This is a genomic window from Stenotrophomonas muris, assembly GCF_052751275.1.
The window spans coordinates 3727143-3784131 of record NZ_CP199879.1; the positions used below are offsets into that span (position 1 = coordinate 3727143).

Below are 56989 nucleotides of genomic sequence, written 5' to 3' on the forward strand. Positions count from 1 at the left end.
CGTGTCCTGGGCGAAGTTCTGCCGGTCACGTGCCAGCAGTCCGGGGACCCCGGCCAAGGCCTCAGACAGCTGCGCACCGGTGCCCGCGCGGCTGGCGTCCATCCAGACCGTGTCCTGGCTGGCCGGCAGCGCGAACGGATCGATGCCCGGCACCCGGGCGGCCTGTACCTGCACCGCAGGCAGGGCGGTGGGCGCAGGCTCGGCCACCGCCGTCCAAGGCGACAGCAGCAGGGCGGACAGCGGCAGGCAACGGCGTCGTGCGGCGGGATTCATGATTCAGGTTGATGGATCGGGCGGCAACGCACGCCATGGTACGGGGCCGCGGATGACGATGGCGGCGGCCAGCCCCGGCAGGCTTTGTTACGATGGGCTGTTTCCGGCCGAAAAGCCGCGGACCGCGTAGCGCACTTCCTCCCCCTTTCCGTCTACCGAACGAGTACCGCCGTGTCCTTCTTTGCAAACGTGGAACTGGTCCCAGGCGACCCGATCCTGGGCCTGACCGAGGCGTACAACGCCGACAGCCGCCCGACCAAGGTCAACCTGGGTGTGGGCATCTACTACGACGAGAGCGGCCGCATTCCGCTGCTGCGCGCCGTCAAGCAGATCGAGCAGCAGCTCGCCGCTGAAGCCAAACCGCGCGGCTACCTGCCGATCGATGGCCTGCCGGCGTACACGCAGGCGACGCGTGAGCTGGTGTTCGGCAAGGATTCGCCGCTGCTGGCCGCCGGCCGCGTGACCACCGCGCAGACCGTTGGTGGCAGCGGTGCGCTGCGCGTCGGCGCCGACGTGCTGAAGAAGCTGCTGCCGCACGCCACCGTTGCGCTGAGCAACCCGAGCTGGGAAAACCACCGTGCGGTGTTCAGCGCCGCTGGTTTCGAGGTGCTGGATTACACCTACTTCGACCCGGGCACCCATGGCGTCGATTTCGACGGCATGCTGGCCGACCTGGGCAAGCTGGAAGCCGGCACCGTGGTGCTGCTGCACGCCTGCTGCCACAACCCCACCGGCGCTGACCTCACGGTCACCCAGTGGAAGCAGGTCGCGCAACTGCTGAAGGACAAGCAGCTGTTCCCCTTCATCGACATGGCCTACCAGGGCTTCGACAAGGGCATCGAGCAGGACGGCGCAGCGGTGCGCATCATCGCCGAAGCCGGCATCGACAGCTTCATCGTCGCCAACTCGTACTCCAAGTCGTTCTCGCTGTATGGCGAGCGCGTGGGTGCGCTGTCGATGGTGGCGCCGACCGCCGCTGACGCCAAGGCCGTGCAATCGCAGGTCAAGCGCGTGATCCGCACCATCTACTCCAGCCCATCCACCCACGGCGCTGCACTGGTGGCCGGCGTGCTGACCAACCCGGAACTGCGTGCGATGTGGGAGCAGGAGCTGACCGAGATGCGCGAGCGCATCCACGCCCTGCGCCACGGCCTGGTCGAGAAGCTGGCCGCTGCCGGTGCACCGCAGTTCGGTTTCATCAACGAGCAGGCCGGCATGTTCTCCTACTCCGGCCTGAGCCGTGAGCAGGTCGAGCGCCTGCGCGACGAGTTCGGCATCTACGCCGTCGGCACCGGCCGTATCTGCGTGGCCGCGCTGAACCAGAACAACCTGGAATACGTCGCCAAGGCCGTGGCCACCGTCGCCAAGGGCTGAAGCAACGCTCCAGTAGCTTGAGGACAAAGGCGCCGAAAGGCGCCTTTGTTTTTTGCGCCCTGGTCTCTGTAGAGCCGAGCCTACGCTCGGCTTGTGCGGCATGAAGGACGAAGAGCAGCCGAGCGCGGGCTCGGCTCCACGGAAGGAAGGCGCCACGAGCGCAACGCATCTGGAAACGATTACGCCTTCCCGCGCTCACGCACGCCCCCGCCAGACGGGCGACAATAGGCGTTTTCCCGCTGCCGAGACCTGCCCGCTCATGTCCCGTACTTCGTTGACCCGCTTCCTGATCCAGGAACAGCACGCCGGCCGCATCAATGCCGACCTGCGCCAGCTGATCGCGGTCGTCGCCCGCGCCTGCACCAGCATCTCCATCGCCGTCAGCAAGGGCGCCCTCGGTGGCGTGCTCGGCGACGCCGGTACCGGCAACGTGCAGGGTGAAGCGCAGAAGAAGCTCGACGTCATCAGCAACGAGATCCTGCTCGAAGCCAACGCCTGGGGTGGCCACCTCGCCGCCTGCGCCTCGGAGGAAATGGACCACAGCCAGCCGGTGCCGGACATCTATCCCCGCGGTGATTTCCTGCTGCTGTTCGATCCCCTCGATGGCAGCTCCAACATCGACGTCAACGTCTCCGTCGGCACCATCTTCTCCGTGCTGCGCTGCCCGACCAATGTCGAGCTGCCGGGCGACGACGCCTTCCTGCAGCCGGGCAGCAAGCAGATCGCCGCCGGCTACTGCATCTACGGGCCCAGCACCCAGCTGGTGCTGACCGTCGGCCATGGCACCCACGCCTTCACCCTGGACCGCGAGAAGGGCGAGTTCGTGCTGACCACCGAGAACATGCAGATCCCGGCGGCCACCCAGGAATTCGCGATCAACATGTCCAACCAGCGCCACTGGGAAGCGCCGATGCAGGCCTACGTCGGCGACCTGCTGGCGGGCAAGGAAGGCGTACGCGGCAAGAACTTCAACATGCGCTGGATCGCCAGCATGGTGGCCGACGTGCATCGCATCCTTACCCGCGGCGGCATCTTCATCTACCCGTGGGACAAGAAGGACCCGTCCAAGGCCGGCAAGCTGCGCCTGATGTACGAAGCCAACCCGATGGGCCTGCTGGTCGAGCAGGCCGGCGGCGCCGCCTGGACCGGCCGCGAGCGCATCCTCGACATCCAGCCCGACCAGCTGCACCAGCGCGTGCCGGTGTTCCTCGGTTCGCGCGAGGAAGTGGCCGAGGCCGTGCGCTACCACCACGCACACGACGACGCACAGGGCTGACAACCGATCGCCTGACAGCGGTCATGGCAGATCGATGACATGACCGTGGGGTGACACCGAGGGCGGCAAACGGCACCATCAAGCCGTTGCCGCCGAAGGAACGCACGCATGCACGAGCAGGGCCCGGTCGATTTCATCGAAGTCATCCACAACGCCGTCCCCAGCGAGGTCTGCGCGGCGATCGTCGAGCGCATGCGTGCGACGCGTGGCCTGCTGCCCGGTGCGGTGGGCAGTGGCGTGTTCCCGGAACTCAAGCACAGCAAGGATCTGCGCATCAGTGGCCTGGACGGCTGGCAGGATGTTGATCAGCAGCTGCAGATTGCGGTGTTCAACGGCCTGCTGACTTATCTACGCCGTTATCCACAGGCGTTGATCGCCCCACTGATGTTGCAGATCCAGGACAGCAACGGCCAACCGCGACGCCTGTCTGCCGAGGACTTCCCCGACATGCCGCAGCAGCAGCTGGCCGACCTGGCCCGCACCTGCCTGCGCCCGGGTGCGATCAACCTGCAGTGGTATGCGGCGGGCGAGGGCGGCTACCCGTACTGGCACTGCGAGCTGTACCCGAAGGATGCGCAGGCCGAGACCCTGCACCGGCATGTGCTGTGGACGCTGTACCTCAACGACGACTTTGACGAAGGTGAAACCGAGTTCCTGTTCCAGGGCCGCAAGATCGCGCCGCGTACCGGCAGCCTGCTGATCGCCCCGACGGCGTTCACCCACACCCATCGTGGCAACCGGCCGCAGGGTGGCGACAAGTTCATCGCGACGAGTTGGATCCTGTTCCAGAGTGCGCAGAAGTTGTTTGGAGGGTAATGCCGAGCTGCTCGTCGGCCGCGTATGTAGAGTCGAGCCATGCTCGACTGATGGACTCAGAACAACGAGCCCTGCGGCGACTCCTTCTTCGGCGGCAGCGGCTTCTGGAAACGGCTGCAATCCAGCTTCGGCCAATGGCTGTTCTGTGCATTGAAGCCCAGACGCTTGCGTGCCAGCTTGAAGCGGTTGTTCAACAGATCGGCATACACGCCCTGGCCACGCATACGCGTGCCGAACTGGCTGTCGTAGTCCTTGCCACCGCGCAGCTGCTGGATGGTGCTCATCACGTGCGCAGCGCGATCGGGATGGTGCGTATCCAGCCAGTCGCGGAACAGCGGTGCCACTTCCAGCGGCAGGCGCAGCAGCACGTAACCGGCGGTGCTCGCACCTGCGCCGTGCGCAGCCTCCAGCACGGCTTCCAGCTCGCTGTCGTTGATCCAGGGAATCACCGGTGCCACCATCACACCGACCGGAATGCCGGCGTCATGCAGGCGCTTCATCGCGCGCAGCCGTGCATGTGGCGCTGATGCACGCGGTTCCAGCTTCGCGGAAAGATGCGGGTCCAGCGAGGTCACCGAGAAGTGCACGCTGACCAGGTTCTCCGCGGCCAGCGGCGCGAGCAGATCGATGTCGCGCTCGACCAGCGCGTTCTTGGTGATCAGCGAGAACGGATGCCGGGTCTCCAGCATCACTTCAATCAGCTGGCGGGTCAGCTTGAACTTGCGTTCGATCGGCTGGTACGCATCGGTGTTGATGCCCAGTGCGATCGGCTGCGGCACATAGCCCGGTTTCGACAGTTCCTTGCGCAGCAGCTGCGGCGCATTGGTCTTGGCGAACAGCTTGGTCTCGAAGTCCAGCCCCGGCGACAGGTTCAGATAGGCATGCGAAGGGCGGGCGAAGCAGTACGAGCAGCCGTGCTCGCAACCGCGGTAGGGATTCACCGATTGACTGAAGCCGATGTCGGGCGAGTTGTTGCGGGTGATGATGCTGCGCGCGGTTTCGGCGCGTACTTCGGTGCGCAGGCGCGGGGCGAGGAACTCTTCGCTTTCGTCGACCGCCCAGCCGTCGTCCACCGCCTCGCTGACGGTGCTTTCAAAGCGCCCGGCAAGGTGGGACGTGGAACCTCGGCCCTTGATCGCAATACCCATTTCGGCAGGGTACGTCGTGGCCGTCTCAATGGCTGCGACGGCCGCCTGAAGGGTTCAGGGCGAGGCTGAGCCGAGCATGGACTCGGCTCTACAGTTGATGCAGAGACCTTGTGGAGCCGAGCCTACGCTCGGCTGCAATGCATCAGAGCAGCGCCAGGTACCCGCGCACGGTGGCATCCAGCCCGTCATACAGTGCCTCGCCGATCAGCGCGTGACCGATCGACACCTCCAGCACCTCCGGCACGTGGGCCAGGAAGTCGCGCAGGTTGTCCTGCGACAGGTCGTGGCCAGCATTGACACCCAGGCCGACGGCCTGCGCTCGTCGGGCAGCAGTGGCGAACAGCGCCAGCATCGCATCGGCATCGCCCGCCGCATGCGCCTCTGCATAGGGCCCGGTATACAGCTCGATGCGGTCCGCCCCCACCTCAGCTGCCTGCTCCAGCAATGGGTTGCCCGCGTCAACAAACAGGCTGACCCGACACCCCATGGCCTTCAGCGCAGCCACCAGCGGACGCAGGCGCTCGGCATCGCGTTCGAAGTCGAAACCGTGGTCGGAGGTGATCTGGCCATCATCATCGGGGACCAGGGTGGCCTGCGCCGGACGGGTCTGTTCGCACAGCGGCAGCAGCCCCGGGTAGCCCTCGCGCGGCGGCGCGAACGGATTGCCTTCGATGTTGAATTCAACGCCACGCGCGCGGGTCAGCGTGGACAGGGCCAGCACGTCCTCGGCGGTGATATGCCGGCGGTCCGGCCGTGGATGCACGGTGATGCCATGCGCGCCGGCATCCAGGCAGGCCTGGGCGGCACGCACCACGTCCGGTTCGGCGCCGCCGCGCGAATTGCGCAGGACGGCGATCTTGTTGACGTTGACGCTGAGCTGGGTCATGGAACGGAACTACTTGGAAAGAGGGGACGGGTCGTGGTCGTTGTGGTCGTCAGTGCGGCGGGCCTGGGCCTGTTCGCGCAGGCGGCGCAGCTCCTCGGCATCGATCAGCGTGGCCGGGTCGCGCTGCAGGTCGCCGAAACGGGCCACGTAGCGGCCGCGCACCCAGGCCAGCAGGAAGCCGAGCGCCGCCAGCAGGCACAGGGTCATCAACCCCGCGCTCGGGGTCTTCAGCGCGAAGGCAAAGCAGCCCAGCGCCAGCAGCAGGTACAACCAGTACATAGTCGGGCTCCCCGGATGATCGCCGCAGTGTAGCGCTGCGTCAGAGCAGCGGCGAGGCCAGCCGGGCGAAGGCCTCGGGCAGGCGGTGCAGCCACAGCGAGCGACCGGCCTGGTCGTGCACCCGCATGGAACGGTCGAATTCGCCCTGCAGCAGTTCGGCCAGCGCAGCGACGCGGTCACGGTCGCTGATCATCATCGACAGTTCGAAGTTCAGCCGGAAGCTGCGGTGGTCGAAGTTGGCGCTGCCGACGATGCAGACATCGTCGTCGGCGATGAATGCCTTGGTATGCAGCATGCGCGGGCCGTACTCGTAGATCTTCACGCCCGCGTGCAGCAGTTCGTCGAAGTAGGACCGTGCGGCCTGGGTGACGAACCAGGAGTCGCTCATCTTCGGCACCAGCAGGCGCACGTCCAGGCCGCCCAGCGCGGCCGAAGTCAGCGCCATCCTCGCTGCTTCACCGGGCACGAAGTAGGGCGTCACCAGCCACACGCGCTCGTGTGCTTCCTGGATCGCCGCCACGTGCAGGCGGTGGATGGTCTCCCAGCCCGAGTCGGGCCCGGACACCAGCACCTGGGCGCTGATCGATCCATCCGCACGCAGCGGCATGTCGGCCGGCCACAGGCGGGCGATGTCGAAACGCGAGTGGTCCTGGCCACTGGCATAGAGCCAGTCCTCGGCGAACACCAGCTGCAGGCTGCGCACCACGTGGCCGCGGATACGCATGTGCAGGTCGCGGTAAGCGTCGGGCCTGCGGCTCTCGTCTTCCTCGTCAGTGATGTTGATGCCGCCGGTGAAGGCGAGGCGACCGTCGACGATCACCAGCTTGCGGTGGGTGCGCAGGTTCAGCCACGGGCGCTTGAACGGCTTCAGCAGCTGTCGCGGATGGAACCAGATCGCTTCGCCGCCGGCGTCCAGCAGTGGCTGCAGGAAGCGCCGGGGCAGGGCGGAAGAGCCCACCGCATCCAGCAGCAGGCGCACCTGCACACCGGCCTGCGCACGTTCGACCAGGGCATCGCGCAGTGCGGTGCCGGCATGGTCGGGGTTGAAGATGTAGTACTCCAGGTGCACGTGGTCGCGCGCCTGCGCGATCGCGTCGAGCAGCGCGGCATAGGTGGCTGCGCCGTCGACCAGCCAGGTCACCTCGGTGGCACTGCTGGGCGCCAGTCCGGTGGTGGCCTGGGCAACCTTGGCCAGCTCGGTGCAGTCCGAATCGGGCGGGCAGACATCGCTGTAGTGCTCCATGCCCGAGCGTGCACGGCCACGACGCAGCCGTTGCCGCTTCACCTTCTGCGGCCCCAGCAGGTAGTAGATGAAGAGCCCGAGGTAGGGCAGCAGTGCCAGCGAAAGGATCCAGCTCAGCGTGGCCACCGGCTCGCGCTTCTGCAGCATGATCCAGCCCGCCAGCGCGAACAGGTAGAGCAGGTAGGCCACCGCCAGGATCGTGCCGAGGTGGGCGATGCCGTCGAGCCAATGGCGCAGGGAGTCGAAGAGGGCGAGCATCCGCCGATCATAGCGGCGCCTGCTGCCGGATGGGGTCGGATGGGGTCAGATCCCTTTCCTCAGGAAAAGGGATCTGACCCCAACCCGTGCGCCACGACGAGAACACAAAAAAACGCCCCTGTTTCCAGGGGCGTCTGCAGTCGCGTCATGACTGTTGTATTGCGGTGTAGCGTTTACTGCTGCACAAATCCGATCTTCTTCATCTGAGCATTCTTCGCGGCGGCCAGAACCTTGGCCATCACGTCGTACTCGGAATCCGGGCTGGCGTCGATGCGCAGTTCCGGCTGGTTGGTCGGGTCACGCTGGACCTCCTGCTCCATCCGCTGCTGCAGCTCGCTGGTATTGATCGGGCTGTTGTTCCACGAGACCTGGTTGCTGGCGTCGATCTTCAGTTCGATCGGCGGCGGCGGTTCGACCAGCTGCGGCGGTGGGTTGAGCACGCGCTGCGGCAGGTCCACGGCGATCGGGTACGTCATGATCGGCGCGGTCACGATGAAGATGATCAGCAGAACCAGCATCACGTCCACGAGGGGCGTGACGTTGATGTCTGCCATGGGGCCCTTGCCACCACCACTACTGAATGCCATGGCTTATTGCCCCTTTTCTTTGGTCGCAACGAAGCCGACGTCCAGCATGCCCTGTTCCTGCGCGACCTTGGTCAGGTCGTTGATGACGCGCATCTTGGTGGTGCGGTCACCACGCAGGTTCAGCGGCGGCTGCGGGGTCTGCTGTGCGGCGGTCGCCAAGCGGGACTCGAGAGTCTGCTTGTTGATTTCTTCGTCGTTCCAGTAGATCGAGCCGTCTTCCTTGACTGCCAGCGTGATCGGGTTCGGACGCTTTTCAGCATCTTCCGGCTTCTGGATCAGGTTGGCTTCCGGCAGATCCACCTTGACCTTGTGGGACATCAGGGGCGCCGTGATGATGAAGATGATCAGCAGCACCAGCATCACGTCCACGAGGGGCGTAACGTTGATGTCGGCCATGGGGCCGCCGCTGTTACCACTACTGAAAGCCATAACGGGCTCCGTCTAGATCTTGGTGACTACTTACTTCGTCGCTGGGTGTCGCGCGCCGCAATTAGCGGACGCGCGAACCGGTGGCGAAGAAGTCGTGCAGGTCGTGCGCGAAGGTATCGAACTTGCTGATGGTCGCGCTGTTGATCTTGCTGAAGAAGTTGAAGGCGAACACGGCCGGGATTGCGACGAACAGACCGATCGCGGTCATGATCAGCGCTTCACCCACCGGGCCGGCAACGGCGTCGATCGAAGCGGAGCCGGTGGCACCGATCTTGATCAGCGCGCCGTAGATGCCCCACACGGTACCCAGCAGACCGACGAACGGAGCGGTCGCGCCGACGGTGGCCAGCAGGGTCATGCCCGACTGCAGCTTGTTGCTTTCGCGGGTGACGGCCTGGCGCAGAGCGCGGTCGACGAACTCCGAACGGCTCAGGTTCTCACCGACGCCGCCGGTAGCACCGCCTTCAGCGCGCTGGTGGTGGGCAGCGGCCTGGGCAGCGTCCAGGGCGATCTTCGAGAACGGCTCCGAAGCCGGCTGCTCTTCCATCGCACGGATGGCGTCCTGCGCGTTCGGGGTGTCCCAGAACAGGCTGACGACGCGGTCAGCGGCGCTCTTCAGGCGGGTGGCACGGAAGATGTTGATGACGGTCCAGTACCAGGACATGGCCGACATGGCGATCAGGGTCAGCAGCACGACCCAGGAAACCGCGAAATCACCCGGCTTGGTGGTCATTTCGTGGATCAGGTGCTCGAAGCCCATCTGCGACAGGGCGTTGGACGGATTGCCCCCGGCAGCAGCGGCGATGAAAATTTCCTGCAGCATGACGCTTACCTTTGTTGTGTGTGGTGATAAAGGGTGTAGCTAAGCTAAACAATCGAACCGGGAGCGGGGGTGGCCGGAGGGCCACCCGGACGCATCAGTTCAGCGCAAAGTTGACCGGGACGCGAACGCGACCTGCCGCCTTCTTACCGCCAGATTCAGCGGCGTTGAAGCGCCACTTGCGAGCTGCTTCCATCGCAGCACGGTCCAGGTCGCGGTTACGGCTGGACTTTTCCACCGTGACATTGGTGACGTTGCCGTTGGCATCGACATCAATGATCAGGATCACTTCGCCCTGGATACCCGCGCGGAAGGCGGCCGGCGGATAGCGCGGCGGATTCATGGCCTTCGACGAGATGTCAACGCTGGCCTCGATCGAGGTCGGCGGAGCCGGCGGCGACGGGGGCGACGGCGGGGTGACGATATCGTTCGGGCGCGGCTCCGGCACGTCCACGACCGGCGCCTGCGGCGGCGGCGGTACGGGCGACGGCTTCGGCGGCGACAGATTCTTCACCGGCGGTGGCGGAGTATCCTGCGGCGGCGGCGGCGGCGGCGGCGGTGGGGGCGGCGGCGGCGCGTCGACGATGGTCACCATGACGTTGCGCTCCTTCTCCGCGACGGCCTTGGGAGCCACGGCGGGAATGAGGAGCATCATGAAGGCGGCCAGATGCAGGGCAATTACAAACGCGATGCCGACGATGCGAGGCCAGCTCAGCCCCTTGTCATCGGGTTGTTCGTACCGGTGAACGACTAGTTGTTCCGTCATGCGCCAAGAGCTCAATAGTGGGGCCGGAATCCCGGGGGCGGGATCCCTGATCAGCGGTGCATGACACCGCAGGAACCTCCAAGCTTATACCAATCCTGAGCGCCTGCGCATCAACTGAGCAGGCATTCAGGCGTTATTCCTACTTACTTCAGGTTGATGATTTTTTTGGCATCCGCCTGGTTCTTCACGCCCTTCGCCAGCGCCTGCTGGGCGGCCTGCTTGGCCTCGGGGACGCGACCTTCGGCATGCAGGACGCGTGCCAGGTTCAGGTAGGTCTCACCGTCCTTGGAGAGCGGGGCAGCCTTCTGCCACGCATCGATCGCCTGCGGCACCTGGTCGGAGTAGTAGTAGGACTGGGCCAGCGCCAGGTAGACCTGGTAATCCGGCTTCAGGATGCCCTTCTGCAACCCTTCGTTGATGACCGCGATGACGTCCTTTTCCTTGTTCTCGGTGTTGGCATAGATCGAGTACAGCTGCTTGTACTCGCGCTCTTCAGTGAGCTGGCCGCTGCTGCGCAGCTTGTCCATCACCGCGGCGGCCTTCGGCATCTGGTCAGCCTGCATGTACATGTTGGCCAGATTCAGCTGGGCCTTCTTGTCCGTCGGGTTCTTGGCCGCCAGCGCTTCTGCGGCCTGCACGGCCTCACCGGTCTGGCCGGCTTCGGACAGGGCCGCCATCAGCAGCTGGTTCCAGTTGTCCTTCGGCTCGGCGGCGCCGGCGATGGCCTGCTTCAGCACCGGGATCGCTTCCTGATAGCGCTCCAGCTGGTACAGCGCCTGGCCCTTGGCGATCAGCTCTTCCGGCTTGGTCGACTTGCTCTCTGCGAAGTACTTGTCCAGGGTGGCCAGGCCTTCGGCGGTCTTGTCTTCCTGCAGCTGCAGCTGGCCCAGCATCAGCATCGACTGGAAGTGGCCGTTGTTGTCCAGGCCGTTGAACTGGATCACCTGCTTCAGATACGCGATGGCGCCCGGCACGTCGTCGGTCTGGTAGGCGGCCTGCGAGGCCAGCTGCGCGGCCAGCGACTTGTCGTACTCGTTGGAAGCGCTGTCGGCCAGGATCGCGTCAGCCTGTTCGCGCGTCTCCGGGAACTTTTCCTTGTTGTAGCTGTCGATCATTTTCTGCAGCTTGCTGCCCATCTTGGCCGAGGCCTTGGCGGTCGGCTCCTGGCGGGTCGCATTCGGGTACAGCGGTTCGGCCTTGGCCTGCTTGCTGCTACCGCCGCGGCTGCCACGGTCGGAGGAACGCGAGGACTGCGCAAAGGCATCGGTGACCACGGCGCCGGTCAGGGCGGTCGCGACGAGGACGGAAAGCACAGCTTTGTGGTTACGGAAAATCATCGTTCACCTCGATCGAACCGCCGGATAGCGGCAAAGTCGGACTGTCAGAAAAATCTGAGCCGCCAAACGTATCAGAAACAGATGGCGTGAGAAATCGTTTTATGTGCTGCAATACAGCATAGAACTGCGCACTCATCCGCACTTTGGCCGCAGCCCGGCCGCCTGCGCCTGCTGGTAGACCGGCGTCAGGCCCGGTGCATCACGTCGCAGCTCCTGGATCCGGTTGGCCGGATCGGGGTGGGTGGACAGCCATTGCGGGCTGCGACCGCCGCTGGCGGCCATCATGTTCTGCCACAGGTCCACGGCCTGGGCCGGGTTGAATCCAGCCTGCGCCATCAGCCGCTGGCCAATCACGTCTGCCTCGCTTTCCTGCGTGCGCGAACCCGGCAGCAGGAAGGCCGCCTGCGCGCCCATCCCACCCAGCTGGTTGACCGTGCTGGCGGCGCCATCGCCATAGGCGGCACCGGCCAGCGCGCCCAGCACGGCCAGGCCGGTCTGCGCGCCCATCTGCCGGGTGATGCGTTCTTCGTGGTGACGCGCGATGACATGGCCGATCTCATGGCCGATCACGGCAGCCAACTGGTCCTGGTTCTTGGCGACGGTGAAAATGCCGGTGTTCACGCCCACTTTTCCGCCGGGCAGGGCAAAGGCGTTCGGTTCCTTGTCGACGAACACGGCGGTCTCCCACCGTACGCCGCGGTACTGAGGCGGCAACTGCGCGACCAACGCGTTGACCACGCACTGCACGTAGCCGTTCTGGCGGCCATCGGTGCTGATCTTCTCTTTCTGCTTGGTCTCGGCAAACGCCTGCGCGCCGAGCTGGTCAAGCTGTGCCTGCGATACGCCGCCCACCATCTGCCGTCTTCCGGTTGGCGAGGTGGTGGTCGCACAGGCACTGACCACGGTGGTGATGACTAGAGCCAGCAGCAGTTGTTTCATGGGTCCGCCCCCGTGTTCATGTGCGCAGTGTGTAGCGTACCTGCTTAATCTTTCGTCAAGCGGGCACGGCGTTACGTTGACCCCAGGAACACCATTGCGGCGAGCGCCACCGCGTTGTTCAGCGCATGCGCCGTGATCGCCGCCCACAGGGTGCCGGTGCGGCGGTACAGCCAGCAGAAGGCGGCACCCATGCCGCCGTAGACCAGCCACAGCTGCGCCATGCCCAGCAGCGAGTTCTTGCTGACACCGGGCACTTCATGGACCAGGGCGAACGCCAGGCTGCTGAGGATGAGGCCCAGCCAGGGGCGGCCGGCCTGCCACAGGCGCCCGAACAGGACACGACGGAACAGCAGCTCTTCGTAGGCGGGGGCGAGGACGACCGCAAACAGCACCAGGAACAACGGGAAGCGCGCGATCGCGCTCTGCATCAGTTCCACGTTGGTCGGCACCGGCTCGATGCCGAACTGCTTGGAAAGGAAGGCGACGCCGTTGCTGCCAACCACGATCAGCGTGGCCACCAGCAGGGTCCAGCCCCAGGTGGAAGGACGCTGCAGCGCCTGTCGCGAGGCCAGGCGTTCGCCGGCGTTCGCCGGGCGCCGCCAGAAGTACAGCAGCAGCGCGGCACCACCGGTGGCGATCAGGGCCATCAGGATCTGGGCCAGGGCCCCGGGCTGGCCCACTGCCGCGCCGGCGCTGTCAGGTGTGAGTGCACCGCCATTGGCCGCGACGTTGGCGCGGCTGACCACGATCGCACGGTAGAAGCCCCAGAACAGTCCGGTGACCATGCTCAGGCCGACCAGGGTGACGGCGGCGATGCCCAGGTCGATGAAGAAACCTGCCAACGGTGCCACGGCGCGCGGCGGGGTAGACGGCGGCGGAACCGGAGGCGGAGCGGCGGAGACCGGGGCGGATGCGGACATCAGGTACCTGCGTTCAAGGGACGAAGGCCGGTGCAGCTCCCCGCGCACCGGCCAGGTCCCGATTGTGTCAGATATCCAGGTTGGCGACCTTCAGCGCATTGTCTTCGATGAAGTCACGACGCGGTTCGACCACATCGCCCATCAGGGTGCTGAAGATCTGGTCGGCAGCGACCGCATCCTCGATGCGCACCTGCAGCAGGCGACGGGTCTCCGGGTTCACCGTGGTATCCCACAACTGCTCCGGATTCATTTCACCCAGACCCTTGAATCGCTGGATCTGGCGGCCGCGCTTGGCCTCCTCGAGCAGCCAGTTCTGCGCCTTCGCGAAGCTGTCGACTTCGATCGACTTGGCGCCGCGGGAAATCGTTGCACCTTCGCGCACCAGCCCGTGCAGCAGCTTGGAGGCCTGGTGGATCGCGCGCAGTTCGCCACTTTCGAACGCCGACAGCGGCAGCACCTGGATGTGCTCCTCGCCCATGTGGCGACGGGTCACCAGCACGGCGGCGGGGCGCTCCTCGTTGGCCTCCTGCAGTTCCAGGCTGAAACGCGGGCTGCCCAGGCTGCCCTGGTTGAGGCGCTTGGCCAGCGCATCCAGGCCTTCGCCTTCGCCCGCATTGCGCAGGCTGTCCATGTCCATCGGCACGAAATCGACCAGCGCTTCGAGCAGATTGCGGTCATAGCGGTGGGCATTGCGTTCGATGGAATCGAGCGCGGCGGCATAGGCCAGCAGCAGCTTTTCCAGCGCCAGGCCTTCGATGCCCGGTTCGCCGGTGGCCGGCACCAGCGCGGCGTTTTCCACCGCACTGCTGGCCAGGTAACTGTCCAGCGCCGGGTCGTCCTTCAGGTACAGCTCCTGCTTGCCCTGCTTGATCTTGTACAGCGGCGGCAGGCCGATGTAGACGTAACCGCGCTCGATCAGCTCCGGCATCTGACGGTAGAAGAAGGTCAGCAGCAGGGTGCGGATGTGGGCGCCGTCGACGTCGGCGTCGGTCATGATGATGATCTTGTGGTACCGCAGCTTGTCCGGGTTGTACTCGTCACGGCCGATGCCGGTGCCCAAGGCCGTGATCAGCGTACCCACCTGGTCGGAGGACAGCATGCGGTCGAAGCGTGCGCGTTCCACGTTGAGGATCTTGCCGCGCAGCGGCAGCACCGCCTGGTTCTTGCGGTTGCGGCCCTGCTTGGCCGAGCCACCTGCCGAGTCACCCTCGACGATGAACAGTTCGGACAGCGCCGGGTCCTTTTCCTGGCAGTCGGCCAGCTTGCCCGGCAGGCCGGCGATATCCAGCGCGCCCTTGCGGCGCGTCAGATCGCGGGCCTTGCGCGCCGCTTCGCGTGCACGCGCAGCGTCGACGATCTTGCCGGCGATCGCCTTGGCTTCGTTCGGGTTTTCCTGCAGGAACTCTTCCAGGCGCGCGCCGAAGGCGTTTTCCACCGCCGGGCGCACGTCGGAGCTGACCAGCTTTTCCTTGGTCTGGCTGGAGAAGCTCGGGTCCGGCACCTTCACCGACAGCACCGCGATCATGCCTTCGCGCATGTCATCGCCGGTCAGGTTGATCTTGGCCTGCTTGGCGATGCCGTTCTGCTCGATGTAGTTGTTGAGCACACGGGTCAGCGCACCGCGGAAGCCGGCAAGGTGGGTGCCGCCGTCCTTCTGCGGAATGTTGTTGGTGAAGCAGTACATCGTCTCCTGGTAGGAGTCGGTCCACTGCAACGCCACATCCACGACGATGCCGTTGTGCTCGCCGGTGACCGAGATGACGTTCGGGTGCAGCGGGGTCTTCAGCTGGGCCAGATGCTCCACGAAGCTGCGGATGCCGCCTTCGTAGTGGAAGTCATCACGGCGGCCATCGCCACGTTCGTCGGCAAGGACGATCTTGACGCCGGAGTTCAGGAACGACAGCTCGCGCAGGCGGCGAGCCAGGATGTCGTAGTGGAATTCCACGTTGTCGTGGAAGGCGACCGTCGACGGCCAGAAGCGCACGGTGGTGCCGCGCTTGGTGGTGGTTTCCAGCTTGGCCAGCGCGGTCACGGCGGCGCCGTTGCTGAATTCCTGCTGGTAGTGGAAGCCGTTCTGGAACACGTCCACCAGCAGCTTCTGCGACAGCGCGTTGACCACGCTGACGCCGACGCCGTGCAGGCCGCCGGACACCTTGTAGCTGTTGTCGTCGAACTTGCCGCCTGCGTGCAGGACGGTCATCACCACTTCGGCAGCCGACACTTCGCGACCGAGCTTGGCGCTCATCTGCTCGTGCTTGCCGGTCGGAATGCCGCGACCGTTGTCGGATACCGAAACCGAGCCATCGGCGTGGATCGTCACTGCAACGTGATCGGCGTGGCCGGCCAGCGCTTCGTCGATCGAGTTGTCGACAACCTCGAACACCATGTGGTGCAGACCGGTGCCGTCATGCACGTCACCGATGTACATGCCGGGTCGCTTGCGGACAGCCTCCAGGCCTTCCAGGGCGGTGATGCTGTTGGCGTCGTAATTGCCGTTGTTTGCCGGGGTGTTCTGTTCGTCGCTCATTGCGCTTGCCGTAGGCTCCGCAGGTCGGCCACCGCTTGGAGCGATGCGCCGAGAATGAAAGGATTTCAACCCGAATTATACCAGCCGGGGTCGAGCGGCCCTGGTGTGCCCACTATGGCACAGCCACGATCTGTGCATGTTCCACGTGGAACCGGGCGATGTGGGTCAGTTCCTGCAGCGCCGCCGGCGTTTCGGTGGCGGTGATGAAGATCTGCGCCGGCCCACCGAGCAGGCGCTGCAGAACCCGCGCCTGGTGGGTGCGATCCAGCTCCGAGCCCAGATCGTCCAATGCGATCACCGGCCATTCGCCGCGCTGTTCCGCGTAGTCCTCGGCCTGCGCCAGCAGGCAGGCCAATGCCGTCAGCTTGGCCTGGCCGCGGGACAGCGCATCGCGACCCGGAATGCTGTGGAAATCCACGCTCCAGTCTGCCCGGTGCGGACCGACCGAGGTGTATCCGGCCTGGCGGTCACGTTCCCGGGCCAGAAGCAGCGCATCGGCCAGAGGGAGCTCGTGCCGACGCCAGCCCGGGCTGAGTTCCAGTGCCTGGATGCCGAGCTGCGGGGCCAGGCTGGAAGCCAGCGCCACGGTGCGCTGCTGCAGACGCTCCAGGTAGTGCTGCCGACGGCTGGTCAACGGTTCGCCGGCTTCAGCCAGTTCGTGATCCCAGGTATCCAGCATCCGCGACGGGCCACCTTGCTTGAGCAGGGCATTGCGCTGTTTCAGTGCCCGCGAATACCGGCGCCACAGGGACAGGAAATCAGGTTCCACGTGGAACAAGCCCCAATCGAGGAATCGGCGGCGGGGTTCACCACCACCGCTGACCAACGCATGGCTGCCTGGCTCGAATGTGACTACCGCAAGCGCTGCGCACAGATTGCCGAGCTGGGCCACGTCTTCGCCGTCCAGGCGCCCCCTCCAATCCTGGCCACTGTGCCGCAGGCCGGCCTTTCGGCGGTGCGGCGGGTGATTGGCACGTTGTTCGTCCCATTCCACGAAGATTTCCAGCGCTTCCTGGCCCTGGCGCACCAATCCATCGCGGACACGACCACGGAAGCTGCGCCCATAGGCCATCAGGTGCAGGGCCTCGAGCACGCTGGTCTTGCCGGCACCGTTGTCGCCGGTCAGCAGGTTCAATCCCGGCTGGGGCGACAGCTCCACCGCATTGAAGCGACGCAGTTGGTGCAGGGCGAGGCGGCGGATAAGCATGGGGCGCGAAAGACCATCCGCACGGGGCGGCAGAGGGGCAGGGAATTCATCAGCTTACTGCATCGGTCAAGCCGGACGTGCCCGGCCAGCTATCCGGCCAGCTATGGAGCAGTTACCGCAGGTCTGCCTGCGCCCTGACCGCTGGTTCCACGTGGCGCTGTTTCCTCATCCCAGCAGATGCGGGTCTCGGCAAGCCCGGAAATCCTTCGATTCTGCGAAGGGTAGCGGGGGTGTGAGCCTTGGATTTCGCCGATTTCAGGCGATGCCGTGGACAGCGCTTGCCTCGTCGCCGGCGAGTACCAGCGGATGAACCTGCAGATTCCTTGAAATCTACGGTCCCATGCCCTGGGCGGTTCCACAGATTTCAAAGAATTCAGACCGATCGTTCCACGCTGTCCACAGCTGCCCTGTATGACTTATACACAAGGTATGGGCAATCTGTGGATAAAAAAGCCCTTTTGCCATGCCTTCGAAACTATCCACAGGTTCCCCCCCAGGCTGGGAGGCCGATATACAGGGGGTTTCAGGTGCATAAATTTCTTTTAAATCAGTCAGATAAGGTGTTTTTCCACGAGATCTGGCTCTACCATCACCACCATGCTTTAGATTTATACCCAGATTTAGAAGCTAGGCTTGCCCCAATCTGCATCGAATCTTCCCTGTGGACAGCGGCGTTTGCAGAGGGAAGTCCATCGCGCCGCGATGCAGGATCATCAGTCCCTGTCAGGCCAGATCTGGGGACAGGCGACGAGTATCGGATCCTGCACCTGGACTTTCGATCAATCGCGACTCGTCATTGCTACGATCCAGCGATCCTGTTTTCAACGATCGAGACGAACATCCCGGAAAGGCAACGGATTTCAACCGAGCCCATCGACGGAAGTGACGTCGTCCGGAGAACTGCGTCTTCTCGATGCTCCACGTGGAACCTGCAAAAAAAACGCCCGGGAAGATCCCGGGCGTCGTTCGGTTCCACGTGGAACAGCAGCTGTCAGAGACGCAGCGGCATCACCACGTGGCGCGACTTCTCGCTGCTGGACTCACGTACAAGCGCCGAGGAGTTGGAATCGCGCAGCTGGATGATGACTTCCTCATCGCGCAGGGCGGAGAGAGCGTCCAGCAGGTAGTTCACGTTGAAGCCAATGGCCAGATCGCTGACCGTGGTATCGGCTTCGATCTCTTCCTGGGCTTCTTCCTGTTCCGGGTTGTGCGCGCTGATCTTCAGGTTGCCCGGCGAGACTTCCACGCGGATGCCGCGGTACTTCTCGTTGGACAGGATCGCGGCGCGCTGAAGCGAGGCGCGCAGCGCTTCGCGATCAACCTTCACTTCACGATCGGCACCGATCGGAATCACCGCTTCGTAGTCCGGGAAGCGGCCGTCGATCAGCTTCGAGGTAAAGGTGACATCGTCGCGCTTGACGCGCACGTGGCTGCGGCCGACTTCCAGCTCGATCTCGCGATCGCCGCTTTCCAGCAGTCGCTGCAGTTCGGTCACACCCTTGCGCGGCACGATGATCTGGCGCTTGGACCCGCTGGGCTTGGCCAGATCGGTTTCACACAGCGCCAGGCGGTGGCCGTCGGTGGCAACGGTACGCAGGGCATCGCCGCGCAGGTCGAACAGCAGGCCGTTGAGGTAGTAGCGCACGTCCTGCTGGGCCATCGCGAACGCGGTGCGCTCGATCAGCTCCTTCAGGGTCGCCTCACCGATGGCCACGCGCTCGGTGGCTTCCACTTCATCCACCGACGGGAAGTCGTTCGAAGGCAGCGTGGCCAGGGTGAAACGGCTGCGACCGGCCTGCACGGTGATCTTGTCTCCGGTCTGCGAGACGGTGATCCGGCTGCCGTCGGGCAGGGCGCGGATGATCTCGAACAGCTTGCGGGCGGGAATGGTGGTTTCGCCGTCCTGGGCATCTTCAACCGCGATCCGCGACACCATCTCCACTTCCAGGTCGGTACCGGTCAGCGACAGCTGGCCGTTCTGCACCTGGACCAGGAAATTGGCCAGAACCGGAAGGGTCTGGCGGCGTTCGACCACGTTGACGACCTGTGCCAACGGCTTGAGAAAGGCTTCGCGCTGCAGTGTGAAACGCATGTGGTTCCGTGCCCCTATGCTTTAAAAAATGTGGAATAAATCAAAAGCTTGGTGGTGCTGGTAGAGACAGAATCGCTGGAAAACAATGCTAAGTCTTTGTAATTAAAGGTATTTCAGACCTCGAAACCCTCTGCATTACCGACCCCCAGGGGGTGGGGAAAGCTGTGGATAAATCTGGCGCGATTTCAAACGGCATTTTTATCCACAACGTGTCCCGCGCTTGCTACCGGATTCTGCACCGTTTTGTGCGATGACGCCTCATCGGCATCCGTGCATCATTCGCTCAGCTTCCGGATCAGCTTGTCCCAGTCCTCACGGAGCTTGCCGTCGGTCTCCATCAGGGTCCGGATCTGGCGGCAGGCATGCAGCACCGTGGTGTGATCGCGACCGGCAAAGGCGTCGCCGATCTCGGGCAGGCTGTGCTCGGTCAGTTCCTTGGTCAGGGCCATGGCGACCTGGCGGGGACGGGCCAGCGAGCGGGTCCGACGCTTCGACAGCAGATCCTTGATCTGCAGGCCGTAGTAGTCGGCAACGGTTTTCTGGATGTTGGGAATGCTGATCGCCTGCTGCTGGGCGCGCAGCAGGTCGCGCAGGGTTTCCTGGGCGAATTCGGTGGTGATCGCGCGGCCGGTGAAGTTGGCGCGGGCGGTCAGGGTATTCAGCGCGCCCTCGAGGTCGCGCACGTTGGAGCGCATCTTCTTGGCGATCAGGAACGCAACATCATCGGGAATCTCGGCACCGCGTTCGCGCGCCTTGGCCAGCACGATCGCGGCGCGGGTCTCGAAGTCCGGCGGTTCGATCGCGACCGACAGGCCCCAGGCAAGCCGCGACTTCAGGCGCGCTTCCAGGCCCTCGACTTCGCGCGGATAGCGGTCGCAGGTCAGGATGATCTGCTGCTTGCCATCGAACAACGCGTTGAAGGTGTGGAAGAACTCTTCCTGGGTGCGGTCCTTGCCGGCGAAGAACTGGATGTCATCGATCAGCAACGCATCCACCTGCTGGAACTGGCGCTTGAACTGATCCATGGTCTTTTCCTGCAGGGCCCGGATCATCGCGCTGAAGAACTGTTCCGAACGCAGGTACAACACCTTTGCACCTGGATTGGCCTGGCGCATGGCGTTGCCGGCGGCGAACATCAGGTGGGTCTTGCCCAGGCCCGTGCCTCCGTACAGCAGCAGCGGGTTGTGCGCCCGGTCGCCCGGCTTCTGCGCTGCCTGGAAGGCGGCGGCCAGGCCCAGCTGGTTGCTGCGGCCTTCGACGAAGTTGGCGAACGTGTAGTGGCTGTCCAGATTGCCGGCGAAGGGCACCTGCGGTTCGCTGGACACATGCGCCGACGGCGTGGAAACCGGCGCGTTCTGCGCCTCCACAGGGCGCGGGCGCGAGCCGATTTCAAGAAAAACGTCGCTGAAACCGGCGAAATGCGCCAGCAGCTCGCGGATCCGGGCCAGGTACAGCTCGCGGACCTGGTCGACGATGAAGGCATTCGGTGCATACAGCACCAGGCTGTCCACGCGCAGATCGGCCTGCAGCGGCTTCAACCAGGTATGAACGTCTTCCGGCGGGAACTCCGCTTCGAGGCGCTCGAGACTACGGGACCAGGCATCCATCAGCAATAATCGTCCGGTGGCCGGGGCATGGACGCGACAAGGCGCCCAAACACAGGCCGGAAAGGGGGAAATGGATGGCTCAGACTACCACCGAGCGCCCGCCTTCGGAATGCTTGTCCCCTACTTATTCACAAAAACATCCACAGCTATTGCACAGCCCGGTGAATTCGCGTAGCTGCCAGGGGTTGACGCGGGGTAGGGTACCTCTCTAGAATTTCCGGTTCTTTCCGTCCCATTCATACGAGAGGCCCCCAATGGCCACGAAGCGCACCTACCAGCCCAGCAACCTCAAGCGTAAGCGCGACCACGGCTTCCGTGCCCGTATGAAGACCGCTGACGGCCGCAAGATCCTGTCGCGTCGCCGCGCCAAGGGCCGCAAAGTCCTGAGCGCCTGATTGCCATGCCGCACCCCGCGGCAGACGCAATCCCTTCGACAGTGAATACTGCAGACCCGCGCAAGCGATTCCCTCGCTCTGCGCGGGTTCGCACGCGTGCCGAATATTCAACGGTCTTCAACGGCGCCCGCCGTGTGTCCGATCCGCTGATGACCCTGCACTGGCTGCCGGCTGACCGGCCGGCCAGGCTGGGTCTGGCGGTTTCCCGCAAGGTTGATCCGAACGCCGTGGGGCGTAACCGGATCAAGCGCGTCCTGCGCGACATCCTGCGTCAGACACGTACCGAAATCCAGCCAGGCGACTTCGTCGTCGTGGCGCGTAGTGCTGCGCGTTCCGCCAGCAACGACGAGATCCGCCAGGCCTTCCTGCGCCTGCTGCGTCGCCTGCGTGCATTGCCCGCGCCGGGCGTGGACGGCACAATGCCGCCGCCTGATGGCATCGCAACTCCTTCTTTGACCGAGCCGGCATCGCGTCCCGGCCCCGCCGAGCCTGTCCGCTGATGAACCAGACCCGCGTATTCCTCATTTTTGCCTGGCTGATGGTGGCCGTGCTGCTGTGGATGGAGTGGAGCCGTGAAAAGGCTGCTCCGACCCCGGCACCGACGACCACGTCGGCCCCGGCTGCTGCACAGAGTGTTCCGGGCGCGACCCCGGGCAGCATCCCCAGCGCGCAGGTCCCGGGTGCGCCGGGCCAGGCCGCTGTGCAGGCCCAGGCCAGCGCCACCCCGGCCAGCCAGCGCGTGACCGTCACCACCGACGTGCTGCGCCTGGTACTGGACGGCGGCCGTGTGCTCGATGCCGAGCTGCTGCAGTTCCCGCAGACCAAGGACGAAGGCAGCCCGCCGGTTCGCCTGCTGACCGAAGACCCCGCGCATCCGTACAGCGCGATCAGTGGCTGGGCCAGCGAAGACAAGAACACCCCGGTTCCCGGCGCTGACGGCTTCAAGCTGGTCGGTGATACCAAGGACTTCGTGCTGGCCAAGGGCCAGAACGAACTGCAGATCCCGTTCGTGTGGACCGCCGACAACGGCGTGACCATCAAGCGCACCCTGACCGTCTCGCGCAACGAGTACGCCGTGCGCTTCAAGGACGAAGTCAGCAATGCCGGCGCCGCACCGTGGAACGGCTACGTCTACCGCACCCTGGACCGCACCCCGACCATCCTGTCGCGGAGCATGACCAACCCGGATTCGTTCAGCTTCAACGGCGCCACCTGGTACGACAACGACAAGAAGTACCAGCGTCGTGCGTTCAAGGATTACCTGGACGACGGCGCACTGAACCAGAACATCACCGGCGGCTGGCTGGCGATGCTGCAGCATCACTTCTTCACCGCCTGGATCCCGCAGAAGGACCAGACCGCGCACTACGTGCTGTCGCAGGTGGCCGGTCGTGACCTGATTGAAGCGCGTGGCCCGGCCTTCACCGTGGCCCCGGGCCAGTCCACCAGCACCGAGGCCCGCCTGTGGGTCGGCCCGAAGCTGGTCAACCTGATCGCCAAGGAAGACGTGCCGGGCCTGGACCGCGTGGTCGACTACAGCCGCTTCTCGATGATGGCGGTGATCGGCCAGGGCCTGTTCTGGGTGCTGAACCAGGTGCACAAGCTGGTCGGCAACTGGGGCTGGGCGATCGTCGGCCTGGTGGTGCTGCTGAAGCTGGTGCTGTACCCGCTGTCGGCGACCCAGTACAAGAGCGGTGCCAAGATGCGCCGCTTCCAGCCGCGCATCGCGCAGCTGAAGGAACGCTATGGCGATGACCGCCAGAAGTTCCAGACCGCGATGATGGAGCTGTACAAGAAGGAAAAGATCAATCCGATGGGCGGCTGCCTGCCGATCCTCATCCAGATGCCGATCTTCTTCGCCCTGTACTGGGTGCTGGTGGAATCGGTCGAACTGCGCCAGGCGCCCTGGTTCGGCTGGATCCAGGACCTGACCGCACGCGATCCGTACTTCATCCTGCCGGTCATCAACGTGGCAGTGATGTGGTTCACCCAGAAGCTGACCCCGGCACCGGGCATGGACCCGATGCAGCAGAAGATGATGCAGTTCATGCCGCTGGTGTTCGGCGTCATGATGGCCTTCATGCCGTCCGGCCTGGTCCTGTACTGGGTGGTCAACGGCGGCCTGGGCCTGCTGCAGCAGTGGTGGATGACCAAGCGCCATGGCGGCGAGCCGGTTGCGGCCACCACCGCTCCGGCCCCGGTCAAGAAGAAGTAATCGGTAGAGCCGGCCGCTGGCCGGCTGACCCCAGCAAAAGCCCGCCGCAAGGCGGGCTTTTCGCATGCGGCGGTAGAATCGCCGGCACACCGTTCCTCCCACCTTCGAGTTCGCCATGCCGCGTGCGTCGTCGTTCCGCCTGTTCCTGCCCTCGCTGTTGTTGACCCTGGTTGTTGCCGGCTGCGGCGACAAGGACGCGAAGGCGCCGGCGACCACCGTCACCCAGCCAAGCGCGCAGGCCGCGGCCGCCGCCGATCCGGCCGCCGCGCCGTTGCTGGCGGCGCTGCAGAAGCAGCTCGACGGCTACCGCCGGATCATCGTGCTGCTGGCAGACGAGGAACAGCAATCGGCCGCCGACCGCGGCACCTCCACGCGTGTGGGCCAGCAGCTGTTCCACGATGGCCTGGAACAGCGCACGGCGATCGCCGCGCAGTTCGACACCCTGCTGCGCGGCTCCAGCCCGCAGCGCTTCGCCACCCTCGGCACCGTGCTGGACTACATCGAGTCGGCGCCGGAACTGTTCGACGCCGACCGCCTGGCCTTCCGCGAAGTGCTGCGTGATCTGCATGAGCGGGTCGGCACTGATTCGTCGCTGCCGGCGGTCAAGCTGCACCAGCGCATCGGCGAGGACCTGGAGGCACTCGACGAGATCGAGCGAAACTACAACCAGGAACTGACCCGCATCTTCAGCCGCTTCGAGCGCACCCGTGCCATCGAGCTGAAGCGTGAGAAGTGGGACGACTACATCGCCCACCTGCACAAGGACTACAGCCGCGAAGCGATCCTGCGCGACTACGGCGTGATCGAGCCCTACCCGATGTCGATGAAGGACAGCGACCGCGAGATCTTCGGCCGCGACCTGCCGGCCAAGACCGTGGTGCTGACCTTCGACGATGGCCCGCACAAGGCCTATACCGATGAAGTGGTGGCCATCCTCAAGCGCTACGACGTGCCGGGCGTGTTCTTTGAAGTGGGCCGCAACCTTGGCAAGGTCGAGGCCGATGGCAAGGTCAGCCTCGGCCCGATGGCGAAGATCAGCCGCAACCTGATGGAAGAGGGCTATGCGGTCGGCAACCACAGCCTGACCCACGCCCAGTTGTCGCGCACCACCGGTGACGCGCTGCGCCAGCAGGTGCTCGACACCGACACGCTGCTGAAGGATGTCGACAGCAAGCGCGCGCCGCTGTTCCGTTTCCCGTATGGCGCGCGCAATGCCGAAGGCCTGCAGCTGCTCAACGAGGCCGGGCTGAAGTCGATCATGTGGAACATCGACTCGATGGACTGGGCCGACCCGGTACCGGAATCGATCGTGCAGCGCGTGCTAGACCAGGTGAACAAGGAACAGCGCGGCATCATCCTGTTCCACGACATCCACGACCGGGCGGTGAAGGCGCTGCCGCAGATCCTCGACCGGCTGATCGCCGATGGTTACCAGTTCGCCGGCTGGAACGGCCGTGACTTCACTGTCGCCCGTGCGCGCAAGGGTGAAGCCGGTGCCGCCACGGTCACCACCGGCTACGAGAAGTCCTGGGCGATCGTGGTCGGCATCGACAACTATGCCAAGTGGCCGAAGCTGGAGTACGCCAGCCACGACGCGCAGGCGGTGGCCGATACCCTGACCGGGCAGTTCGGCTTCCCGTCCTCGCAGGTGATCGTGCTGAAGAACGAGCAGGCGACCCGCAACAACATCCTCGCGGCCTTCCACGATCGCCTGGCAGATGACCGCACCGGCAAGAACGACCGCGTGTTCGTGTTCTTCGCCGGCCATGGCGCGACCCGCCAGCTCGCTTCCGGGCGCGACCTGGGCTACATCATTCCGGTCGATTCGGACCCGAAGGAATTCGCCACCGACGCCATCGCGATGACCGACATCCAGAACATTGCCGAGAGCATGCAGGCCAAGCATGTGATGTTCGTGATGGATGCCTGCTACAGCGGCCTGGGCCTGACCCGCGGTGGCCCGTCGTCGTCGTCGTTCCTGCGCGAGAACGCGCGTCGCAGCGCGCGGCAGATGCTGACCGCCGGTGGTGCCGACCAGCAGGTGGCCGATGCTGGCCCCAACGGCCACTCGGTGTTCACCTGGGTGCTGTTGCAGGCGCTGGCCGGCAAGGGCGACCTCAACGGCGACGGCCTGATCACCGGTACCGAGCTGGCCGCCTACGTGGCGCCGGCCGTATCGGCGGTCTCGCACCAGACCCCGGCCTTCGGCAGCCTGCCCGGTTCGCAGGGCGGCGAGTTCGTGTTCCAGGTGCCGGACAGCCAGGAATTCCTCAACGCCGATACGCGCCAGCTGACCGCCGATGCGATCGCGCTGAACAACAAGGTGGATGCGGCCAGCGAGGCGAAGGGCAGCCAGGCGCCGGTGACGGTGGCCGACCTGCAGGGTGGCAAGGCCAAGCTGGTGGTGCCCACCGCTGGCCCGGCGTCCGACCGCCAGCGCGCGCAGCAGGCCAACGACCGCGGCCTGCAGTTGTACCGCGAGAAGCAGTACGACGAGGCAGCCGCGCAGTTCGCCGAAGCGCTGAAGCTGCGTCCTGATTTCGCCCAGGCCGCCAACAACCTCGGCTTCGTCTACTACCGCCAGCAGCGCTATGCAGAAGCCGCGCGCTGGCTGGAGAACACGCTGAAGATCGACCCGTCGCGCGCGGTGGCCCATCTGAACCTGGGCGATGCCTACTTCAACGCCGGCGACAAGGCCAAGGCGAAGCAGGCCTACACCACCTACCTGGCGCTGCAGCCGCAGGGCAGCGGCGCGGCCCAGGCGCGCGCGCAGCTGGAGAAGCTCTGAGCCATGAACGACGCGATCCGCACCGACACCATCGTGGCCATCGCCAGCGCCCCCGGCGCCGGCGGTGTCGGCCTGTTGCGCCTGTCCGGTCCGCGCGCTGCGGCGATTGCCAATGCACTGGGGGCGCCTGCACTGCGCCCGCGCCACGCGCACTACGCGCGCCTGCGTGATGCCGACGGCGAGGTCATCGACGATGGCATCGTGCTGTGGTTCCCGGCACCGAACAGTTTCACCGGCGAAGAGGTGGTGGAACTGCAGGGCCATGGCAGCCCGGTGCTGCTGCAGCAGCTGGTCGCGCGCTGCATCGCGCTCGGTGCGCGCCAGGCGCGGCCGGGTGAGTTCAGCGAACGGGCGTTCCTCAACGGCAAGCTGGACCTGGCCCAGGCCGAGGCCATCGCCGACCTGATCGCCGCGGGCGACAACCGTGCCGCACGCGCGGCGCGTCGTTCACTGGATGGCGTGTTCTCGCGCCGCATCGATGCGGTGGTCGAGCAGCTGGTGATGCTGCGCATCCACGTGGAAGCGGCCATCGACTTCGCCGACGAACCGCTGGATACCCTCGGCGGCGCGCAGGTGCGGCGTGGGCTGGAACAGGCGCGCAGCGATCTGGCCATTCTGCGCCGCGATGCCGAACGCGGCCGTCGCCTGCGCGATGGCCTGCACGCGGTGCTGATCGGTCCGCCGAATGCGGGCAAGAGTTCACTGCTCAACGCGCTGGCCGGCAGCGAACGCGCCATCGTCACCGACATCGCCGGCACCACCCGCGACACCCTGCGCGAAACCATCCGCCTGGACGGGCTGGAGCTGACCCTGGTCGACACCGCCGGCCTGCGCGACGGCGGCGACGCCATCGAACGCGAAGGCATGCGCCGCGCCCACGTGGAAATCGAGCGCACCGACCTGGCGCTGATCGTGCTGGATGCGCGCGATCCGGCGGCCGGTGAAGCGGCGCTGGGCGAGGCCGTGGCGGCGGTACCGCACAAGCTCTACATCCACAACAAGTCGGATCTGCTGGCGGCGCTGCCGTCGCTGGATGATCCGGATCGGGTGTTCGTTTCGGCCGCCACCGGCGCCGGGCTCGACGATCTGCATGCGCGCCTGCGTTCGATTGCTTCGGCCGGTGCCGGTGAGCAGGTGGACGGCGAGTTCTCCGCGCGCACGCGCCACGTGGATGCGATTGAACGCGCGCAGGAACATGCGCAGCGCGCCGATGGCGAGCTGGCGCACGAGCACCTGGAGCTGGCCGCCGAGGAACTGCGGCTGGCCCACGATGCGCTGGGTGAGATCACCGGGCAGATGAGTGCCGATGATCTGCTGGGGAGGATCTTCTCCAGTTTCTGCATCGGCAAGTAACACGGGGTCAGATCCCCAAAGGGGCTCTGACCCTGCACGGTTCCGCCACGGGGTCGGAGCCCCTGCGGGGATCCGACCCCAGGTCCCCCACCTGTCACATTGCCGCCGCATACTGACGCCCATCACATACCGCTTGGGGAAGTCGCAGTGAAGTCGTGGGGTTGTGCGTTGCTGTTGTCGCTGGCCGTGGCACCATCGGTGGCCATGAGTGCTGAATCCTCCACTCCGGCCGTGCCCAAGGTGTCGGTCTACGGCCATCGCGGGGCAAGCGCCCTGCTGCCCGAGCACACCCTGGCCTCGTATGCGCAGGCCATCGCCGATGGCGCCGACTACATCGAACCGGACCTGGTGATGACCCGGGACGGGGTGATGGTGGCCCGCCACGAGAACGAGATCGGCGGCACCACCGACGTCGCCTCGCATCCGGAGTTCGCCAGCCGCCGCACCCGCAAGGTGATCGATGGGCAGCAGGTCGAGGGCTGGTTCACCGAGGACTTCACCCTGGCCGAGCTGAAGACCCTGTACGCCCGTGAGCGCCTGCCGGAACTGCGCAGTACCGCCTACGACGGCCAGTTCCGCATCGCCAGCCTGGACGAGATCCTGGCCTTCCTGGTGCAGCAGGCCGGGCGCGCCAACCGTGGCATCGGCCTCGTGCCGGAGATCAAGCACCCGACCTATTTCCAGTCCATCGGCCTGCCGATGGAAGACAAGCTGCTGGCCGCGCTGCGTGGCAACGCGTACACCAATGTCGGCCCGGTCACGATCCAGTCGTTCGAGACCGCCAACCTGCGCTACCTGCATGGCAAGATCGGCCGGGGCAGCAACATCCGCCTGCTGCAGCTGCTGTGGAAGGGCGATACCCAGCCGGCCGACATCGCCAAGGCCGGCGGCACGCTGACCTACGCACAGATGATGACCCCGGCCGGGCTGAAGGACATCGCCGCCTACGCCGATGGCATCGGCCCCGAGCTGCGCTCGATCATTCCGCTGGATGCCAAGGGCGCGCTGGGCACGCCGACCTCGCTGGTACGAGATGCGCACGCGGCCGGCCTGATGGTGATTCCGTACACCTTCCGCCCGGAGAACCATTTCCAGCCCAGCAACCTGCGCAAGGGCGCCGACAACGCGCGCAACGTCGAAGGCTCGATCGCCGAGATGCGCGCCTACCTGGCGACCGGCATCGATGCCTTCTTCACCGATGATCCGGCGCTGGGCCGGCAGGCGGTGGATGGGATGGGTACAGCGGGGAACTGAGCGATCAACGCGCCGGGCATGGCCCGGCGCTACCCGGGGGCCGGTGTGCTCTGGTAGGTGCCAACCTTGGTTGGCACGCAACAACCGCGCCGACCAAGGTCGGCCACTACCGGTTCATGAGGTTGCCGGCCAGTGGCCGGCATGACCGTCACCTCAACCGCGCGGCTCGTCCGGGCGGCGGAACGGGATCACCACGTAGTCCTGGCCCTCGCGCGGCTGCCACAACACCGGAACGCGCTGCGGAGACGGCTGCTCCAGCTCGTCGTCGGCCAGCGGCTCGGCCTCGTCTTCTTCGTCTTCCCAGCTGTAGCGCTGGCGCGGCGGCAGCGGATCGGCGTTGCGGAACAGCAGCGCGGCGATGATGCCGGCGAAGGCGCCGCCCATGTGCGACTGCCAGGACACGCCATCGGCATGCGGCAGGATGGTCATCAGCATGCCGCCATAGAACAGCATGCCGATCAGGCCGGTGGCGATTGCCGCACGGTCGCGGCGCAGCAGGCCGAGGCTGGCCAGCAGGAACATCAGGCCATGGGTCACGCCACTGGCACCCAGGTGCACGCTGCCCGGATTGCCCAGCATCCACGCGCCGAGGCCCGAACCCAGCCACAGCAGGGGCAGGGCGCGCACGGTGGCTTTGGGATACACACTGCCGGCCAGGGTGCCGAGGATCAGGATGGCGATGCTGTTGGCGGCGATGTGCTCGACCGAGGCATGCAGCATCGGGCCGCCGATCAGGCCGAGCAGGCCCTTGGCTTCCAGTGGCGCAACCGCCCACGGTCGCCAGTCGAACGTGCCCTGCAGGGCGAACACGGCCACCAGCACCAGCACGGCCGCCAGGCTGACATTGAACGCCCGCAGGATGCGCGAGCGGTCATTGCGGGGGGGCGGCACGTCGCCGGCGGGCAGGGGCGTGTTGTTGTCCATACCTCAGCAATGGCGGTGGCTGGCGCGAAACCAAGGCCACTGTTGCGGGAGAGTGGGTGCGGCCGGCGGGACAATCCCGCCGGCCGCGCCTTCCCACCGCTCAGGCTCAGGCGTGGCCCGAGCCTTCCTTCGGCGGGTACTTCAGGCTCAGCACCACGGTGGCGGCGATGATCACCGCGACCACGCCCAGCGACACCGGGGTCGGGATCTTGAACAGGTCGATGATCATCATCTTGATGCCGATGAAGGCCAACACCAGCGCCAGGCCGTACGGCAGCAGGTGGAAGCGGTCGGCCATGCCGGCCAGCAGGAAGAACATCGCACGCAGGCCCAGCACCGCGAACACGTTGGAGGTGAGCACGATGAACGGGTCGGTGGTGATCGCGAAGATCGCCGGGATGCTGTCCACGGCGAAGATCACGTCGGTGACCGCGATCAGGATCAGCACCGCGAACAGCGGGGTGAACCAGCGCACGCCATCGCGCTTCACGCTCAGCGCATTGCCGGCGTAGTCCGGCAGCAGGCGCAGGTGCTTGCGCATCCAGCGCAGGGCGGGGTTGGTTTCCAGATCCGGTTCCTGGCCGGCGGCGAACCACATCTTCCAGCCGGTGAACAGCAGGAAGGCACCGAACACGTAGAGCAGCCAATGGAACTGGCTGATCAGCACGCTGCCGGCGAAGATCATGATCGTACGCAGCACGATCGCACCCAGGATGCCGATGATCAGCACCTTCTGGCGCTGCTCCTCCGGTACTGCGAAGTAGCTCATGATCATCAGGAACACAAAGATGTTGTCGACCGCCAGCGCCTTCTCGACCAGGTAGCCGGTCAGGAATTCGAGGCCGACCTTGTTGGCCACCACCTGGCCGGCGGTCTCATTCAGGTAGTACCAGAGGCCGGCGTTGAACAGCAGGGCCAGCGCGACCCAGCCGATCGACCACCACAGGGCTTCCTTGAAGGTGACCTTGTGCGGTCCACCATGGCGCATCAACACGAGGTCGACCAGCAGGGCGATGACCACCACCGCTGCGAAGCCGCCCCACAACCACACGTTACCGATCGTCTGCATTGGGAATGTCCGTTGGAAAGATGAATGCCAGGCCGGACGGCGAGGATCTGCAACGGAGGATCGGGAGGGGGATCCAGGGACAGAGCTTCGCCAGTACGGCGAAGGTCTCGCTCGCAGTTCCAGTCGGCTGGAACTGCCGTTGCACCGGAGCCTGCGGGCTCGAAATGACGGCGACAACGTCTGGGAGCTACTCCCCTTCTGGCGCCGATTCTGCCGTCTGGCTGGGCCGACGTCAAATGGGGGACGAGGGGTCGGATCCCCGTAGGGGCTCTGACCCCATTCCCGAGCCCGTTCCGGCCTGGTGGGTGCCAACCTTGGTTGGCACGCCGGCGGGGGTCAGAGCCCCTGCGGGGATCTGACCCCGGCGCCCGGTTTACAATGGGTGGATGAATACCCCCCTTCCGATTGTCCGCCTCAAGAATGCGTGGCGCTCCAGCCACCCGTGGATCTTCCAGAAACTGGTCGAGAAGCCGACCGTCCGGCCCAAGCCCGGTTCCATCGTCGACGTGGTCGGCATTGATGGCGAGTTCGTTGGCCGCGGGTTCTACAACGGGCATTCGCGCATTGCCGTGCGCATCCTTGAGACCGACCAGAACGTGCCGGTGGATGCCGGCTGGTTCTCGCGCAAGATCGCCCAGGCGGTGTCGCTGCGCCGTGAGGTGCTCAAGCTCGACGCGGTCTCCGACGCCTGGCGCGTGGTGCACAGCGAAGGCGACGGCCTGTCCGGCCTGGTGGTGGATCGCTACGGCGACCTGGTGGTGGTCGAATTCTTCGCCGCCGGCATGTTCCGCCACCGCGAGTGGATCTACGACGCCCTGCGCGAGCAGTTCCCGGGTTGCCGCTTCCACAGCTTCGCCGATGAGCACGTGCAGAAACAGGAAAGCTTCGATTTCCACGGCAATACCACCACCGAAGCGTCGGTGATCACCGAGTACGGCATCAAGTTCCGCGCCGACCCGGCCGGTGCGCACAAGACCGGCTTCTTCGCCGACCAGCGCGAGAACCGCGAGTGGCTGAGCCAGCAGGTGGAAGGCAAGCGCGTGCTGGACCTGTGCTGCAACACCGGCGGTTTTGCGGTGTATGCGGCGGCGCGAGGCGCCTCGGAAGTGGTCGGCATCGACATCGATGAAGACGTCATACAGATCGCCAAGGGCAATTCGCGCCTGAACAACGTGCGCCCGAAGTTCGTCCAGTCCGACATCTTCCCGTGGCTGCGTGATGCGGCCAATCGTGGCGAGCAGTACGACGTGGTGATCCTGGACCCGGCGAAGATGACCCGCGACCGCGACCAGGTCATCACTGCGCTGAAGAAGTACCTGGACATGAACAAGCTGGCGCTGGGCGTGGTCAAGCCGGGCGGCCTGTTCGCCACGTTCTCCTGCACCGGCCTGGTGGCCGAGGACCAGTTCCTCGACATGCTGCGCCGCGCGGCGTATTTCTCCGGCCGCACGATCCAGATCCTGAAGGTGGCCGGCGCCGGTCCGGACCACCCGTTCATGGCCCACGTGCAGGAATCGCGTTACCTGAAGGCCGTGTTCTGCCGCGTGGTCGACTGACCGCGTCACTGCCGATCTCTGTAGAGCCGAGCCCACGCTCGGCTGATCTGTCTGGCAGCCGAGCATGGGCTCGGCTCTACAAAAAGGCCGGGTGCGGCGCTATGGTCGGGCTCTTCCCAATGCCGGTGAGAGCCCATGCCTTCGTTGCGCCACCTGTCCGTCGTGCTCGCCGTGGCGCTGTGCGCGCCGCTTTCGGCTCACGCCATCGAGTTCAGCGCCGAGGAACTGGCCCGTGCCAAGGCGCTGCAGCAGCGCCTGATCACGCTCGACAGCCATCTGGATACGCCGGCAAATTTCGGCCGGACCGGCTTCGACATCGAGCAGCGCCACGACCGCAACGCGCTTTCGCAGGTGGACTACCCGCGCATGGTCGAAGGTGCGCTCGATGGTGGTTTCTGGGCGATCTACACCGACCAGGGCGATCGCAGCGCAGCGGCCCACCTGGTCGAGCGTGACCACGGCCTGCAGCGACTGCTGGAAATCCGCGAGATGCTGGCGGCCAATCCCGCGCGCTTCGCGCTGGCACTGACCGCCGATGATGCTGCGCGGATCAAGGCCGCCGGCAAGCGCGTGGTCTACATCAGCATGGAAAACGCCAGCCCGCTGGTGGAAGACCCGAGCCTGCTCTCGTTCTACCATCGCGCCGGCCTGCGCCTGCTCAGCACCGTGCACTTCGCCAACAACGAGTTCGCCGATTCGGCCACCGACCCCAAGGGCGCGGAGTGGAAGGGCCTGAGCCCGGCCGGCAAGGAGCTGGTGCGGCAGGCAGTGAAGCTGGGCATCGTGATCGACCAGTCGCATGCCTCGGACGCGGTGTTCGACGACCTGCTGGCGATGATGCCGGTGCCCTTCGTGCTGTCGCACAGCTCGGCCAAGGCGGTGTACGACCACCCGCGCAATCTGGATGACGCGCGGCTGCGCAAGCTGGCCAAGGCCGGCGGCGTGATCCAGGTGAACGCCTATGGCGGCTACCTGATCGACACGGCGAAGACACCCGAGCGCAAGCAGGCCGAAGAAGCGCTGAGCAGGCAGCTGGGCGGCTGGGAAGGGATGGGCATCGAGCAGGGCGTGGCCCTGCTGAAAGCCGAACAGGCACTGGACCATGAACACCCCGTGCGGCATGCCAGCCTGGACGACTTCTTCGCCCACTTCGAGCACATCCTCAAGGTGGTCGGCCCCGAGCACGTGGGCATCGGCCTGGACTGGGATGGCGGCGGTGGCCTGAGTGACCTGCCCGATGTCAGCCAGCTGCCGAAGATCACCGCCTGGCTGCTGCGCAAGGGCTATACCGAGCAGCAGATTGCCGGCATCTGGGGCGGCAACCTGCTGCGGGTGATGCGCCAGGCGCAGGATTACGCCGCAAAGCAGGGCGGTTGACCGCCCTGCGGTGGTGCCGGCCAGCGGCCGGCATTGCCCCTATCAACAGGATTCGGGTTGCCGGCCAGCGGCCGGCACTACCGGTGATCGGTCTATTTCGCGATCAGCGCATGGCGTCGGCTGTACAGCAGGTACAGCACCAGGCCGGCCACGTTCCACAACAGGAAGTACAGCTGGGTGGTGTGCGGCAGGCTGATGAACAGGTAGATGCAACCCAGCGCGGCCAGCGGGCCGACCACGAAAGCAGCCGGCGTACGGAAGCTGCGCTCGCGGTTCGGTTCGCGCAGGCGCAGCACCACCAGGCAGACGCCCACTGCAGTGAACGCGGCCAGGGTACCGGCATTGGCCAGCGCGGCGATCTCGTCCAGGCGGGCCACGCCGGCCAGCGCCGACACCACCACCGCAGTGAACAGCGTGGTCGCCACCGGCGTGCCGGTACGCGCGTTGACCTTGGACAGGCCACGCGGCAGCAGGCCGTCGCGGCTCATCACGAAGAAGATGCGGCTCTGGCCGTACAGGAAGGCCAGCAGCACGGTCGGCAGCGCGATGATCGCAATCACGCCGATCACCATCGCCGCTGTCGGATGGCCCAGCTGGCGCATGATCAGCGCCAGCGGCTCGGCGCTGTGCCCGAACACGGCGTAGCTCATCGCACCCACTGCGGCCAGCGCCACCAGCACGTAGACAATGGTGCAGCCGATCATCGAACCGATGATGCCGATCGACAGGTCACGGCCCGGGTTCTTGGTCTCCTCCGCAGCAGTGGAGATCGCATCGAAGCCGTAGAAGGCGAAGAAGATGATCGCCGCTGCCGCCATCACGCCGTGCTCGACGCCATCGGGGCCCATCGACTTGGCAAAGCCATACGGCATGAACGGCTGCAGGTTGGCGCTGTCGAACGCAGGCAGGGCCACGGCCACGAAGATCGCCAGCGCGATCAGCTTGAACACCACCAGGATGGCATTGAGCGTGGCGCTTTCCTTGGTCCCGGCCATCAGCATGCCGGCCACCAGCCAGGTGATGATGATCGCCGGCAGGTTGATCATGCCGCCTTCCACGTGCGGGCCGGCTGCCAGCCAGGCCGGCAGGTGCACGTTCCAGCCGAACTGGGTGTGGACCCATTCGAGGAAGCCGACGAAGTAGCCGGACCAGCCCACCGCCACCGTACTCACCACCAGCGAGTACTCCAGGATCAGGCTCCAGCCCACCACCCAGGCGAACACCTCGCCCAGCGCACTGTAACTGTAGGTGTAGGCGCTGCCGGCGGCCGGCATCATCGTCGACAGCTCGGCATAGGACAGCGCCGCACAGGCGCAGACCGCACCGGCGATGGCGAAGGAGATCAGCACGGCCGGGCCGGCCAGGTTGGCACCGACGCCGATCAGCGTGTAGATGCCGGTGCCGACGATGGCACCGATGCCCAGTGCGATCAGGTGCGGCCAGCTGAGCGTCGGGATCAGGCGCCTGCCGGCTTCGTGGACGGTGACGGAATCTAGGGACTTGCGCCGGAACAGGGACATGCAGGCCTCGGAAGGGGTGACTAAGAACGACAAGTTCCCGAGTGTGACCGAACGCAGCGCAGCATTACCACTGACGGGGGTCATGCATGGCGGGGCACGCGCTGGGCCCCGGCCAGGCTGCCGGAATCGGCATAATCCGGCGGCAGCCACCGGTGTACGTTCGTCCCGGCCCCCGCTAGGACTCGATGTTGGCCATGCCGCTGACCGAATAGCGTTCGCCGGCCGCGGCATGCAGCGGGAAGGCCGCATCCAATGCGTCCAGCGTGGCCGCATCCAGTTCCACCTGCAGTGCAGCGAGGTTCTCGTCCAGCCGTGCCCGCCGCGTCGTGCCCGGGATCGGCACGATATGCCCGCCGCGCGACAGCACCCAGGCCAGCGCCAGCTGCGAGGCAGCGATGCCGCGCTCGGCGGCCAGCGCCTGCACGGTGTCCACCAATGCCAGGTTGCGCTGGAAGTTTTCGCCTTCGAAGCGGGGCGAGGTGCGCCGGTAATCGTCGGCGTCGAAGTCGTCCGGGCTGCGGATGGCGCCGGTCAGGAAGCCACGGCCCAGCGGCGAATACGGCACGAAGCCGATGCCGAGCTCTGCCGTGGTGGCCAGCACTCCGTTCTGCTCCGGCTCGCGCGACCACAGCGAGTACTCGCTCTGCACCGCCGTGATCGGGTGCACCGCATGGGCGCGGCGGAGGGTGGCCGCCGAGGCCTCGGACAGGCCCAGCCAGCGCACCTTGCCCTGTTCCACCAGGCGTGCCATGGCACCCACGGTGTCCTCGATCGGCACGGTCGGGTCGACGCGGTGCTGGTAGTACAGGTCGATGTGGTCCACGCCCAGGCGGCGCAGGCTGGCCTCGCAGGCGGCCTGCACATAGTCCGGGTGGCCGTTGATCTGCCGCGCCTTCGTGTCAGCCGGGTCCAGGCCGATGCCGAACTTGCTGGCCAGGAACACCTGGTTGCGGCGGCCGGCAATCGCGCGACCGACCAGCACCTCGTTGGTGTGGGGGCCATACACATCGGCGGTGTCGAGCAGGGTCACGCCACGGTCCAGCGCGTGCCGGATGACGGCAATGCCGTCATCGTCACTGCCGCGGCCGCCGTAATACGCGCTCATGCCCATGCACCCCAGGCCGAGGGCGGACACGGTGGGGCCGGCGGGGCCGAGAGTACGGGTCTTCATGTGGATCTCCTTGGGGAAGGCGCCACGTCTGGATGGGCAGTGGCGAGGGGCACAGCATCCTCCACGCCATCATGTGGATAAACTGCGTGTCACCGGACTTACCTTGAAGGCTGCCTTCACAATGGATGCCTCCGTCCCGCTCACTGCTGTGGTCGCTTTCGTCCACGTGGCCGAGCACGCCAGCTTTACCCGCGCCGCCGATGCCCTGGGTGTGTCGACCTCGGCGCTGTCGCAAAGCGTGCGCGCGCTGGAAGCGCGGATGGGCGTGCGGCTGCTGCAGCGGACCACGCGGCGGGTCAACCTGACCGAGCACGGCGCGCGTTTCCTGCAGCGCGTGCGCGGCGGCCTGGACCAGATCGACCAGGCATTTGCCGAACTGGACAGCGCGCGCTCGGTGCCTGCCGGGCGGCTGCGCGTGACCCTGCCGCGCATCGTCGCCGATCGCATGGTGCTGCCGCGGCTGCCCGACTTCCTTGCGCGTTACCCGCAGGTGCAGGTGGAACTGTGCGTCGACCCCGCGCTGACCGATCTGGTGGCCGAGGGCTTCGACGCCGGCATCCGCCTGGGCGAATCACTCGCACAGGGCATGATCGCGGTGCCGGTCGGGCCACCCGAGCGGCAGGTGGTGGTAGCCACGCCGGCCTATTTCGAACGCCATGGCGTGCCGCAGACCCCGCATGACCTGCAGGGCCACGCCTGCATCGTGCACCGGCTGGCCAACGGCCGGCTGATGCCCTGGGAGTTCAGCCGCGACGGCCACGACCTGGACGTGCAAGTGAGCGGGCGGCTGGTGTTCAACGATGCCGGCGTCGCCCATGGTGCCGTGCTGGCGGGTCTGGGAATGGCCCAAGGCTTCGCCTCGTTGATGGCCGACGACATCAACGCTGGGCGACTGCAGAGCGTGCTGCAGGACTGGCAGCCGCCATTCCCCGGCTTCCACCTGTACTACCCCGCGCGTGAGCAGATGGCGCCCAAGCTGCGGGTGTTCATCGACCACCTGCGCGCGGAGATGCACGACCGGTAGATGCCAACCTTGGTTGGCATGCTTCAATGACCACGCGCGCCGCTACGCCTCCCGGCCAATGGCAGCCATCCTCCTGCCACGCCTGGCTGTCATCGTGGAAGGTGGTGCGACGGCCATCACGGGCGCGTTCGTAGCTCAGATCCAGTACCAGCGCGCCCTGCGTGCTCAGCAGGTAGCGGCCGTTGAGGCGCCCGTCGATGCGCTCTTCCCACACGCTGTCGAACTGGTACGGGCGATCTTCGGCCAGCACCGTGGTCTCCATCGAGATCCGGTGCAGGGGCAGGCGCTCGCGCTGGCCGGCGTAACGCACGTCGGCCCGGCCGTCTTCCAGCCAGCGCCATTCCAGGTGGATGTTGTCGTTGCGACCGCCCGTCAGGCAGCGATGGTCCTGCACGGTGCCGGCAGAGGCGGCACCGGCCAGCAGCAGGGTCATGCCGAGCAGTGGCAGCCGCCCGTTCATCCGTTCAGCCCCAGGCGGATGCCGAACCCCACCAGGAACAGGCCGGCCACGCGACGCAGCGCATCGCTGATCCGCGGGTGCTGGATCAACCGGCGGCGGGCCAGGTTGCCCACGCCGATCAGCATCGAGCAGTAGGCGATACTGACCACCAGGATGATGCCGGCCAGCGCGGCGAAGGTGGCGATGCCCTGGTGCGCCTTCGGATCGATGAACAACGGCAGGAAGGCCATGTAGAACAGGATCGCCTTCGGGTTGAGCAGGCTGACCAGGATCGCCTGCTGGAAGTAGCGGCCGGGTTGCATGCGGATCGGGCCGGCGTCGCCGCCCTCGTGCTTGGGCGTGCGCAGCAGGCTGATGCCGACCCACACCAGGTAGGCCGCGCCGAGGTACTGCACGGCGTGGAATACCAGAGGATTGGCCTTGAGCAGCGCCGCCACGCCGGCCAGCGCCAGCCACATCAGGATCTGGTCGCCGACCAGCAGGCCGGCCAGTGCGGTGTAGCCGCCGCGCACGCCGCCACGGCCGGTGGCAGTCAGCAGCGTGAAGGTACCGGGACCGGGCAGGGCGAGAAACACCAGCACGGCGACCAGAAACGTCCACAGGTCCTGGATGCCCATCCACGGCATGGCGGTGCTCTTCTGTTACGGGGGGCCGCCATTGTCGGCCAGCGCTGCGGCGGGCGACAGGGGGCCGGTGGGGCCAACCGGCATCCCGGACAGCAGCGGTTGCAGGTGCTGGCGCAGCTGCGCGTGCAGCTGCCGCACGGCGGGTGAGAACTGCTTGCGATGCGGGCACACCAGCTGCAGCGGGATGCTGCTGCCAACGCCGTCCAGCAGCACCTGCAGGCGCCCGGCCTGCACATCCTCGCGCAGGTCCAGCCAGGACTTGTAGGTGATGCCTTCGCCGGCCACGGCCCAGCGCCGCACCACGTCGGCGTCGTCGCAGACCAGCGGGCCGCGTACCGGAACCACGCTGCGGCGCCCGTCCACCTCGAACGACCAGCGATCGTAGGCGCGGCCATTGAGTTGATAGACCAGGCAGTCGTGCTCGCGCAGATCCTCCAGGCGCGTGGGCGGGCCACGCCGCTGCAGGTAGCCGGGTGAGGCGGCCAGCACGCGCCGGTTGCCTTCCAGCAGGGGCAGGGCTACGTAGTTGGCGTCATCGAAGTGGCCGATGCGGATGGCCACGTCGACCGGTTCGCGGAACACGTCGGCGACCTCGTCGGACAGGCGCAGGTGCAGGCGCAGCCGCGGGTGCGCGGCGCGGAACGCGCTCAGCCAGGGCAGCAGCAGGTTGCGGCCGAAGTCCGACGGCGCCGACAGCTGCAGGATGCCGTGCAGCTCGGTGTCCTCGCCCTGCACGCGGGCCTGGCCTTCGCGCAGGGTGGCCAGCACCTCCTGCGCATACGGCAGGTAGAGCGCGCCCTCGCCGGTCAGGCGCAGGCTGCGGGTCGTGCGCACGAACAGGCGCAGGTCCAGCTCGCGCTCCAACCGTGCCACCGCCGCAGCGACCTGCCCGGGCAGCAGGTCGGCCTCGCGGGCGGCCTGCGAGAAGCTGCCCAGCGCGGCAGTGCGGACGAACAGCTGCAGATCGTCGAAGCGGATCATCTTCATCGCCAGAGTGAAAGTGCTGCCCGATTCTGCGCCTTTCCGAGGGAGCGCGCGCGGCGCAACCTGTCGCCTCCTTCCCCACTGGACCGCTGCCATGCGCGCCATTGCCTATACCCACGCCGGCCTGCCGATCGATGATGCCCGGGCCCTGATCGACATCGAACTGGAGCTGCCGCAGCCCGGCCCCCGCGACCTGCGCGTGGCGGTACGCGCGGTGGCGGTGAACCCGGTCGACACCAAGGTCCGCCGCGGCGTGGCCACCGATGGCCCGCGCGTACTGGGCTGGGACGCGGTCGGCATCGTCGACGCGGTGGGCAGCGAGGTGACCCTGTTCCAGCCCGGCGACGCGGTCTACTACGCCGGCGTCATCGACCGCCCGGGCAGCAATGCCGAGTACCAGCTGGTGGACGAGCGCAGCGTCGGGCGCAAGCCGGCCAGCCTCGATGATGCCGCCGCCGCGGCGCTGCCATTGACTGCAATCACCGCCTGGGAGCTGCTGTTCGACCGCCTGCGCATCCCCGAGGGTGGTGGCGAGGGCCAGACCCTGCTGGTGATCGGTGCTGCCGGTGGTGTCGGTTCGATCCTGGTGCAGCTGGCGCGGAAGCTGACCAGGCTGACCGTGATCGGCACCGCCTCGCGTCCGGATACCCAGGACTGGGCATACGCAATGGGCGCGCACCACGTGATCGACCACCGCCTGCCGCTGGCCGAGGGACTGGCGCGGCTCGGCATCAGCGAAGTGCAGCATGTGGCCAGCCTGACCCACTCCGACCAGTACTACGCGCAGATCGTGGAACTGCTGGCGCCGCAGGGCCAGCTGGGGCTGATCGATGATCCTGGCCAGGTGGACGTGATGGCGCTCAAGCGCAAGGCGTTGTCACTGCACTGGGAGTCGATGTTCACCCGGCCGCTGTACCGCACCGCCGACATGCAGCGCCAGCACGACCTGCTGAACCGTGTGGCCGAGCTGATCGACACGGGCGTGCTGCAGACCACGCTGGGCGAGCACTTCGGGCGCATCGACGCGGCCAACCTGCGGCGCGCCCACGCGCTGCTGGAGAGCCACCGCGCCAAGGGCAAGATCGTGCTGGAAGGCTGGTAAGGCCGGATCGTTCCCGCACCCTTGGGGTCAGATCCCTTTGCCCCGGGAAAGGGATCCGACCCCTGCCTCAGGCCACGCCGTTGTCGACGTGTTCGGCGAAACCGGGCTGCTGGCGCAGGCGCTCGAACCACGCCGCGAGGTGTGGCAGCACGGGCTTGTTGCCGGGCGTGCTGCGCCAGCGTTGGGTCGACAGCCCAAGCACGATGTCGGCCAGAGTGAAGGTGTTGCCCGCCACGTAGCCGTCGGTAGTGGCCAGCTGTGCATCAAGGACAGCCATCAGCCGGTTCCACTGCGCCAGGCTGGCTGCGGCGCGGGCGTCATCCGGGTAATCCGGGTGCTGGCGCACGCGCGCCATGAACACGTGCCGCCAGGCACTGTTGAGGTCGCTGGCCTGCCAGTCCATCCATTGTTCGACCCGCGCACGATCCTGTGCCGCGCGGGGCAGCAGGTCATCACGGCCAGCGCGTACGGCCAGGTAGCGGCAGATGCTGTTGGATTCCCACAGCACGAAGCCGCCATCGCGCAGCACCGGCACCTGCCGGTTCGGGTTCAGTGTGGCCAGCAGGTCCGCCGGCGGCGCTGGCTCGTGGTGAAGTGGCAGGTCGAGCCCGACGCACAGCCACAGCACCTTGCGCACGTTGATGGAGGTGGGCTTTCCGTACAGAGCGAGCATGGGGGCTTCCGGGGCAGACCGACCCAGCCTAGCGCAGCGGGGCTAAACTGATCGCATGAATATCGAAGTCCTCATGATCCTGGCAGTGGTCCTGCTGCTGGCGACCCTGGTCGCGCTGGTGCTGCTGTGGCGTCGCAGTGCTGGCGGTGCACCCTCCGACGAACTGCAGCGGCTGCTGGACAGCGAACGCGAACAGCATCGCCTCGCCCTGGTCGATGCCGGCCAGCTGCGCGGCCGCCTCGATGCGCTGAGCGCTGAACTGGAGAACGAACGGAGCCGCAGCCAGCAGCACGCACAGGCCGTCACTACGCTGACCGCCCGGGTGGAGCGCGAAGCAGCGCTGTCGGCCAGTCGCGAAGCACAGCTGGCCGAACGTGAAGCGGCCCTGGCGCAGGCGCGCGCTGCCGTTGCGGAGACCAGCAGCGAGCTGCAGCAGGCGCAGCAGCGCTATCAGCAGTTGCACGGTGAACATGCCCGCGCGGTGGCCAATCTGCAGCACTCCGAACGGGCCAGTGCCGAACTGCGCAGCTATCTTGATACCGCCAAGGAAAAGCTGTCGGGCGCCTTCGCCGAACTGGCGGGCAAGGTGTTCGACGAACGCGGACAGCAGTTCGAGAAGAACGTGCGGCAGGCGACAGTGCAGTCACGCGCGGACATCGAGGGGCTGCTCAAGCCGTTCGCCGACAAGCTGGGCGATTTCCGCACCCGCGTCGATACGCTGTATGGCGAGGAAGCGCGGCAACGCGCCAGCCTGCTGGGTGCGGTGGGCGAACTGAAGACGCTCAACCAGGACATGGCGGCGCAGGCATCGGCGCTGACGAATGCGCTGAAGGGCAATGCCAAGGTCCGCGGCGACTGGGGCGAGCTGATGCTCGACAACGTACTGCGCGGATCGGGGCTGGAAGAGGGCGTGCACTACCAGCGGCAGAAGCATGCCGTGGATGACGAAGGTGCGCGCCTGCGACCGGACGTGGTGGTGCAGTTCCCCGACGAACGCAGCGTGGTGATCGACAGCAAGGTGAACCTGATCGCCTGGCAGGAAGCCATGAATGCCACTACCCCGGAGCAGTCGGAAGACGCGTTGCGCAGGCACGCGGTTGCGCTGCGCCAGCACGTTAAGGACCTGGGCGAGAAGAATTATCCGAAGGCGTTGGGCAGCGAGACGCTGGACATCACCATCGCCTTCGTTCCCATCGAGGGTGCCTTGTCAGCCGCACTGGGCGCCGATGGCAGCCTGCAGGCGTTCGCCTTCGACAACCGCGTGGTGTTCGCCTCGCCCAACACCCTGATGGCGCTGCTGCGCGTGGCCGAGCGCCTGTGGACGCGCGACAAGGTGCAGAAGCAGGCGCTGAAGATCAGCGAGGCCGGCGGTCTGGTGCTGGACGCCCTGACCGGGTTCCTGCAGGACTTCACCGCCATGGGCAAGAAGCTGGACGATGCCGGCAAGGCCTACGCCGATGCGCGCAATCGCCTGATCGATTCGCCGCAGTCGGCCATCAGCCGCGCCCGTCGGCTTGCCGAACTGGGCAGCAAGGCCAAGCGCGCGCTGCCCCCGGAGCTGACCCCGGACCCGATGCAGCAGCTGGGCGCGCCGGAGGACGACGAGGACGGCAATGCGGGTTGACACGTCCCGTGCACCTGCGCCTGGCTATGCTGGGCACCCTGAGTCCGTGGCGGGTATCGACATGCGCTTGCGCTCCTGTGCCGTTCTTGTCCTGGCTGCGTTGCTGACTGCGTGCAGCAGCACGCCCCCGGTCGCCGACACGACTACGGCCGCTCCTGCGCCGGAAGCCAGCGAGGCCTACCGCGAAGCACGTGACGTCGACTGCCAAGCCGCTGGCGGCACGCTGCAGCGGCTCGGCCGCCTGCAGCGCGAGCAGTGCGTGATTCCCTATGCCGACGCCGGCAAGGCCTGCAGCCGCAAGAGCGACTGCACGGGCCAGTGCCTGGCCGGAGCCGAGGTGGCCGCCGGCAGTGCCGCCACCGGTACCTGCCAGCGTGATGTGCGCCAGAACTTCGGGTGCCGCCAGCGCATCGATGATGGCAAGGCGCAGGGCACGATCTGCGTGGACTGAATCCTGCCTGTAGAGCCGAGCCCACGCTCGGCTGCCATACCATCAGCCGAGCATGGGCTCGGCTCTACAACAGCGCGCGCGGCGCTATGCTGGTGGGCCATTCCCCGCCGTAGCCGGAGCCCCCGCGTGAGCACCCCGATCCAGGACATTCCCCTCACCACCATCGACGGCCAGCCGTCCTCGCTTGCCGACTACCAGGGCAAGGTGCTGCTGCTGGTCAACGTCGCCTCCAAGTGCGGCCTGACCCCGCAGTACGAAGGCCTGCAGGCGCTGTATGCGGAAAAGCACGCGCAGGGCCTGGAAGTGCTGGGCTTCCCCGCCAACAACTTCCTTGGCCAGGAGCCGGGCAGCGAGGCCGAGATCCAGCAGTTCTGCCAGCTCACCTACGATGTCAGTTTCCCGATGTTCTCCAAGATCAGCGTGGCTGGCGAGGACACCCACCCGCTGTACCAGCAGCTGACCGCCGCGCAGCCGCAGTCGATCGGCGAAGGCCCGCTGCGTGAGCGCCTGGCCAGCAAGGAGATCCCGATCCATCCGGCACCGGCGGTGCTGTGGAACTTCGAGAAGTTCCTGGTCGGCCGTGATGGCAAGGTCGTCGCACGCTTTGCCCCGGACGTGGCCGCCGATGACGCGCGCCTGCGCGAGGCCATCGAGGCCGCGCTGGCGGCCTGAGCACGGCGTGCCAACCAGGGTTGGCACCCACCGGAAAAGAAAAACCCCGCCGAGGCGGGGTTTTTCATGCACCGTCGCGCGGCCTCAGTGGGTCCACTGCGGCATCGGCATCGCATCGACCGGGATCGGCGAATTGGCATCGTCATGGCCGCGGTCGCGCTTGCTGCGCAGATCGTTCTCGATCTGGTAGTTGCGGCGCTGCATCCAGGCATCGCGGACCAGGGCGTATTCGTCCACTGCGGTGTCGCGCAGATCGTCGATCGCCAGCAGCTGTGCGCGGGTGTCGACCAGCTGCAGGCCCTGCAGGCCGATGCGGATCTTGTCTTCCTCGACGCGCCGGATCGGCGACAACGGGATGTCACCGGCCAGGCCGAACACGTCGCGTACGGTACGCGGGCCGAAGAACGGCAGTTCCACGTAGCGCGAACGACGCCAGCCCCAGGCACCCAGGGTCTGGCCGAAGTCTTCATTGCGACGCGGCACCATCGCCTTGCTGGCTGGATCGAACAGGCCACCGATGCCCAGCGTGCTGTTCATCAGGAAGCGGCCGAGGCTGTCCCACGCATCGGCACCACGGCCCTGCAGCAACTGGTTGGTGATGGTCACCGGCGCACGCAGGTTGCTGAAGAAGTTGCTGACGCCGGTGCGCGCGAAGCGCGGCACCACATGGGTATAGGCGGTGGCCAGCGGGCGCGCCACGCCGCGGTCGACCGCATTGTTGAAGGTGTGCACCTTGCGGTTGAACGGTTCCCACGGATCGTAGGCCGCCGCGTTGCCGGTGTTGCCGGTACCACCATAGAGGGCGTCGAAATCATCGTCGCCAGCGGCGGCGGTGGACGCTGCGGCCTTCGGTGGGCTGGCCTCTGCGCCCTGCGGCGCAGCCGTCGGCGCTGAAGCGGTGGGCGCGGCAGGGTTGGCCACGGAGGCGACCGGAGCAGCGTCGACCCCGCCGGTATCGGCCGTTGCGGCCGGAGCAGCAGGGCCGGGCGCAACCACGGTGCTGGCGACCGGTGCATCGCTGCGCGCGGGCTTGCCGGCACAGGCGGTCAGGGCGGTGGCCAGGAGGATCAGGGGGAAAGTGCGTACGACGTTCATGTCAGCTCGCAGCAGAAGTAGCGTTGAAATCCAGGTCGGGCGACAGCCGGTAGGCTGCGCTCAGCTCGTTGAAGCCGGCGGGCGCGCCGGAAATGGCCAGCGCATGGCCCGCCTTGCGTGCACGGGCCGCCAGCTCGGCCAGCAGCGCCAGGCCGGCGCTGTCCACGCGCTCGACCTCACCCAGCTCCAGCCGCGCCAGCTTGGCCGGCAGGGCCTGCAGCTGCGGCCACAGTGCGATCACCGCGGCACGGTCAAGCACCCCGCGCAGGCGCAGGGTGTCGCCTTCCAGCAGCGCAAGTGCGTTACTTGCCATTGCCCGCGGGCCCGGCCTGCATGCTGCCGCTGTGCAGCTCGCTGGCCACCTGCTTGATGCCCTTCTGGCGCAGCGGGGTATCGAACTGGTTGCGGAAGGTCTGCACGTAGGAGATGCCTTCGATGTTGACGTCGAAGATCTTCCACTGACCGTTCACGTTGCGCATCCAGTATTCGACCGGGGTCGGTTCGTTGCCGGCGCGCACCAGTTCGGTGCTCACGCGCACGCCACGGTTGCCCGGCAGCGGGCTTTCACCCTTCAGGCGGAAGCTCGGCTTGCCCTGGATGTTGAGCAGGGTCGAACCGTAGCGCTGCATCAGGCTGTCGGCCATGGCATCGGCGAACAGCTTGATGTCGGCATCCGAGGCGCCGCGGGCGTGCGGGCCCAGCACCAGGCGCGCGGCATAGTCGCGATCGAAGGTGCGGTTCAGTTCGCTGTCGATGTAGCTGCGCAGGCTGGCCGGGTTGCTGCTGAACTCGCTGCGGCGCTGCTGCAGGGTGGTGAGGATGCGCGTGCTGGCATCGATCACCACCTTGCCGGCCTGGCCCTGCGCCGCGGCAGCGGCGGGGGCGGGAGCGGTGGCCTGGGCCTGGGCGAGGAATGGAGTAGCCGCCAGCAGCGCCGAGGCGAGCAGGGCCGGGATCAGTTTCATCTTCATGGTTGCGGTTCCGTTGCAGGCGCCTGCGCGCCATCGTTGGGCTTCTGGCCTGCGCCACCACCGGCGCCGCCACTGAACATGTACTTGCCGACCAGCTGGATCAGGTCCACCGCCGGCTGGGTGAAGACGATCTCGTCACCGGCCTTGAGCACGTCCGGGTCACCGCCCGGCTGCAGACCGATATAGCTCTCGCCGAGCAAACCACTGGTGAAGATGCCGGCCGAGGTGTCCGCCGGCAGGTCCTTGACCTTGCTGTCCATGCGCAGGGTCACGATGGATTCGAACTTCACCGGATCCAGGTCGATCGAGGCGACCTGGCCGACGGTGACGCCGCCGATCTTCACCGGCGCCTGCTTGCGCAGCTGGCCGACCTGGGAGAAACGCGCCTTCAGCTCGTAGCCCTGGCTGCCCCAGCTCCAGCGCTGGTTGGTCGAGGCCACGGCCAGCACCATCAGCGAGGCCAGGGCCAGCAGCAGGAAGGCGCCGACGGAGAATTCGAGTCTGGGACCGCGGATGGCCATGTGGATTACCTGATCGAGTCGTGGTGGCCGCGCGCGCCTGCGCACCGCCGGTGGAGGGGTTAGGTGAACAACATTGCCGACAGCACGAAGTTGAACATCAGTACCAGCAGCGAGGCGTTGACCACCGCACGGGTGGTCGCCACCGAGGTGCCCTCGATGGTCGGCTCGGCGTGGAAACCAACGTAGGCGGCGACCAGCGCGGCGGTGCCGCCGAAGATCGCCGACTTCAGCATCGCCACGCCGAAGTCATCCCAGAAATCGACGCTGTTGCGCAGCGCCGACCAGAACACGCCATTGTCCAGGCCCAGCACGTGTACCGCTTCGAAGTAGCTGGCACTGATCGCCAGCGAACAGAAGATGCCGGTCAGCAGGGGTACGGTCAGCACCGCCGCCCAGAAGCGCGGCGCCACGGCCTTGGCCACCGGGTCGATCGCCATCAGCTCCAGTGCCTTGATCTGGTCGGTGGCGCGCATCAGGCCCAGTTCGGCGGCGATCGAGCTGCCGGCGCGGCCGATGAACAGCAGCGCGGTCAGCACCGGTGCCAGTTCGCGGTACAGCGACAGGCCGAGCAGGGTCGACAGCGCGTCGGCCGCACCGAAGGTGGTCAGCGTGCGGTAGCCCTGCAGCGTCAGCACCAGGCCGACGAAGGCGCCACCGACGGCGATGATCGGCAGCGAGCGCGCGCCGATCTTGTAGATCTCGCGGGTCAGTTCGGCCAGGAAATCACGGGTCGGCAGCGAACCACGCAGCACGGTCAGCGAGAACAGGCCGGCGCGGCCGAGCGAGCGGGTGGCTTGGACGAACGGCATCAGGCGACCCTCGCGCGCGGTGCGGCATCGAACGGGATGGGGCCATCAGGCTGGCCGTGCAGGAACTGCCGCAGCAACGGGTCCTGGCTGGACTGCAGCGCCTCGGGCGTGCCCTGGAACACGATGCCGCCATTGGCGATGGCGATCACCTGGTCGCAGATCGGCAGGGTCTCGTGCACGTGGTGGCTGACGATGATGCTGGTCAGGCCCAGGCTGTGGTTGAGGCGCTGGATCAGGCTCATGATCACGCCAGAGGCGATCGGGTCCAGCCCGGTCAGTGGCTCGTCGTAGATCATCAGCGGCGGGTCCAGCGCCAGCGCGCGGGCCAGCGCGACGCGGCGCGCCATGCCACCGGACAGCTCGCGCGGCCAGGCATCGGCAGCGGCCAGCAGGCCCACCGCATGCAGCTTCATTTCCACAAGGCGGCGCAGCACGGCGGTCGGCAGGCGGGTATGCGTGCGCAGCGGCAGCGCGACGTTTTCGGCCACAGTGAGGTCGGTCAGCAGGCCGTTGCCCTGCAGCAGTACCCCCACACTCTTGCGCATTTCCAGCAGCGCGCCGCTGTCCTGCGGAATCGGCTTGCCGAACAGGGTGACCTCGCCAGCCACCGGGCTTAGTTCGCCGGTCAGTGCCGCCAGCAGGGTCGACTTGCCGCTGCCGGACGGACCCAGCACGGCCGTGATGCTGCCCTTGGTCACCTGCAGCGACACGTCGCGCAGGATCGTGCGCCCGCTCCGGTCGATGCGGACGTTGGATAACTGCACCAGACTGGAGGTGGAAGCCGACATGGGCACCATTAACGTTTTTTAGACATCGAAGGATCGGGCCCGTCGGCTGAACATAAGCAGACTGGACGGTCCAGTATTGTGGCACGGCAAGATCCCTGCCAGGCCGGGATAATCGGCCGGCAGCCCGGAACAATCCGTACCGGCGATGGGCCGGCCATTGAATACTGCCTGCCGTGCTGCACACTGTGCATGATGAGTGACCCGGGCAGCGATTTCCGCCTCTACCATTCCAACTCCCTGGACGTGCTGGCCGCGCTGCTGGCGCGCAACGTGCGTGCGCCGGTTGCGGGTCAGCCGCTGCTGGCGCCGGAGGTGGTGCTGATTCCGCAGGTGGCGATGCGGCGTTGGCTGCAAGCAACACTCGCTGCCGAATATGGCGTGGCCGCCAATCTTGAGTTCCTGACCCCGGGCGAGTTCGTTGCCCGTGCACTCAACGCCAATGTGCCCGGCGAACGCGACGACCTGGACGCGGCCGGCCTGCACTGGAAGGTGTACCAGGCACTGCGCGACCCGGCGTTGCTGGCGCAGCCACCGATGCGCGCGCTGCAGTCCTATCTTGCCGGTAGCGATGCATTGAAGCCGTGGGCGTTGGCCGGTGAACTGGCGTCGGTGTTCGAGAAGTACCAGGCCTGGCGCCGCGACTGGCTGCTGCGCTGGGAGGCCGGCGCCGACCCGGCCGACCCGCAGGCCATCCTCTGGCGCAGCATCGCCGCTGGCCACGACTACCGCGCGCGCCGCATCCAGGCTTACCTGGACCGCTTCGAGGGCGCCGGCCAGCCGTTGCCGCAGGGCCTGCCACCACGCATGTCCGCGTTCGCGACGCTCAACATCTCGCCCGATGTGCTGCGGGTGATGGCCACCCAGGCGCGGGTGGGCGAGCTGCACTTCTATATGCCCACGCCGGTGCAGTCGTACTGGGGTGACCTGCAGACGCTGGCCGAGCGCCTGCGCAGCGGCGCGCCCGATCCCTTCGGTGAAGCGGCCGGTGAGAACCGCCTGCTGGAAGCCTGGGGCGCGGCCGGGCGCGATTTCATGGCGGTGCTGGGCAGCTACGAGGTGGTGCACCCGGCCGGCGAGATTGCCGCGTATTCGGATCCGGAGGACGACACCCGGCCGACGCTGGCCGAAGGTGGACTGTCCGACAGCCTGCTGCATCGCCTGCAGCGCGATCTGTTCCACCGCCGTGCGCTGCCCTCGGGCGAGCTGCGCGACGGGCTGCGCAGCGACGATCCCAGCCTGCAGGTGCATGCCTGCCATACCCGCCTGCGCGAACTGCAGGTGCTGCACGACCAACTGCGCAGCCTGCTGCAGGACCCGCGCTTCGACCCGCCGCTGCAGGCGCGGGAGATCGCCGTGCTTGCACCGGACATCGACCCCTATGTGCCGTATCTGGAAGCCGTGTTCGGCGGCCGTGGGGGCGAGGACGAGCACATTCCCTATGCGCTGGCCGACAGCAGTCCGCTCGCCGGCGAGCCACTGGCCGACGTGTTCGTGCACCTGCTGGGCCTGCCGGTCTCGCGTTTCGGCCTGAACGAAGTGCTGGACCTGCTGGCCAGCGCGCCGCTGGCCGAAGCGGCCGGCCTGGAGGCGGTGGACTTTGATCGCCTGCATGGCTGGCTGCAGCAGGCTGGCGCACGCTGGGGCCTGGATGCGAAGCACCGCAACCAGCACCAGGCCCCGGCCGACGACGCCTACACCTGGCAGTTCGCGCTGGATCGCCTGGTGCTCGGTCATGCCACCGGCAGCGAGGCCGACCTGGCCGGTGTTGCCCCGTGGATCGAGCTGGAGGGCGGCGCATTGGACGCCCTGGACCGGCTGCTGCGCCTGTTGCGCGTGTTGGCGGTCTACCAGCGCCGCCTCGGCGAACTGCTGACGCCGGCGCAGTGGCGGCAACGCCTGCTGTCGCTGCTGGACGCGCTGCTGCCGACTGCGCCCAGTTCGCCCAACAGCCAGCGTGCCCTGGAGCGCCTGCGCAAGCTGCTCAACCAGTTCGCCGATGATGCCGCCAAGGCCGGCTTCACGGACGGGGTGCCGCCGGAGGTCGTGCGCGCGCACTTCGCCGGAGCACTGGGCGAGGCCGATACGCGCGCGCCGCTGCTGACCGGTGGCATCAGCTTTGGCCGCATGGTGCCGATGCGCCTGCTGCCGTTCCGGGTGATCTGCGTGCTCGGTCTCAATGATGGCGATTTCCCGCGCCGTGACCCGGCTGCCGGTCTCAACCAGCTCACTGCCGAGCTGGACACGCCGCGCCGCCGGCCCGGCGACCGCTCCACCCGCGAAGACGACCGCTTCCTGTTCCTGCAGCTGTTCGCCGCCGCGCAGGAGGTGTTCTACCTGAGCTACCTCGGTGCCGATCCGCGCGATGGCAGCGCGCGTGAGCCGTCGGTGCTGGTCAGTGAACTGATCGATGCCGCCGCTGCGTATCACCTCGATCCGCCTGCGGCGGTCCGCGACTTCACCGTGCGCCACGCACTGCAGCCGTTCTCTCCGGCGGCGTTCGGTGACGGTGATCCACGCCGCTTCAGCTATCGCCGCCAATGGCATCCGGCCGCCGGTCGCCTCACCGGCGCGCGCGGAGGCCTGCAGCCGTGGTTCGATGCCGCGTTGCCGCCGCTCGACGATGCGGTGGAAGACGACGTTGCACTCGATACCCTGCGCCGCTTCCTGTGCGATCCGGCCGGGCAGTTCCTGGCGCAGTCGCTGGGCCTGCGCCTGGCCGACGATGTCGAGGAGGTCGATGACCTGGAACCGCTGGTGCTGTCCTCGCGCGGGCCGGAAAAGCGCAGCGTGCAGGCGGCGGTGGTACGCGCCACGCTCAGTGGCGATACCGAGCCGTTGTATCCGCGGCTGCGCGCGCGTGGCCTGCTGCCGTCGGGCCCCCTGGGCGAGCGCCAGTTCGAGGTGGAGCAGTTGAAGACCCGCCCGTATGCCAGTGCATTGCTGGGCTGGATGCGGGGCGAGCCGCTGGAAAGCCGCCGCTATGAAGTGGAGATCGATGGCGTGCGCCTGCATGGCCGTGTGGCCGATCGACACCCCGACGGGCTGGTGCGCCTGCGCGCTGGCACCCTCAATGGCACTGCGGTGATCCGCCAGGGCCTGGATTGGCTGCTGGCCAACGCTGCCGGCGATGCCCTGCCGCTGGTGCAGTTCCATGATGGCGGCGACGCCGGTCCCGGCCCGCATGTACTGCCGGCACTGAGCGCTCCTGCTGCACGCGCGGCATTGCGCGCATTGCTGCAGTTGCGCCAACGCGGACTGCGTGAACCGCTGCGCTTTGCCCCCTACACCGGCTGGGTGCTGTACAACGCGCCGGCCGAAAAGCAGCGCAGCGAAGGCTGGAAGCAGTGGCACGGCAGCGACCGCAGTTGGGGTGAATCCAGCAGCGACGCCTGGCAGCTGCTGCTGCGCGGTGCCGATCCATTTGCCACCGACGCCGGCTATGCCGATCTGCTGCGCAACAGCCAGGTGGTCTTCAGCGCGGTGCGCGAAGGCCGCACCCTTGGCGCCGATGCACGCCAGGAGGGCAGCACATGAGCACCGCCATCGTCGATGAGGACTCCCAGCGCATGGCGGGCGATCCCTATCTGGCCCTGCCGCTGGATGGTATCCGCCTGATCGAGGCCAGCGCCGGTACCGGCAAGACCTTCACCCTGGCCACGCTGTTCACCCGCCTGGTGGTGGAGCAGGGCCTGCGCATCGGCCAGATCCTGGCGGTGACCTTCACCGATGCCGCCACCCAGGAACTGCGCAAGCGCATCCGCGAGCGCCTGTCGCTGGCCGCGCGCCTGGTCGATCTGGAACCGGCCGAGGGCGAAGCACCGGACACGAGGCTGACCCGCCAGGTGCTGCAGCGCCATCTGCAGGGGGGCACCGAGAGCGCCGCCGCACTGAAGCGCCGCCTGCAGGTGGCCGCCGATGAGATCGACCTGGCGTCGATCTTCACCATCCACGGCTTCTGCACCCGCGTGCTGCGCGAGCATGCGCTGGAGAGCGGCCATACCTTCGATCCGCCGGAACTACTGGCCAGCGACCGTGAGCTGTTGGAGGAACTGGCGGCCGATCTGTGGCGGGTGCACGCCAACGACGCGGCCGCGCTGGAGCCGCTGACCTGGCTGTGGTCCAACCCGGACGCGCTGGCCACCGATCTGCGCGCGTTGCTGGCTGCGCCGCCTCTGCACCCGTTGCCGCGGCCGGTGGCGCTGGCCGATCCACAGCCGGCTTTGCAGGCCGCCGCCACCGAACTGCAGCAGGCGCTGCGCGGGCATGGCGAGCAGTTCTTCATCGACCTCTGCGATGCCGTCGACAACAAGTGGATCAACGGGGTGTCCTACAAGCTGGGTTGGCTGCACTCGCTGGGCCGGCAGCTGCTGGCCTGGGCCGAGCGCGGCGACCCGCGCGAGCTGCTGGCCAGCGAGCGCCTGCCGGCACTGCTGCCGGAGGTGCTGGCCGACAAGACCAACAAGAAGTTCCCCGACCGCACGCCGTCGTCGCCAGTGCAGGTGCCATTGGCGCGCTATGTCGCGCTGCTGGCCGAACGCGATGCCTGGCTGCGTGGTACCGCGCTGAATTTCCTGCACGCGCTTCGCGCCGAAGCCATGCAGCGCCTGCAGGCGCTGAAGCGCACGCGCCGGGTGCAGACCTATGACGATCTGATCGATGGCGTGGCACTGGCCCTGGAAGGCCCGCAGCGGCTGCCGCTGGTAAGGCAGCTGCGCGCGCAGTACCGCATCGCGCTGGTCGATGAGTTCCAGGACACCGATGATCGCCAGTGGAACATCTTCCACACCGTGTTCGGCAATTCGCCGGAGGTGCGCGAACTCGGCCTGGCACCGGCGCTGTTCCTGATCGGCGATCCCAAGCAGGCGATCTACGGGTTCCGCGGCGGCGACATCCACACCTACCTGAAAGCCAAGCAGGTGGCGCAGCAGGCGCCGGTGCTGGACCAGAACTTCCGCTCGCGACCGTCAGTGCTGCGCGCGTTGCAGGCGCTGTACGACAACGGGGGTGAGGACGCCTTCCTCGAGCGTGACATCCAGTTCGAGCCGGTGCGTCCCGGTGGCGTGCGCACCGATGAGGACTATCTGCACGACGGCCACGCCGCCAAGGCACTCACCCTGCGCGTGCTGCGCAGCGGGGGTGACAAGGCGATGAGTGCCGATGCCTCGCGTGAGGCAGCGACCCAGGCCTGCGTGGCTGCGATCCACCAGGCCCTGGTCGAGGCGCGTGCGGGCAAAGCGGTGTTGCGTGGGCGCCCGGTGCAGCCTGGTGATATCGCGGTGCTGGTGCGCTCGCATCGCGAGGCGACGCTGGTGCAGCGCGCGCTGGCTGCGGTGGGCATACCCGCAGTGGCGGCGGGCAAGCAGAGCCTGTTCGCCACCAGTGAGGCACGTGATCTGCGCGCGCTGCTGCTGGCGCTGCTGCAACCGGCAGACGAAGGCCGCCTGCGTGCAGCGCTGGCCACGGTGTTGCTGGGCCAGCGGGCCAGTGCGATCGCGGCGATGGAGCGCGAGGGCGACCTGCAGCGCGGGTTCCAGGCGCAGCTGCTGCACTGGCGCGAGCGCTGGCAGCGCGGTGGTCCGTTCGCGGTGATCGCCGATGTCTGTGCCGCGCACGGCGAACGCCTGCTGGCGCTGATCGACGGCGAGCGCCGCCTGACCAACTACCTGCAGCTGGGCGAACTGCTGCAGGAAGCCTCGGCGCAGGCGCTGGGCATGCATGGCCTGCTGGACTGGCTGCAGGGGCAGATGGCCAGCGCCGACCAGGATGACGAGCAGCAGTTGCTGCGCCTGGAATCGGATGCGCGCCGCGTGCAGATCATCACCCTGCACAAGAGCAAGGGCCTGGAGTATCCGCTGGTGTTCCTGCCCTTCGTCGGCATCGACGGCGGCGCACCGAACACCGCCTCGCACTGCACCGTGCACGTCGATGGCCAGCGCCAGCTGCACTGGAAGCTGGACAGGGACGAGGCCTGGGAAGCGGCCAGCACACAGCGCGAGCGTGAGCAGCGGGCCGAGGATGCGCGCCTGCTGTATGTGGGACTGACCCGCGCCGAGCATGCGCTGTGGATCGCCGTGGGTGATCTGGCCGGGCTTGGCAAGACGCGCCTGGCGCCGCTGCTGGGCGACCTGCAGGCGCTGCGCGCGCACGCCGACGTGCACATCGATGACAGTGAGACAGTGGCCGCGCTGCCGCAGCTGGCGGCCGAAGTGGAAGGGGATCTTCCGGCAGTGCGTGCACTGACCCGGCGCGTGCCGCACGACTGGTGGGTATACAGCTTCACCCAGCTGGCGCATGCCGACGCGGGCGCTGGCAGTGATATTGAAGCCGCCGCCACCGAGCTGCCGGCGCCCGCCGCCGACGAACCCGCGGGCCCGGAACTGCCGCTGGAGCCCGCGCTGCCGGAACCCGCCGCCGTCGAAGACAGCCCGCCGGTCGACCCGCGCTTCATGGGCAGCCGCTTCGGCAACGTGCTGCACGAGGCGATGGAGAACGTCGACTTCGCTGCGTGGGGGGGCTGGCAGCCGGGCCTGGAAGCGCCCGAGGGCCAGGCCGAGGTGCTGCGCAAGGCGCTGCACGATGAAGGCTATGCCGACGTCGACCTGGACGATGGCGTGGCGGTGCTGGTGCCGTTGGTCGGCCACACGCTCACCGTGCCACTGCCCGAGGGCGGTGCGCTGCACAGCCTGGGCGAAGGCGAGCGGCGCGCGGAAATCGACTTCCATTTCGCCATCGAACCGACCACGGTACCGGCGCTGTTGCAGCTGCTGCATGCACATGGGGTTTCCAGTGCGCGTCGCGGCTTCGGCCAGCGCCGCCGCCTGGAAGGGCTGATGACCGGCATGATCGACCTGACCTACGTGCGCGACGGGCGCTGGTACGTGCTCGACTACAAATCCAACCGGCTGCCCGGCTACAGTCCGGACCTGCTGGCCATTGCCATGCGCCACAGCGAGTACGACCTGCAGGCGCTGATCTATACCGTGGCCCTGCATCGCTGGCTGCGCTTCCGTCTGGGCGCGGCCTACGATTACGAGCGCGACATGGGGGGCATCCGCTACCTGTTCTGCCGCGGCCTGGATGCTGCCGGCAACGGCGTGCATGTGGACCGCTTCCCGTTCGCGCTGGTGGATGCACTCGACGCACTGTTCGCAGGTGGCGAACAGGCCCAGGCCGAACTGGCCGCACGTGCCCGTGGGGCCAGCGCATGAGCCTGCTGAAGGAACTGCACCAGAAGGGCCTGCTGCGCACCCTCGATCACGCGTTGGCGACCAGCCTGCAGCGGTTGCGCGGCGACACGCCGGACAGTGTGGCGCTGGCGGCCGCGCTCGCCTCGCTGGCGGTGTCGCAGGGCCACGCCGGGTTTGATCCGGCACAGCCGCAGCGGTTGCTGGACGGCGTGCCCGAGTGGCCTGCCGCGCAGGACTGGCTGGCGCAGCTGCGCGCATCGCCCTGGGTAGCGACGCCGGAGCAGGCCGATGCCATCGCCGAGGATGCGCCGCTGGTGCTGGAGAACGGCCTGCTCTACCTGCGCCGCTATCGCGAGTACGAGCGGCAGTTGGCGGCCGGGCTGCAGCGCATCGGCCGGCATCCGCTGCCGGCACCGGACATGGCCGCGCTGGCACCGTTGTTCGCGCAGCTGTTCCCGCAGGCACTGGGCAGCGAGGATCACCAGGCACGCGCCGCCGGCGTGACCCTGCGCCATCCGCTGGCGCTGGTCACCGGCGGTCCCGGCACCGGCAAGACCACCACCATCGCGCGGCTGTTGCTGCTGCTGGCCGCACAGGCCCGGCACGCTGGCCAGCCGCTGCCCGAGGTGGCGCTGGCCGCGCCCACCGGGCGCGCCGCCGAACGCATGGCCGAGAGCCTGCGGCTGGCCGTGCAGCGCCTGCAGGAGCACGGCGTGGACCCGGCGCTGTGCGCGGCACTGCCCAGTTCCGGCACCACCCTGCATCGCCTGCTCGGCGTGATCCCGGATTCGCCGCGCTTCCGCCACCACGCCGACAATCCGCTGCCGGTGGACGTGGTGGTGGTCGACGAAGCCTCGATGATCGATCTGCCGATGATGGCCAAGCTGGTCGATGCGATCGCCAGCGGCACGCGGCTGATCCTGCTCGGCGATCCCGACCAGCTGCCGTCGGTGGAGGCCGGCGACGTACTCAGTGCGATCCTGCGTGCCAGCGGTGATGGCATCGGCACCCGCGCCGATGACGCGCAGGCGCTGCGTGGATTGCTGGCGCCGTCCACGCTGCAGCCCCAGGCCGAACCGAACACCTTCGCCGGCCGCCGCGTGCAGCTGCAACGAGGGTACCGGCAGAGCGATGCACTGGTGCTGGCCCCGTTGGCGGATGCCGTGCGCGAGGGTGACGCCGTCGCCGCTTTGCAGCTGCTGCGCGGCGGTGAACTGGCAGGCGTGCATTTCAATGAAGGTGAGGCAGACCCGCTGCGCGGCCAGCGCGAGCACCTGCTGGGCCATTGGCGTGCGTTGGCCGACGCCGCCGATCCGGTGCTTGCCCTGCAGCAGGCCGGGCGACTGCGCGTGCTGACCGCGCTGCGCGAAGGCCCGCAGGGCGCGCGTGGCCTCAACAGCCGTATCGAGCAACTCCTGGCCGGCAACACCCCGGGCTACTTCCAGGGCCGCCTGCTGCTGGTCACCGAGAACAGCTACCGGCACCGCCTGTTCAACGGCGATATCGGCATCTGCCTGCGCGATGGCAGTGGCGCGATGGTGGCCTGGTTCCCCGGCGACACCGTCGAGCAGCCGCGCGCCTTCCACCCGGCGGCAC

Annotated in this window: 48 protein-coding genes and 1 pseudogene (2 of these 49 only partly in view); 19 read left to right on the forward strand and 30 right to left on the reverse strand. The window is 66.9% G+C overall.

Annotation, left to right across the window (positions count from 1 at the left end):
• On the reverse strand, positions 1–273 hold the 5' portion of the coding sequence (locus tag ACUVWL_RS17345; RefSeq protein WP_445978600.1) for a TonB-dependent receptor family protein. The gene continues 1821 nt to the left of window position 1, outside the view; the window shows 273 of its 2094 coding nt (coding positions 1–273); it begins with the start codon at positions 271–273; its stop codon lies off the left edge, out of view.
• Between the two features lie 171 nt (positions 274–444).
• Here ACUVWL_RS17345 and ACUVWL_RS17350 point away from each other — a divergent pair, with 171 nt between their 5' ends.
• The 3 genes from ACUVWL_RS17350 (at position 445) to ACUVWL_RS17360 (ending at position 3739) form a co-directional block, all read left to right on the forward strand.
• Positions 445–1647, forward strand: coding sequence for an amino acid aminotransferase (locus ACUVWL_RS17350; RefSeq protein WP_014645417.1), 1203 nt, complete (start codon positions 445–447; stop codon positions 1645–1647).
• Positions 1648–1906: 259 nt separating this feature from the next.
• Complete coding sequence (locus tag ACUVWL_RS17355) at positions 1907–2923, forward strand: class 1 fructose-bisphosphatase (protein ID WP_032957939.1); 1017 nt, start codon at positions 1907–1909, stop codon at positions 2921–2923.
• 108 nt (positions 2924–3031) lie between these two features.
• A complete protein-coding gene (locus tag ACUVWL_RS17360) occupies positions 3032–3739 on the forward strand; it encodes a 2OG-Fe(II) oxygenase (RefSeq protein ID WP_032957940.1) in 708 nt (235 codons plus the stop codon).
• 56 nt (positions 3740–3795) lie between these two features.
• Here ACUVWL_RS17360 and ACUVWL_RS17365 read toward each other — a convergent pair whose 3' ends face one another.
• From ACUVWL_RS17365 to dnaA, 15 genes are all read right to left on the reverse strand, one after another.
• Positions 3796–4887, reverse strand: a complete 1092-nt coding sequence (locus tag ACUVWL_RS17365; RefSeq protein WP_445978601.1) for a PA0069 family radical SAM protein — start codon at positions 4885–4887, stop codon at positions 3796–3798.
• Positions 4888–5029: 142 nt separating this feature from the next.
• On the reverse strand, positions 5030–5773 hold the full coding sequence (locus ACUVWL_RS17370) for a pyridoxine 5'-phosphate synthase (RefSeq protein WP_014645413.1): 744 nt from the start codon (positions 5771–5773) through the stop codon (positions 5030–5032).
• A gap of 9 nt (positions 5774–5782) precedes the next feature.
• Positions 5783–6052: a hypothetical protein gene (locus ACUVWL_RS17375; RefSeq protein WP_014645412.1), complete on the reverse strand. Its 270-nt coding sequence runs from the start codon at positions 6050–6052 to the stop codon at positions 5783–5785.
• A 40-nt stretch (positions 6053–6092) separates the two neighbouring features.
• The gene (gene cls, locus ACUVWL_RS17380; RefSeq protein ID WP_111206047.1) at positions 6093–7553 is read right to left on the reverse strand and encodes a cardiolipin synthase; all 1461 of its coding nucleotides are present in this window, start codon (positions 7551–7553) and stop codon (positions 6093–6095) included.
• 173 nt (positions 7554–7726) lie between these two features.
• Positions 7727–8140, reverse strand: a complete 414-nt coding sequence (locus tag ACUVWL_RS17385) for an ExbD/TolR family protein (protein ID WP_005411740.1) — start codon at positions 8138–8140, stop codon at positions 7727–7729.
• Positions 8141–8143: 3 nt separating this feature from the next.
• A complete protein-coding gene (locus ACUVWL_RS17390; RefSeq protein ID WP_005421196.1) occupies positions 8144–8569 on the reverse strand; it encodes an ExbD/TolR family protein in 426 nt (141 codons plus the stop codon).
• Between the two features lie 61 nt (positions 8570–8630).
• A complete protein-coding gene (exbB, locus tag ACUVWL_RS17395; RefSeq protein WP_005411738.1) occupies positions 8631–9392 on the reverse strand; it encodes a TonB-system energizer ExbB in 762 nt (253 codons plus the stop codon).
• A gap of 94 nt (positions 9393–9486) precedes the next feature.
• Positions 9487–10155 (reverse strand): energy transducer TonB, encoded by a 669-nt coding sequence (locus tag ACUVWL_RS17400; protein WP_049408447.1) that lies wholly within the window; start codon positions 10153–10155, stop codon positions 9487–9489.
• A gap of 143 nt (positions 10156–10298) precedes the next feature.
• Positions 10299–11492 carry a tetratricopeptide repeat protein gene (locus ACUVWL_RS17405; RefSeq protein ID WP_014035419.1) on the reverse strand — a complete coding sequence of 398 codons (1194 nt, stop codon included), beginning with the start codon at positions 11490–11492 and terminating at the stop codon, positions 10299–10301.
• Positions 11493–11624: 132 nt separating this feature from the next.
• Positions 11625–12431 (reverse strand): M48 family metallopeptidase, encoded by an 807-nt coding sequence (locus ACUVWL_RS17410; RefSeq protein WP_014645409.1) that lies wholly within the window; start codon positions 12429–12431, stop codon positions 11625–11627.
• A gap of 71 nt (positions 12432–12502) precedes the next feature.
• On the reverse strand, positions 12503–13351 hold the full coding sequence (locus tag ACUVWL_RS17415; RefSeq protein WP_046433405.1) for a CPBP family intramembrane glutamic endopeptidase: 849 nt from the start codon (positions 13349–13351) through the stop codon (positions 12503–12505).
• A gap of 67 nt (positions 13352–13418) precedes the next feature.
• Positions 13419–15878: a DNA topoisomerase (ATP-hydrolyzing) subunit B gene (gene gyrB, locus ACUVWL_RS17420; RefSeq protein ID WP_014645407.1), complete on the reverse strand. Its 2460-nt coding sequence runs from the start codon at positions 15876–15878 to the stop codon at positions 13419–13421.
• 112 nt (positions 15879–15990) lie between these two features.
• Positions 15991–17085, reverse strand: coding sequence for a DNA replication/repair protein RecF (gene recF / locus ACUVWL_RS17425; protein WP_445978602.1), 1095 nt, complete (start codon positions 17083–17085; stop codon positions 15991–15993).
• Positions 17086–18076: 991 nt separating this feature from the next.
• Entirely contained in the window at positions 18077–19177 is a 1101-nt protein-coding gene (dnaN, locus tag ACUVWL_RS17430; protein ID WP_005411731.1) for a DNA polymerase III subunit beta, read from the reverse strand.
• Between the two features lie 275 nt (positions 19178–19452).
• The gene (gene dnaA, locus ACUVWL_RS17435; protein WP_014645405.1) at positions 19453–20784 is read right to left on the reverse strand and encodes a chromosomal replication initiator protein DnaA; all 1332 of its coding nucleotides are present in this window, start codon (positions 20782–20784) and stop codon (positions 19453–19455) included.
• 254 nt (positions 20785–21038) lie between these two features.
• Here dnaA and rpmH point away from each other — a divergent pair, with 254 nt between their 5' ends.
• From rpmH to ACUVWL_RS17465, 6 genes are all read left to right on the forward strand, one after another.
• On the forward strand, positions 21039–21179 hold the full coding sequence (gene rpmH / locus ACUVWL_RS17440) for a 50S ribosomal protein L34 (RefSeq protein ID WP_005411729.1): 141 nt from the start codon (positions 21039–21041) through the stop codon (positions 21177–21179).
• Positions 21180–21184: 5 nt separating this feature from the next.
• On the forward strand, positions 21185–21679 hold the full coding sequence (rnpA, locus tag ACUVWL_RS17445; RefSeq protein ID WP_080053031.1) for a ribonuclease P protein component: 495 nt from the start codon (positions 21185–21187) through the stop codon (positions 21677–21679).
• A complete protein-coding gene (gene yidC / locus ACUVWL_RS17450) occupies positions 21679–23394 on the forward strand; it encodes a membrane protein insertase YidC (protein WP_014648955.1) in 1716 nt (571 codons plus the stop codon). Before rnpA ends, yidC begins: the two co-directional genes overlap by 1 nt.
• Positions 23395–23509: 115 nt before the next feature.
• Positions 23510–26182: a polysaccharide deacetylase family protein gene (locus ACUVWL_RS17455; RefSeq protein WP_053494814.1), complete on the forward strand. Its 2673-nt coding sequence runs from the start codon at positions 23510–23512 to the stop codon at positions 26180–26182.
• 3 nt (positions 26183–26185) lie between these two features.
• Positions 26186–27535, forward strand: coding sequence for a tRNA uridine-5-carboxymethylaminomethyl(34) synthesis GTPase MnmE (gene mnmE / locus ACUVWL_RS17460; RefSeq protein ID WP_180834721.1), 1350 nt, complete (start codon positions 26186–26188; stop codon positions 27533–27535).
• Positions 27536–27682: 147 nt separating this feature from the next.
• Positions 27683–28789 carry a glycerophosphodiester phosphodiesterase gene (locus tag ACUVWL_RS17465; RefSeq protein WP_445978603.1) on the forward strand — a complete coding sequence of 369 codons (1107 nt, stop codon included), beginning with the start codon at positions 27683–27685 and terminating at the stop codon, positions 28787–28789.
• Positions 28790–28942: 153 nt separating this feature from the next.
• Here ACUVWL_RS17465 and ACUVWL_RS17470 read toward each other — a convergent pair whose 3' ends face one another.
• A complete protein-coding gene (locus ACUVWL_RS17470; RefSeq protein WP_445978604.1) occupies positions 28943–29713 on the reverse strand; it encodes a rhomboid family intramembrane serine protease in 771 nt (256 codons plus the stop codon).
• A 106-nt stretch (positions 29714–29819) separates the two neighbouring features.
• Positions 29820–30782, reverse strand: coding sequence for a TerC family protein (locus ACUVWL_RS17475; RefSeq protein WP_014648950.1), 963 nt, complete (start codon positions 30780–30782; stop codon positions 29820–29822).
• Between the two features lie 386 nt (positions 30783–31168).
• Between ACUVWL_RS17475 and ACUVWL_RS17480 the strand changes: the two genes are divergently transcribed.
• Both ACUVWL_RS17480 and ACUVWL_RS17485 read left to right on the forward strand, forming a co-directional pair.
• Complete coding sequence (locus ACUVWL_RS17480; RefSeq protein WP_014648949.1) at positions 31169–32338, forward strand: class I SAM-dependent rRNA methyltransferase; 1170 nt, start codon at positions 31169–31171, stop codon at positions 32336–32338.
• Between the two features lie 135 nt (positions 32339–32473).
• The gene (locus tag ACUVWL_RS17485; protein ID WP_445978605.1) at positions 32474–33715 is read left to right on the forward strand and encodes a dipeptidase; all 1242 of its coding nucleotides are present in this window, start codon (positions 32474–32476) and stop codon (positions 33713–33715) included.
• A gap of 92 nt (positions 33716–33807) precedes the next feature.
• Here ACUVWL_RS17485 and ACUVWL_RS17490 read toward each other — a convergent pair whose 3' ends face one another.
• Positions 33808–35235, reverse strand: coding sequence for an amino acid permease (locus ACUVWL_RS17490; RefSeq protein ID WP_445978606.1), 1428 nt, complete (start codon positions 35233–35235; stop codon positions 33808–33810).
• 175 nt (positions 35236–35410) lie between these two features.
• Positions 35411–36406 (reverse strand): aldo/keto reductase, encoded by a 996-nt coding sequence (locus ACUVWL_RS17495; protein WP_445978607.1) that lies wholly within the window; start codon positions 36404–36406, stop codon positions 35411–35413.
• Positions 36407–36527: 121 nt separating this feature from the next.
• Between ACUVWL_RS17495 and ACUVWL_RS17500 the strand changes: the two genes are divergently transcribed.
• Positions 36528–37430, forward strand: a complete 903-nt coding sequence (locus ACUVWL_RS17500) for a LysR family transcriptional regulator (protein ID WP_032958441.1) — start codon at positions 36528–36530, stop codon at positions 37428–37430.
• A 40-nt stretch (positions 37431–37470) separates the two neighbouring features.
• Here the strand turns inward: ACUVWL_RS17500 and ACUVWL_RS17505 are convergent.
• From ACUVWL_RS17505 to ACUVWL_RS17515, 3 genes and pseudogenes are all read right to left on the reverse strand, one after another.
• Positions 37471–37890, reverse strand: a pseudogene (locus ACUVWL_RS17505) (hypothetical protein); the annotation flags it as partial.
• Complete coding sequence (gene leuE, locus ACUVWL_RS17510) at positions 37887–38516, reverse strand: leucine efflux protein LeuE (RefSeq protein WP_005411716.1); 630 nt, start codon at positions 38514–38516, stop codon at positions 37887–37889. The pseudogene ACUVWL_RS17505 and the gene leuE, both read right to left, overlap by 4 nt.
• A gap of 15 nt (positions 38517–38531) precedes the next feature.
• On the reverse strand, positions 38532–39503 hold the full coding sequence (locus ACUVWL_RS17515) for a LysR family transcriptional regulator (protein WP_069118216.1): 972 nt from the start codon (positions 39501–39503) through the stop codon (positions 38532–38534).
• Positions 39504–39594: 91 nt separating this feature from the next.
• Between ACUVWL_RS17515 and ACUVWL_RS17520 the strand changes: the two genes are divergently transcribed.
• On the forward strand, positions 39595–40602 hold the full coding sequence (locus ACUVWL_RS17520; protein ID WP_014648942.1) for a zinc-binding alcohol dehydrogenase family protein: 1008 nt from the start codon (positions 39595–39597) through the stop codon (positions 40600–40602).
• Between the two features lie 67 nt (positions 40603–40669).
• Here ACUVWL_RS17520 and ACUVWL_RS17525 read toward each other — a convergent pair whose 3' ends face one another.
• Positions 40670–41275: a glutathione S-transferase family protein gene (locus ACUVWL_RS17525; RefSeq protein ID WP_445978608.1), complete on the reverse strand. Its 606-nt coding sequence runs from the start codon at positions 41273–41275 to the stop codon at positions 40670–40672.
• 55 nt (positions 41276–41330) lie between these two features.
• Here ACUVWL_RS17525 and rmuC point away from each other — a divergent pair, with 55 nt between their 5' ends.
• The 3 genes from rmuC to ACUVWL_RS17540 all read left to right on the forward strand — a co-directional run bounded on the left by rmuC (position 41331) and on the right by ACUVWL_RS17540 (position 44022).
• Complete coding sequence (gene rmuC / locus ACUVWL_RS17530; RefSeq protein ID WP_014648940.1) at positions 41331–42899, forward strand: DNA recombination protein RmuC; 1569 nt, start codon at positions 41331–41333, stop codon at positions 42897–42899.
• Positions 42900–42960: 61 nt separating this feature from the next.
• Complete coding sequence (locus ACUVWL_RS17535) at positions 42961–43350, forward strand: hypothetical protein (RefSeq protein WP_049442548.1); 390 nt, start codon at positions 42961–42963, stop codon at positions 43348–43350.
• Between the two features lie 126 nt (positions 43351–43476).
• The gene (locus tag ACUVWL_RS17540) at positions 43477–44022 is read left to right on the forward strand and encodes a glutathione peroxidase (RefSeq protein ID WP_014648938.1); all 546 of its coding nucleotides are present in this window, start codon (positions 43477–43479) and stop codon (positions 44020–44022) included.
• Positions 44023–44106: 84 nt separating this feature from the next.
• Here ACUVWL_RS17540 and ACUVWL_RS17545 read toward each other — a convergent pair whose 3' ends face one another.
• From ACUVWL_RS17545 to ACUVWL_RS17570, 6 genes are read right to left on the reverse strand one after another with little or no spacing between them, the layout of a single operon-like run.
• Positions 44107–45117 carry an MlaA family lipoprotein gene (locus ACUVWL_RS17545; RefSeq protein ID WP_100450830.1) on the reverse strand — a complete coding sequence of 337 codons (1011 nt, stop codon included), beginning with the start codon at positions 45115–45117 and terminating at the stop codon, positions 44107–44109.
• Position 45118: 1 nt separating this feature from the next.
• Positions 45119–45430, reverse strand: a complete 312-nt coding sequence (locus ACUVWL_RS17550; protein WP_014648936.1) for an STAS domain-containing protein — start codon at positions 45428–45430, stop codon at positions 45119–45121.
• On the reverse strand, positions 45420–46088 hold the full coding sequence (locus tag ACUVWL_RS17555; RefSeq protein WP_014648935.1) for an MlaC/ttg2D family ABC transporter substrate-binding protein: 669 nt from the start codon (positions 46086–46088) through the stop codon (positions 45420–45422). The genes ACUVWL_RS17550 and ACUVWL_RS17555 overlap by 11 nt, the downstream gene beginning before the upstream one ends.
• A complete protein-coding gene (mlaD, locus tag ACUVWL_RS17560) occupies positions 46085–46609 on the reverse strand; it encodes an outer membrane lipid asymmetry maintenance protein MlaD (RefSeq protein WP_014039020.1) in 525 nt (174 codons plus the stop codon). The genes ACUVWL_RS17555 and mlaD overlap by 4 nt, the downstream gene beginning before the upstream one ends.
• 59 nt (positions 46610–46668) lie before the next feature.
• Positions 46669–47418, reverse strand: coding sequence for an MlaE family lipid ABC transporter permease subunit (locus tag ACUVWL_RS17565; RefSeq protein ID WP_005414955.1), 750 nt, complete (start codon positions 47416–47418; stop codon positions 46669–46671).
• Positions 47418–48206, reverse strand: a complete 789-nt coding sequence (locus tag ACUVWL_RS17570) for an ABC transporter ATP-binding protein (protein ID WP_445978609.1) — start codon at positions 48204–48206, stop codon at positions 47418–47420. Before ACUVWL_RS17570 ends, ACUVWL_RS17565 begins: the two co-directional genes overlap by 1 nt.
• 189 nt (positions 48207–48395) lie before the next feature.
• Here ACUVWL_RS17570 and recC point away from each other — a divergent pair, with 189 nt between their 5' ends.
• The 3 genes in view from recC to recD are tightly spaced (each overlapping or abutting the next) and all read left to right on the forward strand, a layout consistent with a single transcriptional unit that may run on beyond the window.
• A complete protein-coding gene (gene recC, locus ACUVWL_RS17575; protein WP_041863987.1) occupies positions 48396–51740 on the forward strand; it encodes an exodeoxyribonuclease V subunit gamma in 3345 nt (1114 codons plus the stop codon).
• A complete protein-coding gene (gene recB / locus ACUVWL_RS17580; RefSeq protein WP_445978610.1) occupies positions 51737–55414 on the forward strand; it encodes an exodeoxyribonuclease V subunit beta in 3678 nt (1225 codons plus the stop codon). Before recC ends, recB begins: the two co-directional genes overlap by 4 nt.
• Positions 55411–56989, forward strand: partial view of an exodeoxyribonuclease V subunit alpha gene (gene recD / locus ACUVWL_RS17585; protein ID WP_445978611.1) — the 5' portion only. Its footprint extends 302 nt past the window's final position; 1579 of the gene's 1881 nt are visible here — the first part of the coding sequence; it begins with the start codon at positions 55411–55413; its stop codon lies beyond the right edge, outside the window. The genes recB and recD overlap by 4 nt, the downstream gene beginning before the upstream one ends.

Coding starts and splice junctions, on each gene's coding strand:
- ACUVWL_RS17355 (WP_032957939.1), top strand. CDS start 1,907: ATGTCCCGTACTTCGTTGACCCGCTTCCTGATCCAGGAACAGCACGCC.
- ACUVWL_RS17360 (WP_032957940.1), top strand. CDS start 3,032: ATGCACGAGCAGGGCCCGGTCGATTTCATCGAAGTCATCCACAACGCC.
- ACUVWL_RS17365 (WP_445978601.1), bottom strand. CDS start 4,887: ATGGGTATTGCGATCAAGGGCCGAGGTTCCACGTCCCACCTTGCCGGG.
- ACUVWL_RS17370 (WP_014645413.1), bottom strand. CDS start 5,773: ATGACCCAGCTCAGCGTCAACGTCAACAAGATCGCCGTCCTGCGCAAT.
- ACUVWL_RS17375 (WP_014645412.1), bottom strand. CDS start 6,052: ATGTACTGGTTGTACCTGCTGCTGGCGCTGGGCTGCTTTGCCTTCGCG.
- cls (WP_111206047.1), bottom strand. CDS start 7,553: ATGCTCGCCCTCTTCGACTCCCTGCGCCATTGGCTCGACGGCATCGCC.
- ACUVWL_RS17385 (WP_005411740.1), bottom strand. CDS start 8,140: ATGGCATTCAGTAGTGGTGGTGGCAAGGGCCCCATGGCAGACATCAAC.
- ACUVWL_RS17390 (WP_005421196.1), bottom strand. CDS start 8,569: ATGGCTTTCAGTAGTGGTAACAGCGGCGGCCCCATGGCCGACATCAAC.
- exbB (WP_005411738.1), bottom strand. CDS start 9,392: ATGCTGCAGGAAATTTTCATCGCCGCTGCTGCCGGGGGCAATCCGTCC.
- ACUVWL_RS17400 (WP_049408447.1), bottom strand. CDS start 10,155: ATGACGGAACAACTAGTCGTTCACCGGTACGAACAACCCGATGACAAG.
- ACUVWL_RS17405 (WP_014035419.1), bottom strand. CDS start 11,492: ATGATTTTCCGTAACCACAAAGCTGTGCTTTCCGTCCTCGTCGCGACC.
- ACUVWL_RS17410 (WP_014645409.1), bottom strand. CDS start 12,431: ATGAAACAACTGCTGCTGGCTCTAGTCATCACCACCGTGGTCAGTGCC.
- ACUVWL_RS17415 (WP_046433405.1), bottom strand. CDS start 13,351: ATGTCCGCATCCGCCCCGGTCTCCGCCGCTCCGCCTCCGGTTCCGCCG.
- gyrB (WP_014645407.1), bottom strand. CDS start 15,878: ATGAGCGACGAACAGAACACCCCGGCAAACAACGGCAATTACGACGCC.
- recF (WP_445978602.1), bottom strand. CDS start 17,085: ATGCTTATCCGCCGCCTCGCCCTGCACCAACTGCGTCGCTTCAATGCG.
- dnaN (WP_005411731.1), bottom strand. CDS start 19,177: ATGCGTTTCACACTGCAGCGCGAAGCCTTTCTCAAGCCGTTGGCACAG.
- dnaA (WP_014645405.1), bottom strand. CDS start 20,784: ATGGATGCCTGGTCCCGTAGTCTCGAGCGCCTCGAAGCGGAGTTCCCG.
- rpmH (WP_005411729.1), top strand. CDS start 21,039: ATGGCCACGAAGCGCACCTACCAGCCCAGCAACCTCAAGCGTAAGCGC.
- rnpA (WP_080053031.1), top strand. CDS start 21,185: ATGCCGCACCCCGCGGCAGACGCAATCCCTTCGACAGTGAATACTGCA.
- yidC (WP_014648955.1), top strand. CDS start 21,679: ATGAACCAGACCCGCGTATTCCTCATTTTTGCCTGGCTGATGGTGGCC.
- ACUVWL_RS17455 (WP_053494814.1), top strand. CDS start 23,510: ATGCCGCGTGCGTCGTCGTTCCGCCTGTTCCTGCCCTCGCTGTTGTTG.
- mnmE (WP_180834721.1), top strand. CDS start 26,186: ATGAACGACGCGATCCGCACCGACACCATCGTGGCCATCGCCAGCGCC.
- ACUVWL_RS17470 (WP_445978604.1), bottom strand. CDS start 29,713: ATGGACAACAACACGCCCCTGCCCGCCGGCGACGTGCCGCCCCCCCGC.
- ACUVWL_RS17475 (WP_014648950.1), bottom strand. CDS start 30,782: ATGCAGACGATCGGTAACGTGTGGTTGTGGGGCGGCTTCGCAGCGGTG.
- ACUVWL_RS17480 (WP_014648949.1), top strand. CDS start 31,169: ATGAATACCCCCCTTCCGATTGTCCGCCTCAAGAATGCGTGGCGCTCC.
- ACUVWL_RS17485 (WP_445978605.1), top strand. CDS start 32,474: ATGCCTTCGTTGCGCCACCTGTCCGTCGTGCTCGCCGTGGCGCTGTGC.
- ACUVWL_RS17490 (WP_445978606.1), bottom strand. CDS start 35,235: ATGTCCCTGTTCCGGCGCAAGTCCCTAGATTCCGTCACCGTCCACGAA.
- ACUVWL_RS17495 (WP_445978607.1), bottom strand. CDS start 36,406: ATGAAGACCCGTACTCTCGGCCCCGCCGGCCCCACCGTGTCCGCCCTC.
- ACUVWL_RS17500 (WP_032958441.1), top strand. CDS start 36,528: ATGGATGCCTCCGTCCCGCTCACTGCTGTGGTCGCTTTCGTCCACGTG.
- leuE (WP_005411716.1), bottom strand. CDS start 38,516: ATGCCGTGGATGGGCATCCAGGACCTGTGGACGTTTCTGGTCGCCGTG.
- ACUVWL_RS17515 (WP_069118216.1), bottom strand. CDS start 39,503: ATGAAGATGATCCGCTTCGACGATCTGCAGCTGTTCGTCCGCACTGCC.
- ACUVWL_RS17520 (WP_014648942.1), top strand. CDS start 39,595: ATGCGCGCCATTGCCTATACCCACGCCGGCCTGCCGATCGATGATGCC.
- ACUVWL_RS17525 (WP_445978608.1), bottom strand. CDS start 41,275: ATGCTCGCTCTGTACGGAAAGCCCACCTCCATCAACGTGCGCAAGGTG.
- rmuC (WP_014648940.1), top strand. CDS start 41,331: ATGAATATCGAAGTCCTCATGATCCTGGCAGTGGTCCTGCTGCTGGCG.
- ACUVWL_RS17535 (WP_049442548.1), top strand. CDS start 42,961: ATGCGCTTGCGCTCCTGTGCCGTTCTTGTCCTGGCTGCGTTGCTGACT.
- ACUVWL_RS17545 (WP_100450830.1), bottom strand. CDS start 45,117: ATGAACGTCGTACGCACTTTCCCCCTGATCCTCCTGGCCACCGCCCTG.
- ACUVWL_RS17550 (WP_014648936.1), bottom strand. CDS start 45,430: ATGGCAAGTAACGCACTTGCGCTGCTGGAAGGCGACACCCTGCGCCTG.
- ACUVWL_RS17555 (WP_014648935.1), bottom strand. CDS start 46,088: ATGAAGATGAAACTGATCCCGGCCCTGCTCGCCTCGGCGCTGCTGGCG.
- mlaD (WP_014039020.1), bottom strand. CDS start 46,609: ATGGCCATCCGCGGTCCCAGACTCGAATTCTCCGTCGGCGCCTTCCTG.
- ACUVWL_RS17565 (WP_005414955.1), bottom strand. CDS start 47,418: ATGCCGTTCGTCCAAGCCACCCGCTCGCTCGGCCGCGCCGGCCTGTTC.
- ACUVWL_RS17570 (WP_445978609.1), bottom strand. CDS start 48,206: ATGTCGGCTTCCACCTCCAGTCTGGTGCAGTTATCCAACGTCCGCATC.
- recC (WP_041863987.1), top strand. CDS start 48,396: ATGATGAGTGACCCGGGCAGCGATTTCCGCCTCTACCATTCCAACTCC.
- recB (WP_445978610.1), top strand. CDS start 51,737: ATGAGCACCGCCATCGTCGATGAGGACTCCCAGCGCATGGCGGGCGAT.